Origin of the sequence: Methanoculleus sp., from assembly GCF_035363275.1 — an archaeon.
In the GTDB taxonomy this organism is placed as follows: Archaea; Halobacteriota; Methanomicrobia; order Methanomicrobiales; family Methanoculleaceae; genus Methanoculleus.
In genome coordinates, this window is record NZ_DAOSET010000023.1 from 1 (window position 1) to 43,339 (window position 43,339).

A 43,339-nucleotide genomic window follows, 5' to 3' on the forward strand; every position below is an offset into this window, starting at 1 on the left:
GTCATTGGTGCTCTGACCTGAGACAAAGCCACTTTAAACAGATACCCCATCACAACATATAATCGGACACGTTATTGCACAGAAACGTGATAATGGAGTTATGATGCCACCCGACAGACCCCTGTATCAACCTCCGCCAAGAATTGAATACCTTAAGGTGAAAAATTACCGTGCCCTCTCTGATCTGGAACTAAAAGACATCCAACCATTTACTGTCTTCCTTGGCCCTAACGGGAGTGGAAAATCAACCATTTTTGATGTCTTTGCATTCCTCTCGGAATGTTTTACCACCGGGCTGCGAAGAGCATGGGATAAGCGGGGCAGATTCAAAGAACTCAGAACAAGGGGATCGGAAGGCGACATCATCATCGAGTTGAAATACCGGGAACGGCCGGGCTCTCCCCTGATAACATATCATCTCGCGATCGGGGAGAGTAAAAAGGGTCCCTACGTTGCAGAAGAGTGGCTTCAATGGCGTCGAAAAACAAACGGAAAGCCATTTAAATTCCTTGATTTCAGGAACGGATCGGGCGAAGTGATCACCGGGGAAATGCCTGATGAGCAGGACGAACGTAAAGAAGAAACGCTTGATTCACCGGAGGTTCTCGCCGTCAATACGCTCGGCCAGTTTGCAAAGCATCCCCGTGTCAGCGCCCTTCGTCGATTTATCACAGGATGGTATCTCTCATATCTGAGTGCAGATGCGACGAGAGGGTTGCCTGAGGCCGGGCCGCAGGAGCATCTCTCTTCAACCGGCGACAACCTGCCAAACGTGATCCAGTATCTCAAGGAACAGCACCCTGGCACCCTCAACGCAATACTGACCACTCTTTCTGAGAGGATTCCCCGCCTCGAAAAGGTCGATTCGGTCCTTCTTGCGGACGGCAGACTCCTCCTTCAGATAAAAGATGCCCCGTTTGAGCAACCGGTACTTGCAAAGTTCGCCTCAGATGGAACAATGAAGATGCTCGCATACCTTACCATGCTGAGCGACCCGGAACCCCCCCTCCTCATTGGCATCGAAGAGCCGGAAAATCAGCTCCATCCCCGCCATCTCGCAGTACTCGCCGAGGAATTCAGAGCTGCATCGACCAGAACGCAGTTGATGGTGACCACCCATTCACCGATCTTCGTGAATGCCCTCGCCCCGGAAGAAGTCTGGATCCTCTATCGGAGTGAGCAGGGATATACGCAGGCTCAAAGGGCATCGGAGTTGAGAGGAGTCAAAGAGTTCGTCGAAGAAGGTGCAAAACTAGGCGATCTCTGGATGGAGGAATATTTCCCTTTTGATGAGCCCGAAGGAGCAGGAAGCAGAGTGAAACGTGCCGATCGCACCATTCAGGCTCGATTGACAGGGTGATCCGGTGCATTTCGAAGTTCTCCTTGAGGAAGAGTCGACACGTGCTGCGATGGACAACTTACTCCCGAAAATGATACGGGATGAGGATTCATTCAACATCCACCCATTTAATGGCAAGAAGGATCTTCTGGGCAAGTTGCCTGGCAGGCTACGAGCATACAAGAAATGGATCCCACGAGATTATCGTATTGTTGTTCTGGTAGACAGAGATCGCGATGACTGCATGGTATTGAAGAGACAGATGGAAACAATCGCAATAGAGGCAGGTCTCTCGACAAAAAGTTCATCGCCAAACGATGATACTTTTCAAGTTCTGAACAGGATAGCGATAGAAGAACTTGAAGCCTGGTTTCTTGGAGACGTAGAGGCCCTTGCCGCTGCATATCCCGGAGTACCCCTGACATTGGGGGCTAAAGAGCGGTACCGGGATCCGGATGCAGTTGTTAATGCCTGGGAGGCGCTTGAGCGAGTACTCCAGCAGGCGGGCTACCCAGGGCCCTTACAAAAAATAAAATCTGCATCCGAAATTTCTAAAGGTATGGTTCCGGACAGAAACAGATCGGCAAGTTTCCAATCATTTTATACCGGGGTACTGGCCTGTATCAGGCAATCTTAAAAGATTGGAAGTAACTGTTCAGGGAATTCGTTGCGCTGTCGTAGGGATGAAAGGTGCCCCCTCGAACCTTCACCAGTTCCTGTAATACCGGGCGGTTGTGCTTCTTGACGGTTGAGATGAATCCTCTGACCCCGACAGAAGCTCCTCGCCTCCTCACCTACCCCCGAAGACGCCCGGATCGTGATTGCGGACGGCATCGCGGACGAACGTGCCGAAGGAGAACTCGCCGGACGGGTCACGGCACCGGAGCCGGAACGAGGAAGAGGCGCATTCGTCCTCTGTTACCCGGCATCAGCAGATCCGATCCGCCGGGCACTTCCCGCGCAGCCCCAAGCGCTCACGGTGCGGGTCTCTATCCCGGGCGCCGGTCAAAGCATTCATCATGATCCGGGTACTTCAACTTCTCATAAAAGGCGGTTCGCATGGCAGGAGAACCCGAAACCTCTGATATTTTCAGGACGCTGACCTGGGGAGATCTGGATGAATGGGCGGGCGCAAAGACGCTCTCCCGCGGTAAACGCTACCAGCGTGAAGGGCGGGTGCGGGATCTTGCATGCCTTCCCTGGGGAGACCTGATCGCATGGGTGGCCGGCACCGAGAGGTATGCAACCACCGTCTCCACGGACGGTGAATCCATCGAATCCAGGTGCACCTGCCCCGTGGGGGATTCATGCAAGCATGCCGTCGCCGTCGTGCTGGAATACCTCGAATCGGTGAAGATCGGTCTTCCCATCCCGGCCGCGACCGAAGACGACCCGAGGCTGCGGCTGCTCGATCCGGATTTCACGGAGCATACTGCCCCATCACCGGAATCATCCCTGCGCCCCTCTCTCGAAGAGATGACAAAAGAAGACCTGATCGACCTCCTCGAGACCCTGGCCCGGTACGACCCTCACATAAGAAGAGCAATCGACGATCGGCGTAGCATTGCAGCGACAGGTGCCGGCCTGCTTGTCGATGCGCTGCTCTCCGAGATCGATGCTGCCGCCGATGAATGGTCGCGGGACGAGTACCGGGACGGCGGCATCCCCGACTACTCCCGCGTGCAGGAGAAGATGGAGATCCTCTTCTCGATGGGGTATGCCGACGAGGTCGTCCTGGCCGGAGAAGTTCTCCTGCAAAAAGGGCCTGGAGCGGTCGAGATGGTCGATGACGAAGGCGAGACCATCGATCAGATCGCGTCGTGCATGGATGTGGTCTTCTCCGCCCTCGCCGTCTCGCCGCGGCCCGCCCACGAGAAGATACTCTACGCGATCGAGGCCGAACTTGAGGACGGGTACGGCCTCTGCACGGGAGCAGGGAGAGTGCTCGCAGGAGACTTCCCGGAAGAGGAGTGGAGTATCGCGGCAGACCGGCTTCTGGAGCGGCTGGAAGATATCGCCCCCGTACAGGAAGACAGTGGATTTACCCCACGATACCGGCGAAATCGTCTCGTAACCATGATCGTGACGGCGCTCGATAAGGCGGGCCGGCAGGACGAAGCGACACGCCTTCGGATAGTGGAGACCGGCAGGACGGATACCTATCCGGACCTCGCTGCACGCCTGCTCCGCGAGGGGCAGCGCGATGAGGCGCTGCAATGGATCTACCGGGGCATCCGGGAGACGGAGGAGATGGCTCCCGGCATTGCCGACGAACTCCGGACCATCCTGCGCGAGATATGGGAGAGAGAGGGGAACCGGCCTGCCGTAGCCGCAGTCCGCGCTGAAGCGTTCTTCTATGAACCGACGTACCCGGCTTTCAGGGACCTGATGGAGGCGGCGCGCCGTGCCGGGGTCCGGGACAAGGTCAGGGATGCTGCGATGCGCTATCTGATCGGCGGGGAAAGGCCCCCGGCAGGAAGCGGCGTAATCCCCGGGGTGCTTCCCGACACGGGCGTGGGGGTCCGGGCGCCGCGAAGAGAGAGCACCGCTCCGGTCGCCGACACGCTTATCGAGATCGCGATTGCAGAGGAGAGATCGGACGAGATCCTCCACTGGTACGACCGATGGAAAGAAGACAGGATTGACCACTACCGGAGGCAGGACCGTGTCGCGGATGCGGTCGTCGATGCGTATCCGGAGCGAGCGAACGCCATCTGGAGGGAGAAGGCGGAGAGGCTCATCGCCGAAGCCCGCCCGCGGTCGTACGAAGAGTCCCTGCGGTACCTGAGAAGACTGCGGTCACACATGGAGACCCCGGAGTGGGAGGAGTATCTCGGGGAACTGCGGCATAAGCACGCGAGAAAAAGGCGGTTCCTTGAGGTGCTCGATCACGTGGAGGACCGGCGGATCGTTGAGGAGATCTGATTGACTATACGTTAGAGAGACAGGTGTCGTGGTGTCCTCGTAGCGGCGATGTCGAGGGCTGAAACGGATGAGTATTCGAGTGGGGTATGGGGCGGAGCCCACGCCGATATGACCTCTGCAGAAGTCTTGTATCCCGGTAACCCCTCCGCCATCCGCCCGGGATCAATGGCGGATGCGCCGGAAACGGCAGGTAAGCCATCAGGCAGGGCAGGTAAACCCCCCCGTCACCCCGGCGTGCATCCCATCTCCGGCGGCGCCGATCTGTCCGGGGCATCGTCTTCCGGCCCCCAGACCCTCCCCTCGTCCACCAGGTCCGTATAGTCATCGAACCAGTAGGCCTCCGGGTTGCTCTTATAGACCATGAACCGGCCGAGGTCCTCCGGGTCTGCCGCCTGGTTGTACTTGAAGAACGTGAACCCGTCCGTCCGGCCCACGACCTCGATCTTCCCCGTCGCGTGGGAGATCACGAACCTTGCCCGCTTCGCAAGCCCCGAACACCTCGTCCGGGCCTGCTCGAAGATCCGGTAGGACTCCTCCACCGGCACCGCAAACGTCCGGTTGCCGGTCGCCGGACGGCACTGGAAGACATAGTAGGGGTTCGCTCCGATGAACGAGAGTTTATCGAAAAGCGCCGCAAGCACCTCCGGATCGTCGTTGATTCCCCGGATCAGCGGGGTCTGGTTCATCACGACCGCTCCCGCCTCCTGCAGGAGCGCGACCGCCCGGCACGCCACATCGGTCAGCTCCCGCGGATGGTTGAACTGCGTCATGATGTAGATCCGCTTTTCGTCCGTGCTATAGCGCCGGATCGTATCGAGAAGCGCCGGATCGTCGACGATCCGGTACGGGTCGTAGGCAGGCACCTTCGTCCCGATCCGGATGATCTCGATATGGTCGATCTCCCGGATCCGGCCGATGATATCCTCCAGCCGGCCGGTCTCCAGGAGCAGCGGGTCGCCCCCGGTGAGCAGGGCGTTCGTGATCTCCGGGTGGTCCCGGATGTAGAGGAGCCCCTCGGAGATGTCCTTCTTCACCTCCCGGGCATCCCCGATGAAGAGGCGCTTGCGGAAACAGTAGCGGCAGAGACCCCCGCAGACGTCGCTCACGAGCAACAGAGCCGTTTCACGATATTTATGCTGCAACCCCGGCGCCCGGGTATACCGGTGTTCTGAGGACGGATCGGAGTACCCCCAGGATTCAAGCTCCCCAATAGAAGGAATGATCAGCCGCCGGATGGGGTCCTTCGTGTCCTCCCAGTCGATCAGCGAGAGATAGTAATCGTTCGCGCGGAACGCAAAGAGATCTGTTATCGGCGCGAGGCAGGCACGATCCTCTGCGCTGATGCCGGGAACCTCGTCAAGGGATGATAGATACGTCGTTCTCATAGATATACCTCCGAATCGACACTCGCCGCTGCGTACAGGCAGGCCGGCAGTCGGGGACCGGGTGCATGAGAGCGGAGATCGAGAAACCCGATCCGCGCAACGACTCATGAAAGGTTCATGCTCTCATACAGGAAACCGTCGCCCCGGCATGCGCTATCGAGTGTCGGGTTACGTTTTGTAGCTCAAAAAGGGGGGTGAGAATATTTAAGTTTTAGGTCGAGAGAGGGAGAGAGAATTCGCCGGGTTCCCGTCCGAACGAGGGTCACTTCTTCTTCCTGGCCATGGAGAGGATATCAACCCGGTATCTTCCCTCCTTCTCCAGCCCGACGACCACCTCGTCGGACCGGGCCAGTTTATCGATATTTAGTTCGTACGAACCGGGACCGAGGATGCGGATACTCTCGATCCGCTCAAAGACCTCGATCTCCTCTTTTTGTCGATCCCGCTGGACCTCAAGCACATCCTCTCCGGTCTCCCGGGCGATATCGTCGATGGTCTTCTCCTTCAGCACGTCGTCGTGCCGTTCGGCCTCACGGATGTAGAGAAACTTCTTCCCGCCGCAACTCGGGCATCCCTTCAGTATCTTCGTCGAACCGTCCTCGAACTCCCGGCCGCATTGCGTACACTTGTGAGGCATCTATATCACCCGTACTATCCGTTACCTTGAGGAAGAGACCCACGCACTGATGAGATCCTTCTCCTTCTTGAGCGTCTTGAGCTGGTTTGCAGGCCCGATCACGGTCAGCCGTGTCTCAGAGCGCTTGCCCCCGAAGAGTCTCCCGAAAAGGCCGTTCGGAGCATCCCTGACCGGGTAGGTCTCCATCTCGATCCCGGAAAACCCGTCCGGCGCGATCTCGCGCATCGTGATCTCGATGAGCTTGCTCTGCTCATCCGGCGCGAGACCCTTCTCCAGGACAACGATGTTCCCTTCCATGACATCATCGAGGATCAGGCGGATCTTCTCCATTGCCGTGAGTCGATCGAGGCGCTCCGCCGAAATAAGGTCTATCTGTACACCCTGTATCATCTCCATCACCCGAAATACGACGCCATCTTTTCGTACAACTCATCCATGTTGTTCCCCTCAAGACCGGATATAGAGATCACAGGATGCTGGGGAAACGCACTCTTGATCCGCGCCGGGGAGGCGTCAGGGAGATCATTCTTGTTCGCGACGATCAGGATCGGGAGTTTCCGGCTCTCGATGATCCCGACAAGCATGATGTTCACCTGCTGGAACGGGTCCTGCGTGGCATCAAGCATGTAGATGACGCCGTCGATATCCTCGCGGAGCCAGTGCATCGCTTCGGCAACGCCCTCGGTCGCCTCCCGCGCCCGCTTGATCGCCTCCTCCTTATTGATCCCATACTCGACGAACTCGTTATAGTCGATCTTGGTCGTCACACCCGGCGTGTCGACGATATCGATGGTGATCGAATGGCCGTCCTGGCTTGTGATGGTGATATCCTCCTTGCGCCGTACACGGCGGGTCTCATGGGGCACCTCACTGACCGGCCCGACCGCGTCGCCGACCCAGTCTCGCACGACCCTGTTTGCAAGCGTCGTCTTGCCGGCATTGGGAGGCCCGTAGATCCCGATGCGGGAAGCTCGCTTCTTAAAGAGCGTCTTCAAGAACCGCGAGATCTTCTGTTTTGTACGAACTAAGAACGTCATTAATCTCCCTCAAGTAGGCCGATTTGCCTATACTTAGGTGTGTTATGGAACTCCCAAATAAATATAATTATATGTTCCGTGCAGCGCATTCTCCTCATTCTGAAGGAAAAAAGCAATCAGGGAGCGTGAGAATTCTTTTATACTGTCAAAACCTAGATACAGTTGCACCCGAAGAATCAGCCCATATAGCGACCAGATCAGGAGAATCCCATGATGAATAATAACGATACCATCCGCTTCGAGACACGCATACCGGTCAGGGAGGTCATGCAGAGCCATCCGACGACCATCGATGTGGAGGAGACAGTCGCCCGAGCGGCGCAGACCATGTGCCGGGATGGAGTCGGCAGTTGCATCGTGCTACAGAATAACCTGCCCACCGGGATCGTCACGGAGGAGGACATCAACTGTAAGGTCGTAGCAAAAGACTTAAAACCGGGCAAGATTCATGTCAGCGAGATCATGAGTACCCCGCTGATCACGATCGGTGCAGAGAAACTGGTTGGCGATGCGGCGGCAATGATGGTGAAGCACCGCGTTCGCAGGCTTCCCGTCGTTGAGAATCAGACGGTGGTCGGGATCGTGACGGTCAGGGATATCCTCACCATCGCGACTGAGGTGAACGAACTGCTGGCGGACCTCATCGAGATCAACCGCGAAGAAGAGTACGCTATGGGTGTCTGCGACCGGTGCGGGAATATGTCCGACGACTTATCAAGGGTCGACAACCTTATGCTCTGTCCCGTCTGTCGGGAGGAGGAACAGTTGCTATGAAAGTGGCCTCAAACTTGATGCGGGATATTCCCACCCTGCGCTATGACGACTACGTCACGAAAGCACGAAGCGTCCTGCGGGAAGACATCTTTCGCGAACTCTACGTCGTGGATGAGCGAGATCGGCTGATGGGTTACCTCGACATATCCGACGTCCTATTAGTGATGGACACCAAATCAAACATCACCGTCAAGGGCTTTATCAAGGAGGCCGCCCAGGTCGCCCCGGATACGCCCCTTGCAGAGGTCGCCTTCGCCATCATGACGGCTCATACAAACAGTGCCGCAATCGTCGACGAAAGTGATGCGCTCCAGGGGGGAGTGCTCTTCTCCGAACTCTTCCCGGTCCTGATCTCCCGCAACGAACCACGCGGCAGGGTCGAGGACGTCATGTCGCGCCAACCCGTCACCTGCTCCCCGGAGGACCCCATACACCGCATTTATAACCTGATCGTCACAAGCGGCTTTATCGCGTTTCCGGTGGTGCAGAAGAACGAAGTCATCGGCATCATCTCCCGCCGGGACCTCCTGCGCGCCGGAAACGTCCGCACATCGGTGAAGAACCAGGCCGACACCACCGTGGATCGGGTGATGACGACCCCCGTCATCACGGTCGCGCCCGACGACCCGGTTGCGACGGCGAGCCGACTGATGGTCGACCACGATATCAGTATCCTCCCGGTCATCGATGAGAGAAAGAGGCTCGCCGGCGTCATCGACCGCCACGACGTCCTGACCTGTCTCCCCCGGTGAAGGCATTCCCGATTATCTCAACCCCAAAGGAGTGATACCATGCAATCGAACTCGAATAACTCAGAGAAGAAGCCAGGTGACCGGCTCCTCAAGATGCCGGGCAAACACGACCGCGGACCCGTCGACTTCAAGACACGGATCGCCGATCACGAAGGCGAGATCATGGCGATCGCCACGCGATCCGTCGTCACGGCCCAGCGGACCACCACGATCATCCAGGCAGTCGAGATCATGACCCGGGAGGGGTTCCGGAGGCTGCCGATCGTCGACGCGGGGACGCACCATCTCAGAGGGATCGTGACCGTCAGCGACATCATCGACTTCATGGGCGGCGGCGACAAGTCGAACCTCGTGCAGGTGAAACACGGGGGGAACTTTCTTGCCGCAATCAACGAAGGTCTCCGCGAGATCATGACCCCGCACCTGGTCACCATGCCCATCACCGGGAGCATCGCCGATGCGGTCGATATCATCGTCAACAAAAACGTCGGCGGGATCCCCATTACCGACGCTGACGGAGAACTGAAGGGAATCGTGACCGAGCGTGACGTGATGAAGGTGCTCACCACCGAGCACTCGAGCCGCAGGGTAGAGGATGTCATGAAGGCGTCGGTGCGCGTCACCAGCCCCGACACCCCGATCGGCAGCGTCTGCAGGGAGATGGTGAAGTGCAGGTTCAGACGGCTTCCGGTCGTCGTGGACGACGTTCTCTGCGGTATCGTTACCGCAACCGATATCATGAATTACCTCGGGAAGGGAAAGGCCTTCGAGCGGCTGACAACCGGGGATTCCGCTGAGGTGATGGGAGCACCGGTCCGGTCGCTCCTCTCCGGGGAACTCCACACCACCACGCCGGACCGGAACATCCACAATATCGCCATCGAGATGATCCAGCGTCGTGTCGGGGCGTTCCCCGTCATAGAGGACTCGCACCTCGTCGGACTCGTGACGGAATACGACCTTGTAAAGGCATTTGCAGAGGAGTGAAGAAGAATGCGTGCCGTTGATGTGATGTCTGCCCCGGTGTACGTCGTTGCACCGGCCGACAACGTCGCCTATGCGCGAAACCAGATGCTCAAACACCGTGTGTCGAGGCTCCCCGTCATGGAAGGGGATGAACTCCGCGGTATCCTCACCAAGAAGGATATCGCCTACCGGCTCAGGCAGACGGAACCGATGTGGCGGCGGCGCCCGATCGACCGGATCCCGGTCAGCGTCCTGATGGCACAGAACCCTATCGTGGTCACGCCGGAGACCAGTATTCGCAACATTGCAGCCACAATGCTTGATAAGGACATATCAGGGCTGCCCGTCGTCGACAACGGCAGGGTGACCGGTATCGTCACCAAACTGGATGTTATGCGTTCAACCCATGTGCGCGGGCTCCCTGCCCGGGTCGGCGATCTTATGGAGGATGCGGTCACGGTCAACCGGTATCATTCACTCGACCATGTCATCGACACGATAAAGGGGAAAAACGATAAACTTATTGTCGTTAACGACAATGGAAGCCTTGCAGGAATCATTACGGAGAGTAACCTCGCATTTTATGAGTATCTGGACGACCGGATGAACCTGCCCAGCAAAGACGTCACGCGCCTCCGGAGAGATGAGCCCGGAGGGCAGAAACGCTTCAGATACGTCGTCGAGGTATCAGCAGTCGCAGAAGACATCATGAGCCGTCCGGTCATCATCATCCCCCCCGATGCGTCTATCCAGGATGCCGTCGGGCTGATGCTGGAGAACCAGATCAACAGTCTCGTTGTCACGGAGGACGGTGATCTCCGGGGCGTGCTCAAGAGAGATGATATCATTAAGGAAGTGGCAAAATGAGCGAGAAATATCAGATTCTTGTCAAAGACGTGATGACAAAACCGGTCACCATCGCAAAGTCCGCCTTTGTCAGCGAAGCGCTCGAGAAGATGCTCGATGAGGGCGTCGATCCGCTCATCGTGACCAACAACGGCACGGTCATCGGCACTACGTCTCGGGCGGCAATCGCCGAGACGCTCGGGAGCAAGAAGACTCAGGCGCTGAAAGCCACATCCATTCATGTCGCGAACACAGTCGAGGAGAACTTCACCTCCGCGTACCCGGACCAGAGCCTCGATATTCTGGTGCCGTTGCTCCAGCACTACAAACTCGTCGTCGTGCTCGATGCCGAGCACCGCCTCATCGGACAGGTGACGGCAGGCGACCTCCTGAAGGTGCTCCGGCCGGCTGGGGCCCTCACGGACGTCGTGGAAACGGCAAACACCATCCAGGTCGAGGAGCGGGCCGTCCACCTCCGGCGGCGGATGCTGGACGGCAAGATCAACCGGTTCATCGTCGAAGAGGGCGATCAGGTCATCGGTATCGTCACGGAGACCGATGTCGCAAAAGCGCTCTACGCCTTCAAGGATATGGTGGAAGATACCCGCCAGGAGTATCGGATCCGGAACCTCCTCGTGCGTGACATCATGAGCACACCCTTGATCTCGATGGATGTGAATACGGACATCTCCGACGTCATCGACCTGATGCTCAAGAAGAATATCAGTTCCGTCCCGGTAATGCAGAACGGCAAGATAACAGGCGTCGTTACCAGAAACGCGCTTGTCCAGGCCCTATAAGGGTCCTGGCATCACCTTTTTGGAACAGGGGCCCGTCCCGGACCTGAACGGGTACCGGGACCGCCTCAGGCCAGCGCTTCGTGACGCTGCTGGCAGCGTGCCTGCAATTCATCCCACTCGTCCGGGTGCTCCTCCGCCCACGCCAGGATCACATGGACGAGCCGCTCCCGCGATTCGGGATCTCCCCGGTAGTTCACCAGGACACAATCAACCACCGCTTCAAGCTGTTCTTCTGGGTTCCCATGCTTCGCCGTCATGTTCTATGCCTCCCGTGATATGACCCGGGTGCGCTCACACGGAGTGAAGATCCGACACCATATAATCCTGATCCTCCCCGCCAACAGCTCCCGGCAATCTCGCGGTTGCGCGAAACGAGGCACTATGGCCCCGCTCACGGACCACAGACAGGGCCCCGCAGAGGCTGCCACCGCAGGAGTTATCCGTGCCCCGGACAGAAAGGTACCGGAACAATCCATGAGACTCGGCGTACTCTTCTCCGGCGGGAAAGACTCCCTCTTCGCCTGCTGGAAGGCGATGCAGCAAGAGGAGGTAGCCTGCCTGATCACGGTCGTCTCAAGGAACCCGGAGAGTTACATGTTCCACACCCCGAACATCCGCCTCGCCGCACTGCAGGCTGAGGCGGCGGGGCTCCCGCTCGTGGAGGTGGAGACGGCAGGAGAGAAGGAGACGGAGCTCCTGGACCTGAAGCAGGCCCTCCTCCAGGCCAGCGAAGAGTTCGGGATAGGAGGCGTCGTCACCGGGGCGATCCTCTCGGTCTACCAGGCGACACGAGTCCAGCGGGTCTGCCATGACCTGGGCCTCTGGTGCTTCAACCCGCTCTGGCATGCGGACCAGGAGGCCTACATGGAGAGTCTCATCGACGCCGGCTTTGCGGTCATCATCGCCGGTGTCTTCGCCTGCCCCTTCGACGAGTCCTGGCTCGGAAGGGAGATCGACCGCCGCACCCTCGACGAACTCCGCACGATAGCCCGGAAGTACGGGATCACGCTCACCGGCGAAGGAGGAGAGTTTGAGACGTTCGTCACCGACGCCCCGTTCTTCTCCCGGCGGATCGCGATCGAGAGGGCATCAACGGTCTACCGGAACTACAACGGCGTCCTCCGGATCGAGCGGGCGAGGCTGGTGGCGCGATGATCCTGCTCATCGACCTCTGCTATCGGGACGGCTCACTCTCCCGGGACGAGTTCGTCAGGCCGGTCGAACGGCTCCTCCGCGAGGCCGGAGCGCAGTTCACCACCCGCCACTACGCGGTCCTCAGCGCACCGGAGATCGAGGCCGCGGACGCCGTGGTCCTCTGCGGGACAGCGCTCCAGGACACCGGGTTTGCCGGGCATCCCGAGCGGTTCTCATGGCTTCCTCTCTTCGAGCGCCCGGTGCTCGGCATATCCTCCGGCATGCGGGTTCTCTCGTCGGCCTTCGGCGGCGGCACCGAGCCGTGCTGCGAGATCGGGATGACCGACGTCCACGTGCTCGCGCCCGACCCCCTCTTTGCGGAGAAGGAGACCTTTCCCGCGTATGAGGTGCATGAATATGCTGTCCTGGTCCCGGACCGGTTCATACCCCTCGCCGCCTCGGAGAGGTGCATCCAGGCGATCCGGCACCGTTCGCTCCCCCTCTACGGCCTTCTCTTCCACCCGGAGGTCAGGAACGAGTGGGTCGTCGAGCGATTCCTCCGGCGGGTGGAGACTGCTCGGTGGTGAACAGACCATTTTGCACCCGTTCGCGGACGATCGCTCGGCGTCCGCCACGCCCAAAAAGAATCCGGCGCATCAGCCTGCGTGAACCCTGGCCGGCCCCCTCTTCCATCCGCCGGCGGGCCCGGCGCCAGGAGAGCGGCGCACAATCATACCGGAACATCCATACGCCCCGGACCGGTGCCAATCATTAAGGGTTCGCAGCCAGAAACAGGTATCGGGACTTTTCCATGAGACCAACGCAGCCAGTCAAACCGAACAGGGACGTAACGGCACTCCTTCTGTCCATGAGCAAGACCGGCTTTCAAGGGCGAAAGCTCGGGGAGTCGCTCGGCGTCTGGACCAGGATGATCGACGATCCCGACTGCACGATATTCATGGGACTCTCGGGCGCGATGATCCCGGCGGGCATGCAGAACATCCTGATCGAGCTCGTCAGGAACCGCTACGTCGACGTCATCGTCTCCACGGGTGCAAACATCTTCCACGACACCTGCGAGCACCTCGGCGTACGGCACTACCTCGGCCACCACCACGCCGACGATGCGGCACTCTTCGAGGAGGGGATCGACCGCATCTACGACGTCTTCGCGTACGAGGAGGAGTTCCGGAGCATCGATGCTGAGATCGCACGGTTCGCCGACGAGATCGCGCCGTTCCGGGGTTCGTCGCGGGAGTTCATCCGGCGTCTCGGGGAATGGCTCCGTGAACGGAAGCCCGAAGGCCGGTCGCTCATCGCCACCTGCGCCGAGTACGGTGTTCCCATCTTCATCCCTGCCCTCGGCGACTCATCCATCGGCATCGGCCTCGTCATGGCACGCCGGCGGGGGGTCAAGGTCGATATCGACCAGATCGCCGATACCGACGAGATCACGCGGATGGTCGAAGAGTCGAAGAAGACCGGCGTCATCTACGTCGGCGGCGGTGTGCCGAAGAACTTCATCCAGCAGACCCAGGTCATCGCCTCGATCCACGAGCAGCATCTGGGGGGGCATGCCTACGCCGTCCAGTACACCACCGACGCCCCTCACTGGGGCGGCCTCTCCGGGTGCACGTTTGAGGAGGCGATCAGCTGGGGCAAGGAGGCACCCGAGTCACCGCGCGTCCAGTGCTTCTGCGACGCCACGATTGCACTCCCCATCGTTGCGTCGGGGCTGATCGGGAGCGGGGTCCGGCGGGCCCGCCCCGCCCCCTGAAACCACCGCAAATGTTATTAGGATAGCTCACTAAAATTAGTAAGCACAAGTCATAGAATGCTGTGTCTGGAGCAGCACCCCGTGTGTTGCGAGTGTCGAAAGATGCGAAGTTCTATGTTGAGGTAGCCAAGCCTGGTATGGCGCAGGTTTGCTAAACCTGTGTCCCCCTGGGACTCGAGGGTTCAAATCCCTCCCTCAGCGCTTTCACCGACAACGTCGATGATGAGGCGATCACATGGATGATGAAGAGATAAAGTACTTTGTTCGAGTCAGGAACACTGACCTCGACGGCACCAAGGCAGTGCATATCGCACTGACCGGGATCAAGGGCATTGGTCCGCACACATCGCGCACCATCACCGCCCTCGCCGGCGTAGACCCTCGCGCTATCCTCGGCAAACTCGATGACGAGTCGGTCGCGCGGATCGCAAACGCCGTTGATACGTACACCGAACAGGTGCCCGACTGGATGGTAAACCGGCCAAAGGACATCTACACCGGAGAAGTCCGCCACCTCCTCGGAACCGATCTTACCATGATGAATGACGACGATGTCAACCGCATGCGCAAGATGCGCAGTTACCGCGGCATCAGGCACGAGACCGGGCAGAAGGTTCGCGGTCAGCGCACCAAGTCTACCGGAAGGACCGGCACGACCGTCGGCGTCAAGAGAAAGAAAGATTGAGCGGTGATTGAATGGGATATCCAGGAAAAAACCACAAACAATACGCGACGCCCAAGCGGCGGTTCGAAAAGACACGACTTGAGGACGAGAAGCGGCTCATCATCGATTACGGCCTGAGGAACAAGCGTGAACTCTGGAAAGCCCAGAGCGTGCTGCGGAAGTACCGCGCTGCCGCCCGTGAGCTGGTGGCGCTGCGCTCAGGCGGCATCGGCCAGGATGAGTACCAGAAGAAGACCGAGGAGCTCACCAACCACCTTTACCGCTACGGCCTCGTCGGCGAAGGCGCCGATATCGGCGCCATCCTCGCGCTGAAGGTGGAGCAGCAACTCGATCGCCGTCTCCAGACGCTGGTGCTCCGCAAGGGGCTCGCACGCTCCCCCAAGCAGGCCCGCCAGTTCATCACCCACGGCCACATCGCGATCGCCGGCCGCCGGGTGACCATTCCGGGCTACCGGGTTGCACGGGCAGAAGAGCAGGAGATCACCTACTACGGCCCCTCCCCGTTCACGAACGACGTTCATCCCGAGAGAAGCCGCATCGCCCGTGCAGGAATGAGGTAATATCATGGCAGAAGAGAAATGGGGCATTGCACACATCTTTGCCTCCTTTAACAATACCATCATCACCGTCACCGACCTCTCCGGGGCCGAGACCGTCACCAAGAGCAGCGGCGGCATGGTCGTGAAGCAGGACAGAAACGAGAGCTCGCCGTATGCAGCCATGCAGATGGCAATCCAGGTCGCACAGAACGCCCGCGACAAGGGGATCACCGGCGTCCACGTGAAGGTCCGCGCACCCGGACGCGGCAAGCAGCGGAGCCCGGGCCCCGGCGCTCAGGCAGCGATCCGCGCCCTTGCCCGTGCAGGGATGCGGATCGGCCGCATCGAAGACGTCACCCCGGTGCCCCACGACAGCATCCGCGGCAAGGGCGGCCGGAGAGGAAGGAGAGTGTAATGGAGATAGCGTTTTCTCGACTGGACGAGAGAGTCGCCAAATTCACCATAACCGGCGTTTCCACATCGTTTGCCAATATGTTGCGGCGGGCGATGATCAGCGAAGTGCCGACGCTCGCCATCGAAGATGTCCGTATCTACGATAACACAAGCGTCCTCTTCGATGAGATGCTGGCGCACCGGCTGGGGCTCATCCCCCTGCGGACCGACCTGAAGCGCTACGTGCCGCGTGGCGAATGCGCCTGCGAAGGCGTCGGGTGTCCGGTCTGCACCGCCACCTACACGCTCTCCGTCGAAGGGCCGAAGACAGTCTACTCAAGCGACCTGATACCCCAGGACCCCGACGCCCCACCGGCAGAGGAGAAGATCCCGATCATCGATCTCGCGAAAGAGCAGAAGATCGTTCTTGAGGCGTATGCTATCGTCAGCACCGGAAAGGAGCATGCCAAGTGGCAGGCGACCACCGCCTGCGGGTACAAGAATTACCCCAAGATAGCCATCAGTGAGCAGTGCGACGGGTGCGGCATGTGCATCGACGAATGTCCACGCGGCGTGCTTGAGGCCGGACAGGGTAACGTCCGGGTCATCGAAGGGCGGCAGGAACTCTGCTCCCTCTGCAAACTCTGCGAGCGGGCATGCCTTGCCGGCGGCATCGGCACCGAGCCGGCCATCAGTATCGGTTTCGATGCAGAGATATTCATCTTCGTGGTGGAAAGCGACGGATCGATGCCCGTCCGGGAGATCATCGAGAGAGCGCTCCAATACATACAGAGATCATCAGACGACCTGGTAGACGTGATGAACGAGATAACGGGAGAGGGGACTGAATGAAGAAGACAACCGAGACGAAATCGAACCCCCGGCTGGCCGCCCTGATTGTGACGCTGAAAGATGCGTCGCGCGTGCATGAGGCGAACATCTGGCGTGAGATTGCAAAGAGGCTGGATGCACCCCGGAAGAACTACGCCGAGGTGAACCTCAGCAAGATCGACCGCTACGCAAACGAAGGCGAGACGATCCTGGTGCCGGGCAAGGTGCTCGGCAGCGGTGCACTGAACCTGCCGGTGAAGGTCGCCGCGCTGGACTTCTCCGAGGCTGCGGTGAGCAAGATCACCGGTGCCAACGGGACGTGTATGACTATCGAGGACCTCCTCCGGGATAACCCGAAGGGGAGCATGGTACGGATCCTCAGGTGAGACGAATGGTAACGGTTATCGATGCAGACGGATTACTGCTCGGGAGAATGGCCAGCATCGTCGCACAGCGTGCGCTTGCCGGCGAGGAGATTGCCCTCGTGAACGTCGAGAAGGCAATCGTCTCCGGAAACCGGGCGCATGTGCTCGCGAATTATCACACGAAGCGCGAACGGGGATCCCGTGAAGGCGGCCCGTTCTTCCCGCGCAGGCCCGACCATATCGTCAAGCGCACCATCCGGGGCATGCTCCCGTACAAGCGCGAGCGTGGCGTCGCCGCATTCAAGCGGATCAAGACCTACGTCGGGGTGCCGACGGAGTTCGTCGGGATGGAGACCGAGACGCTTGACATGGCCCATATCGACCGGCTGAGCAGCCCAAGGTATATAACGATCGGGGCGATAAGCACCAACCTCGGAGCAAAATATTAAGTGAGGGTGATGGGATGGCAAAGATCATCAATACAAGCGGTAAGAGAAAAACGGCAATCGCCAGAGCGACCTTAAAGCCCGGCAACGGCCGGATCCGCATCAACTCAGTGCCTCTCGAGATCTACGGGACCGAGTTGACGCGCATGAAGATCGCCGAACCGTTGCTGTTGGTTCCAAACGCACTCGACGGCGTCGATGCGGCGATCGATGTTGCCGGCGGCGGAACGATGGGCCAGGCCGAGGCAGTCCGGACGGCGCTCGCGCGCGGCATTGTAGAGTGGCACAACGATCCCCAGATTAAGGATGTATTTCTCGCGTACGACCGGACGCTGCTCGTGAACGACTCACGGCAGAAGGAAACCAAGAAGCCGCACGGCCCGGGTGCACGGGCAAGGTTCCAGAAGTCCTACCGGTGAGCAAAAGAGATATAAGGGATGCAGGACCATTATTATGATACCCGTACGATGTTTTACATGCGGTAAGGTCATCTCTACAGCCTGGAAGGAGTTTGAGGAGCGGCGGGATGCGGGCGAGGATCCAAAACGGATCCTCGACGATCTCGGTCTGGAACGTTACTGTTGCAGGCGGATGCTGCTGACACACAAGGTATTGGTGGAGGACCTGAACCCGTATCAATGAGAGGGGTCGTGGGGTAGCCTGGCCATCCTATGGCGTTCGGGATGCTGTGACCTGAGTTCAAATCTCAGCGACCCCATTTTATCATTAATGATTTTGAGGCTACACGATGGAATCATATACCCGATACGAACGAGCACGAATTATAGGGGCTCGTGCTCTGCAGATATCGATGGGTGCACCTGTTTTGGTTAACACGACAAAAACAGAGCCGCTCGAGATCGCGCTTGAAGAGTTCGATCGAGACGTGATCCCTATTACGGTGAAGAGAAAGTAGTTGATCTGATGACGACCATCGAACAGATTATCCTGAGAACGATCCTGGATAGCCGCGGAAACGAGACCGTCGAGGCCGAGATCTACACAGATTGCGGCTTTGGACGGGCTGCCGCACCGAGCGGCGCCAGCACCGGAACCTACGAGGCGAAGGTACGGCCGTCGCGCGAGGCTATCGATGATGCACAAAAGAACCTGATTCCATCGCTCATCGGTGAGGACACCCGCGATCAGATCACATTCGACGCACTGTTGAGAGAGAACGACGGGACACCCGACTTCAGTTCGCTTGGCGCGAACGTCGCCGTAGCACTCTCGCTTGCGTGTGCAAAGGCGGCTGCATCGTCCCTGAACCTGGAACTCTTCCGGTACCTGGGCGGCGCATTTGCCGGCGAAACACCCCTACCCCTGGGGAACGTCATCGGCGGAGGTGCCCATGCCCCGAATGCCACGTCCATCCAGGAGTTCCTGGTGGTTCCCACCGGGGCTTCCGGCGCATCGCAGGGCGTCTTCGTGAACGCTGCCGTTCACCGGGCAGTGAAAACGATGCTGCAGAAGCAGGGCAAACTCTCCGGTAAAGGGGACGAAGGCGCCTGGGCGCCTGCCATAACCGACATCGAGGCGTTCGAGATCATCAGTGAAGCAATTGCCACAGTCTCTGATGAGATGAACGTTGAGGTCCGGATGGGGATCGACGTGGCGGCAAGCGAACTCTGGGACGGCAAGCAGTACCGCTACAAGGATGCGACGCGGAGCCGTGAAGACCAGATCGCTTATATGGCCGACCTGGTCGACCGCTACAACCTCATCTACATCGAGGACCCCCTCTTTGAGGAGGACTTCGATGCGTTCGCCGAACTGACCGATCAGGTCAGGGACCGTTGCCTGATCTGCGGAGACGACCTCTTCGTGACCAACGTCGAACGGATAACGAAAGGCGTCGAGACGTGCGCGGCAAACTGCGTGCTGATCAAACCGAACCAGATCGGAACCCTCACCGACACCTTCGAGGCGATACACCTCGCTCAGGAGAGCGGTATGGAGACGGTCATGAGCCACCGGTCCGGAGAGACCACCGACGCGACGATCGCGCATCTTGCCACCGCATTTGAATGCATCTTCCTCAAGACCGGTGTGGTCGGCGGGGAGCGAATAGCCAAACTGAACGAACTGATTCGGATAGAGGAGCTGATCTAACTTGACTGGAAATGAGCTTGAAATCGAACTGAAAGAACCCCTGGTACCCGTCGAGGAATACCTCGCCGCCGGTGTGCACATCGGCACCCAGCAGAAGAGCAAAGACATGATGAAGTTCATCTACCGCGTCCGCGGGGATGGGCTCTACATCCTGGACATCCAGGCGACCGACGAGCGGGTCAAGACCGCCGCGAAGTTCCTTTCGGAATACGAGGCGGCGAAGATCCTGGTCGTCACGTCCCGGCAGTACGGCCAGTACCCGGCGAAGAAGTTCGCCGATGCGATCGGCGGCATGGCAGTTATCGGCCGCTTCATCCCCGGGATGCTCACCAACCAGCGCCTGAACAAGTACATCGAACCCGACGTGATCGTGGTGACCGACCCTATCGGTGACTCCCAGGCGATCACCGAGGCGGTCCAGGCAGGGATCCCGATCGTCGCTCTCTGCGACACCAACAACATGACGAAGTACGTCGACGTGGTCATCCCGACAAACAACAAGGGACGGAAAGCACTCTCGATGATCTACTATCTCCTGACCAAAGAGATGCTCCACCTGCGCGGTGTAGCCACATCGCTCACTCCCGAAGACTTTGAGACAGAGTTATAAGACCTGAAGGCACACGAGCTCATCTGATGGATATGCGCCCATGCAGTGTAGCGGGAATGTTCTATCCTGCCGAGCCCCGGCATCTGGAGCAACTGCTGGAGACGTTCTTCCGGAGCAGATCCCCCGGGATCGATGCCCGGGGCATCGTCTCTCCCCACGCAGGCTACGTCTACTCGGGAGAGACCGGGGCCTGTGCCTTCTCTAGCATACCACCTGATTTTGACGGCACGTTTGTTGTCGTCGGTCCAAGTCACCGGGGGTACACGACCTGCGCCTCCGCCGTGCCGTGGGAGACGCCTCTCGGGATCGTCGATCTCGACAGGGAGTTTGTCGATGTACTGGGTATCGAGATCGATGAGGCGGCCCACCAGAACGAACACTCGCTCGAGGTGCAGATGCCGTTCATCAAGTATCGGTTCCCAAGAGCCAGGATTGCACCCATCCTGATGGGCGACCAGAGTTACCGGGCGGCGGCAAGTCTTGCGGAGCAGGTGCTCCGGGCGATCGAGCGCACAGGAAGGAACGTGCGGATCGTCGCCTCAAGCGACTTCTCCCACTACATCCCGGACAGGGTAGCACGCAGACAGGACCTCTCCGCGATCGATGCGCTCGCGACTCTGGACATACCGGAGTTTTACCGACGGCTCCGGGAGAGTGGCGCTACGGTCTGTGGATACGGTCCGATCGCGAGCATGTGCATCGCCTGCCGATCGCTCGGTGCAGAGCGTGGGGAACTTTTGCGGTACACGACCAGCGGCGATGTGACGGGAGACCTCGATCAGGTAGTGGGGTACGCGGCGATAGCGGTGGTGTAATTGGCAACGTGGAGCGCGCCGGGTAAGGTCTTCCTCTTCGGCGAGCATGCAGTGGTCTACGGGAAGCCAGGGGTCGCGATGGCGATAAAGCCTCGTGTCTATGTCACGGTGAGGCAATCCCGAAACCCGACGCGCCCGAAATCGCCCTACATAGACGAGTGTTTCAAACGGATGGGCGTCCGGGGAAGCGTCTACGTTCATTCGCAACTGCAGAGTTCATCCGGGCTCGGATCGTCAGCTGCGGTGACGGTGGCGACGCTCTCTGCGATCAACGACGAGTTCGGTCTGGGGCATACCCGCGACCATATCGCTGATGTCGCGTACGCTATCGAGAAGAAGGTCCAGAAAGGGCGGGCAAGCCCTACCGACACCTACGTCTGCGCAAATGGCGGGATGGTCCTCATCACGGGGAACTCCAAGCGGCGGCTCCCTCCGCAGGGCTTACAGCTCGTCGTGGGGAATACCCTGGTGCCGCACAGCACCGCAAAGATGGTGGAACAGGTCGGGAACCTCCAGAGGAAGCACCCGGAGATTGCAAACCCGATACTGGATGCCATCGGGGCCGTGACGCTTACCGCCCTCCATAACATCAACAACCCAAAGGACCTGGGGCAGTGCATGGATATGAACAACGCCCTCCTGGAAGCGCTTGGTGTGGGGCACCCCGCAAGCAGCAAACTCGTGCTTGCGGCAAGGGCGAGCGGCGCCTACGGGGCGAAGATCACCGGGGCAGGAGGCGGCGGGTGCATCATCGCCCTCTGCCCGCGGCGGGCAAAGAGCCGGGTTGCCGGGGCCATCGAGGCCTGCGAGGGAAAAGCAATCATCACCACGATAGACACCGACGGCGCGAGAAAAGAGAAGCATGAGTGAGACTGTGATACTGAAACTGGGGGGAAGCGTGATCACCGACAAGTCGGGCGAGTGCGCGATCGATCACGCCCGCCTGCACGAGGTTGCCGACGAGCTCGCCGCCCGGCGAGCCTCCGCACTCGTGCTCGTTCACGGCGCAGGGTCGTGCGGACACCCGGAGGCCCGGCGCTATCGTATCAACGATGGCCTCACCCGGGAGAACGTCCCCGGCGTCTACCAGACGCACGCCGCCGTCTCGAGCCTGAACGCCGCGGTCGTCGGAGCCCTGCGGGATGCGGGCGTCGAAGCAATCGGCATCCACCCGTTCGACCTGGCTCTCGCCGAAGACGGGCGCCTGGTCTCGTTCGAGACCCGCCATATCGCCGAGATGACAGAACACGGCATTGTGCCCGTGCTGCACGGCGACGTGGTGATGGACCTTCTCCGGGGATCATGCATCGTCTCAGGCGACCAGCTGGTGACCCGTCTTGCCGTTGCTCTCGGGAGCCGGCGCGTGGGACTTGCAACGGACGTTCCCGGCGTGCTGGAGAACGGATCGATCGTCCCGTACATCGACCGGAGTAGAGCGGCGTCGCTTGCTATCGGCGGATCGGCGAGCACCGACGTGACCGGAGGCATGCAGGGCAAGATCAGAGAACTCCTCGCGCTGGCCGATGCCGGCACCGATGCGCATATCTTCCATATCTCGAAGATCGGCCGGTTCCTGGACGGCACGGAGCACGGCGGAACGATCGTGACAAAGCGAGGCAGAGCATGACAGGAGATACCGCTACATCCTCAAGGAAACGGGATCACCTGCTCATCTGCTGTGAAAAACCCATCGAGACCGGTGATGCCGGGTTTAAGGACGTGAGACTGGTCCATAACGCTCTTCCCGAATGCGATATGGATGCAATCGAGTTGAAAACACGGTTCCTCGGCTCCCCCCTCGGCTCCCCCCTCTTCATTGCAGCGATGACCGGAGGACATCCGGACACCCTCGAGGTAAACCGGCGGCTTGCACGCGTCGCCGAGCGGTATAACCTCGGTATGGGCGTCGGTTCTCAGCGAGCGGCACTGGAAAAGCCCGAACTGGAGAAGAGTTTCGCCGTCGTGCGGGAGGAAGCGCCACATACCTTCCTCTGTGCGAACCTCGGAATCGTCCAGCTCCGCGACCACGGCATCGAGTGGGCAGAGCGGGCTGTCGAGATGATCGATGCACAGGCGATCGCCATCCATATCAATTCCCTCCAGGAATCGATTCAGCCGGAAGGCGATCATAACGCAGAAGGGTGCCTCGAAGCGCTCCGCAACCTCTGCAAAGAGTTCTCCCGTCCGGTCATCGTGAAGGAGACGGGCTCCGGCATATCAGCCGAGACTGCCAGGTTAATCCGGGGCGCAGGGGCGAGCGCCATCGATATCGGCGGCCACGGAGGCACGTCCTGGGCGAAGATAGAACGCCTGAGGGCAAACGGCTCCGACCTTGCCGATCTCGGGGAGGCGTTTCTCTCCTGGGGCATACCGACGGTGGTAAGCCTCTGTGAGGTGAGGACGGTAGGAGGCCCGATCATTGCGACGGGCGGATTGCGTTCAGGAGTCGATATCGCGAAGGCTGTCGCACTCGGGGCGGATCTCGGGGGCATGGCGCTCCCCCTCCTAAAACCGGCTATGGAGAGCGAAGAAGCGCTCTTTGCAGCCGTTGAGGCGATACACCGCGAACTTCGCGTGGCGATGTTCCTGACGGGATCCCGAAGACCACAGGACCTCCGTCACACACGGGCGTATATAACCGGATTGACCCGGCAAATGATTGAAATCAGTGACTAACCACAAAAAATCTCAACAAGGAGGCTACATGGATATCGAGATCATAGCAGTGGGCGGGTATAACGAAGTCGGCAGAAATATGACTGCCGTCCGCTGCGGAAAAGAGATTGTCATCTTTGATATGGGTCTGCGTCTGGACCAGGTGATGATCCACGAGGATGCTGATATTGAGAACATGCATTCCCTGGACCTGATCCAGATGAAGGCCATTCCTGATGACACCATCATGAATGCGGTAGAAGGGAGTGTCAAGGCGATCGTCTGCTCACACGGGCACCTGGACCACATCGGTGCCATACCGAAACTGGCACACCGATACAATGCGCCCATCATCAGCACGCCCTATACTTCGGAACTGATCCGGCAGCAGATTGCAGGCGAACAGAAGTTCGGGGTGAACAATAAACTCTTCGCCCTGAAGGCCGGACAGCGCTACACCATCTCCCCGCAACTCACGCTCGAGTTCGTGCGGGCCCAGCACTCGATCATCGACACCGTCTTTCCGGTCCTGCATACGCCAAGAGGCGCGGTCGTCTACGCAAACGACTTCAAACTGGACCGGACGCCGGTTCTCGGGGAGCCGCCGGACTTTGCACGGTTGCGGCAGATCGGGAAGGAAGGTGTGATCGCCCTCATCACGGAGAGCGTTAACATCGCCGACAACGGGCGATGCCCGAGCGAGAAGATAGCGCGGGACCTCGTGCGGGATACCATCACGAGTTACGAGGACGATAAGAGCGCCCTCTTTGTCTCCACGTTCTCATCGCACATCTCCCGTGTCAAGACCATCGCCGAGTGCGCCCACGAGATCGGCAGAAAACCGGTCCTGCTCGGGCGGTCGATGGAGCGCTACAGCTCGGCGGCCGAACAGTTGAAACTGGTCGGCTTCCCCGAGTCCCTCTCGATGTTCGGTAACCGCCGGACCGTCGATAGGACGCTGCGGCGGATCATGAAGACCGGGAAGGACAAGTTCCTCCCGATCGTCACCGGTCACCAGGGAGAGTCGGGCGCTATCCTCACGAGGATCGTGATGGGGGATACCCCCTACAAGATGGAGAAGGGCGACAAGATCCTCTTCTCCGCAAAGGTGATCCCGAACCCGATGAACTATGGGCAGCGCTACCTTGTCGAGGCCCGTGCCAAGATGGCAGGTGTGCGGATCTTCGATAACCTTCACGTCTCGGGCCATGCTTACAAAGAGGACCACTACGAGTTCCTGCACCTCTTAAATCCCCAGCACGTCGTCCCGTCGCACGGCGATATCGGTATGACCGGGGGCTATGCGAGGTTCGCGGAGGAGATCGGGTACACCCTCGGAAACGATCTCCACATCATGAGAAACGGGCAGAACGTGCTGATAAAGTAGGAGATAGAGCATGACGATGCTTGAAGACTACCTGGAGAAGAATGCTGACAGAATCGACAAGATGATCCACCGCTACTTCGCAGACGTCCACGGCGACCTCTTCCGGGCGAGCGCCCACCTGCTGCTTGCAGGCGGGAAGCGTCTCCGCCCGGCGGTCGTCATCCTCTCTGCGGATGCGGTGAGGAAAGGGAGCTCGGACGACCTGCTCCCGGCGGCTCTCGCGCTGGAGTTGACCCACAACTTCACCCTCATCCATGACGACATCATGGACGGCGACGTCGCGCGGCGCGGCGTCCCGACGGTGCATATGGTCTGGGATGAGCCGACCGCTATCCTTGCAGGCGATGTCCTCTACGCAAAGGCCTTCGAGTTCATCTGCCTCTCGGATGCCGGGGACTCTGCAAAGATCCGGGCGACGAAGATGCTCGCCCGGACGTGCGCCGAGATCTGTGAGGGACAGAGCATGGATATGGCGTTTGAGAAGCGGGCGGACGTCTCGGAACTTGATTATCTGGAGATGGTCAGCAAGAAGACCGGCGTGCTCTACGGTGCGTCTGCCGCAATCGGGGGAATCCTCGCGGGTGCGACCCCGGTCCAGGCCGACGCCCTCTACCAGTTTGGGTTAAACAGCGGCGTTGCCTTCCAGATACAGGACGACCTCATCGACCTCCTCGCAAGCACCGCGAAGAGCGGCAAGGACCGTGCATCAGACATCAGGGAAGGGAAGCAGACCCTGATAGCGATCAAGGCACGCGAGAAGGGGCTCGACCTCGCCCCGTATCGGAAGGATCTCTCGGGCGAGGAGATCGAAGACCTGATCGCCCGGCTGGAGGCTGCAGGCATCATCGATGAGATCAGGGCCATAGCTGTTGAGAAGGCTGTCGTCGCAAAAAAGGCGCTCACAATCCTCCCGGACTCGGAGGAGAAACGCCTCCTTACGGAGATCGCCGACTACTTCATAGACCGGGGCAACTGACATCATGGAGAGTGATCTCGAGCATCTGCTCTTCATCCACGCGTTAGCGAACGCGGTGAAGCATGATAGCACCCCTAAGAGCGGAACGGTCATCGGTACGGTGCTCGGCAAACACCCGGAGTTCCGAAGCCGGGCCCGGGAGATCGGCCCTCTTGCAGCAAAGGTGATCGCGGAGGTGGCGGCGATGAGCCGGATCGACCGGAAGAACCGTCTATCAGAGATCGCCCCCGAACTCCTGGCCGACCAAACCGAGACGCACGAACGCAGCCGCGAGCTCCCCGCCCTCGAAGGCGCGGAGAACGGCGTGGTGATGCGGTTCGCACCGAACCCGAGCGGACCGCTGCACCTCGGGCACGCCCGGGCCTCCATCCTGAACGATTACTATGTCCGGCGGTATGGGGGCCGGTACGTCCTCCGTATCGAGGATACCGATCCAAAGAGGGTCGACCCTGAAGCATACGGGATGGTGCAGGAGGATATCAAGTGGCTCGGACTCGGGATCACCGATATCGTCTACCAGAGCGACCGGCTTGAGATCTACTACGACCTCTGCAGGAACCTCATCGAACTCGGCGGAGCCTATGTCTGTGTCTGCGACGCGGAACGCTTCCGGGAACTCAAACTCAAGGGGAAGGCGTGCCCCTGCCGGGACCAGACGGTTGAGGAGAACCTGGAACTCTGGCAGCAGATGCTCGATGGGGAGTTCTACGAGGGCGACGTCACCGTCAGGGTGAAGACGGAACTCACTCACCCCGACCCGGCGATGCGGGACTACTCCGCGATGCGGATCGTGAACGCACCTCTCCACCCGCGGGTGGATGCCACGGTCTTCCCGCTGATGAACTTCTCGGTCGCGGTGGACGACCACCTCCTCGGGATCACGCATGTCGTCCGCGGAAAGGACCACATAGCAAACACGAGAAGGCAGCGCTACATCTTCGATTACTTCGGCTGGAAGCCGCCGGTCTACCGCCACTACGGCCGGATGGGGATATCCGGCGTCGTCCTCTCGACGTCGGGGATGCGCGAGGGGATCAAGAGCGGGCTCTACACCGGATGGGACGACATCCACCTGGGGACGATGCGAGCGATCGCACGCCGGGGTATCGAGCCTGAGGCGGTCCGGAACGCCATGGTCGATATCGGGATCGGCGAGACCGATATATCGTTCTCGTGGGAGAACCTCTATGCCAAAAACAAGGAGCTCGTCGACCCGAAGGCGAACCGCTACTTCTTCGTGCCCGACCCGGTCGAGGTGACGGTGGCGGGCGCTCCGCGGCACGAGGCCCACGCGGCCCTCCACCCGAACGATCCCTCCCGCGGGGTCCGGACCCTGGTCGCCGAGGGGAGGGTCCTCCTCCCGAAGGCGGATATCGAGGGGAAGAGCATGGTCCGGCTAAAGGACCTCTATAATATCCGGCTCGAGCAGGTCGGGGATGTGCTGCAGGTCTCCTACGCCGGCGACTCGCTTGAGGATGCCCGGCGCGAAAAGGCGCCGATCATCCAGTGGCTCCCGGCGGGGACAGGAATCCCCTGTACCCTCATCAGGCAGGAAGGTGGTCTCTCCGGGTTCTGCGAGCCGCTGGTCGCCGGCGAGACGAACCGCGTCGTCCAGTTCGAGCGGATCGGGTTTGCCCGGATCGACTCGGTGGACGGCGGCCGGGTGAGCGCCTACTTCGCGCACCGGTGAGACAATTCATCTTTTTCCGGGAGAGAGGTGGGGTTGTGCCGGCCGGGAGCGTTACGGTTGCGCATCACTCCCTGTCACCGCGCGAGAGCCTTGCTCGGTTCCCTTCAGCGAATTTCCCGATTTGAGATCAGAACGCCGATATTCATAAGACACGACGTCGGCAGCTGCGGGTTTCCCGGGAGATAGACCTGTTCGCAGCACGACATGCACCAACCCCGGCAACGGATCACCGGGTCTTTCTTCAGTATTACGGATGCAGTCCAGGCGATCACGGGGTGCTCGCTCGGTCGTCGCACGCTGAAATACCGGCCCTACGGCAAGTTTGCCGCTACGTTCATCAACCTGGCAACACAGGATGCCGTCAGGGTCTCGGCCCTGGAGAAGGAGCGGCCGGAGAAGCCCGGCCCAGAAGATATGAACGAAGCAGGAACGATGCTGCATGATGCACCGGAGGATCTCTTCAGGGTGCAGAGAGTCAGGGTCGTGATTCCGGAAGGCGACCTCCCCGGCTTCCCGAAGCACCGGACCCGCTGCAGCAGGTGCGACGAAACGATCCTGGACGACAAAGAGATTGTGGCCGAAGAGGCGATCATGTGCGGCAATTGCGCCCGGGGATCGTATTACACAGTGATGGACTGAACGTGGTTCGGGGATAGGATCATTCTTCCTTCTCCCACCGGATATGGGCCGTCTTCGAGACCCCGGGAATCCAGAACCCTGCCTGTGTCTGCACGACTCGCTCATGCACGAAGGAAGCAACGATCTCCCGCTGACGGTCGTCGCGGACGTAGAGACGCCGGCAATAGTCGGCAACGGCTTCCTCCTCGGCTGGGTAGCACTGCCCTTTCTCCACGTGTTCAACCAGCACATGCGAATAGATCCCAAGCTGACACAGGCAGTTCCAGAGAAGATCTGCCGTCGGCTCGGCAGTATACTCATTTCCATGAAGTTTCGGCCAGAGTTTGAAGTTCGCCGCAGTCCACGTGGGCGGCGTCAAGAACCAGAACAGATGTACCGATCGTTTCGCTGCCGAATCCATCTTCAACAGGGAAGGACCGATATCGTCCAGCGCAAGGGAAAATGAGGCGACGACGACATCGTGCTTCCCCACCTCCGCAGGGTCCGCATCTTCCCACCGGGAAGGAATCTCGCGGATCTCCGGGGCACCGGTCATTTCCCGGTACTCCCTCATCGCGGCCCGCATCCCGGCGGACGGCTCCACGACCGTGACGTCGCAGCCCGCAAGAGCAAGGGGGACGGCAAGAGTCCCCGGACCCGCCCCGATGTCGAGCACCGTAGACCCGCGAGGGATCTGCATCGCCGCAATCTGGTTTTCGATGCGCGACCGATCGCTCCCTATCAGCCGATCCACAAACCGGCTGATGTTCTGCGGATCTTCCCAGAAACTTTTGCCTTCGTCCCAGATCTGCCTCTGGCGGTTCGCCATCTCGTGCTGCTTGTTCCAGAGGGAGATATAGTCAACCGCCATGCTTTCATCCCTCAACAACCACATTCCGTACCAATAACGGGACAAAAGCCTGTTTCGGCACGGGTATCCAGGCGGGTTTTACATAAACCACCAGGTCGCTGCAGAAGTATCCCTGCCTATCGTCACGGTCTATCATAATAACTCGTACAATAGATTTACAGGCACATAAGGGTAATCCGAGCAGTCTCGACTCATCTCCGCCGCCACCCCCCAAACCCGAATCACACCGGCCCTATATCTGGAAGATCGGCTTCCAGTACATCGAGGCAGTTATGCGCTCTGAGACAGACGAGAACTACGACCTGCTGTAAGTCCCGGCCCCGGCGGGAGGCGCGAGGTAGTTCGGCTACTCCGACGGGCCGACCTGTAATTATTTTGGTTGCCGGGTGCTCGACCGGTGGATGATCGTCTTCTCCGCAGATCTGCCGAAAAAATGGTACCCGGAACCGCCCTCAGCAATCGTATCGAGCAGCGCATCGGGGCTGGTGACACTGTCCCCTCCCAGCATCGTCACGCCGCGCCGGAAGAACGCGTCTGGAAGCATGCTGGCGGTCGGCCCGACAACGATGATCGAAGCCCCGGGCCGGGCGAGGGCAAGCAGGGGTTCGAGCGTGTTGTTGATGAGGGTGGTCCCGGTGATGACGAGCATATCGGCCCTGCGGACCGCCGCATCCGCTTTATCCTGGGGGACGGCATAGGGTAGTTCATCGGGCTTTAACGTGCATAGGTCGATCTCGAGGATCCCGAACGGCTTCCCCCGCGCTTTGAGCCGTCGAATGATCGGCACGAGCGCCCCCACCACCACGACATACCCCTCCTCAGGCAACGGCACGGCATCAAGCGCGTCCAGCCCGCTCTCCCGGACGTAGCCCGCTCCCGGCCGGCGCTTCCAGCAAGATTCGGAAAGTGCGTTGAGGACTGCAATGCCGACTGCTTTTTTGAGCGGAGGCGCACGGGGGAGGTCGCGGAGAAATTCCCCGGCGCTTCGCCCCACAAAGCGGCCCGGGTACGGCATGGCACGGGCCGAGCTGGGGCAGCAGACCGCTTCCGGAATCTCTTTTACCGGGGTGAAGCAGAGGCCACCGGAGCCGTCGTTAAGTTTCACGCCGGTGAAGAAGATCCCGATCACGACCCTCTCCACGGTGAGGGAGTCAAAATCGTTCCCAAGTATCTCCCGGACCTCCCCCGAGGTCTCTTCGAGGATTGAACCGGGGCGTACAGACCGGGCTGGCATGAGATTCCTGTATCCTGTGATAGAATTAAGACAGCAAGCCTATTTTAAGTACTTTATGGGCGGTTGTACTTCAGCCCGACTGTTAAGCAGAAGAGGATCCGGTGTGGATAACATCTATCGGCCTGCCGTTCGCCGACGGACGGGAGCGGTCCGCCGGGGTTACGCATTAATAACAAAATGCCCAAGATTCTGTACAACGACTGCCCATGAAACGAAACACGTTCTATCTCCTGGCCGGTGTTGTTGCGCTTATCGAGGTCGGCATCTTCTGGCTCTCGGTGGAGATTGAGAGACCGATTCTGATCCAGGTTGCGTTCGTCCTCGGCGTCCTCCTGATCTATCTAGCGCGGAGGAAGGTCGAGGAGACGATAGAGGACGAACGAACAGCGGTGATAACCCAGAAGGCGGCACTCCGGACACTGGAGGTCTTCTGGGTGGTCTTCTTCGCGGTCAGCCTGGGGAGTGCGGTCGTTGCGTTCTCAAGGCCGCTCGGACTGCGGCCGCACCCTCCGGGTCCCCACGAGATGATCCCTCCGGACGCGCTCGACCTCCCCGTCTTCGGCGGGTTTGCGATCTTCCAGATGGCGCTGCTCTGCCTGATGATCTTCCTCTACGTCGGATTCAGGATGTACTACGCCCGCAAATACGGAGAATGGGATACCGATGAAGAACAGGATTAAGGTCTACCGGGCGATGCACGACCTGACCCAGGAAGGGCTCGCAAACGAGCTCGGGGTCACCCGGCAGACCATCCTCGCCATCGAAAAGGGGAAGTATGACCCCTCGCTCGAACTCGCCTTCAAGATCGCCCGGTTCTTCGGCGTCACGATCGAGGAGATCTTCATCTACGACAGCGTCCCGGGATTGAAGCCGCCGGAATGACCTGGTATTCGCCCGCTTTTCTTCTGGCACCATACCCGCACCTGCAGGATTTAGTAAACTATTAATAACAAAATGTATAACATACACGACGTAGCAGGCGGGCCCCGCCCCCACTGCAGGGCCGCCACTACAACCCGAACCGATGGGGAGGCATCCCCACGGGTATAAGAGCAGCGGAAGAGGAGAGTTCCGTCACTCTCCGACGGTGGCGGGAGTCACCGGGCGTCATATCGTGTGGCATGCCCGCCGGGACCCGGGCAGGTCTCATGACACACTCGACCGGAGCATATTCACCCGAACCTCATCATCACTCCACCTCTCTCCTCTTCCCGAGCACAATGCGCGCGGCCTCACAGGAGGCGTTCTGTTTTCGCACGGGAGAAGGGAGGCACTCCATGGATGCCGGTTGTGCACTCTACCCTGATACAACGGACCACTCAAAGTAAACAATAAATAACAATATGTAAAACATACATTACATCGTCAGGCACCCTCCCGGATCTTGCGGGAGGGCGCGACAACAGATCAATAGATCCAAGGTACGTGAAAGACCATGAAATCTGCAAGAACGTTATCAGAACAGTTCCGGAGGCAGAACCGATGAGGCCGCACCTCTGCATCCTGGTTCTCATCTTATCGACTATCGCGGGCGCCGCCGCAGCCGCGGAGACGACGACGCCGGCGGAAGCGCAGATCGCGGTAACCAACGTCACCGTCAACCCCAATACGCTCATGCGTGGCGATACGGGCACGGTGACGGTCGAGATCAAGAACACCGGGTCGAGCAGCGTCGCCATCAGCAGGGCGGAACTGTACCCGGATGGGATCGCCGTCGTCAACGACAAAACCTACAACTCGGTAGGTACCATCGGCCCCGGCAACACGATGTCGTTCACCTTCACCGTGAGGGCCGATGGCCAGGACGGCATCTACTACCCGACCTTCTACCTGGACCTCAGGGACAGCGGGAGCATCCGCTACTCTGTTCCGGTGACAGTCGAGAGCACGGAGATCCGGGTCTCCGTCGTCGACGCCCCGGAGACCTACCCGGCAGGCAGCCAGGACACCATCGTCCTCTCCATCGGGAACCCCCGCGAGGGGAGCGTGAACGGCGTCACCGTCACCCCGTCCGGCGAAGGCGTCACGAACACCCGGACGGCCGTCTTCCTCGGCGCCCTCGCGCCGGATGAGATGAAGAACGCCTCGTTCGAGATCACGGCGTCGCAGTCGACCGAGCTCACCTTCGACGTCTCCTACCGGAATGGGATCAATGAGCACCACACCACCCTGACCGTCCCCGTCGAGGTCGGCGGACGGGCGGTGGCGCCCGATATGGTGGTCAACAACATCGAGGTCGTCCGGAGCGGCAGTACGATCACGCTGACCGGAGACGTGACCAACGCCGGCCTCAAAGATGCCTACTCGGTCAAGGTCACCGTCGACGACCCGGCGACAGCAACCGACCCTTACCCGGTCTACGTCGTCGGCGGGCTTGAGCCGGACGACTTCTCGAGTTTCGAGGTCACGTGCACCGCAGGCGGCGCATCCTCCATCCCACTCGTCGTCGAACACCGTGATGCGGACGGCAGGGCCTTCACCGAGACCGTGACCGTATCGCTCAACTCCGCGAGCCAGGCGTCTATGGCGGACTCGAACGGCCAGGTCCCGTCCGGCATGGCCGGCGGCCCCCAGGGCGGCAGAGGGGGCATGGGCGTGTTCGGCTCGTTCGGCAGCGGGTTTGGACAGATCCCGGTCCTCGAGATCCTCCTCGTGATCGTCGGGGGCGTGGCTGTCGTCGTCGGATGGCGGAAAGGTTACTTCGGGAAACTTCGTGCCCGGATGCGGAAGTAATCCGGGGAGGATGAACCATGAGCAGTCCGGTTATCGAACTCGATAACGTCGCGAAGGTCTATCCCCTCCCCTCAGGCGACGTCACGGCCCTCTCCGGGATCTCTCTCACCATCGACGAGGGGGAGTTCGTCGCCATCATGGGGCCGTCGGGGTCGGGGAAGTCAACCCTCCTCAACCAGATCGGGTGCCTCGACCGCCCCACGTCCGGCGACCTCTTTCTCGCCGGGAAGAACACGCGCAAGATGGACGACCGGGAGCTGACCGGCCTCCGTCTCTCATCGATCGGCTACATCTTCCAGAAGTTCAACCTCATCCCGCTGCTCTCCGCCTACGAGAACGTCGAATACCCCTACATCGTGAAACACAGGAGGAACGACGATACCGGCCGGGTGCGGAACCTCCTCGCCCAGGTCGGGATCGATAAGTCCCTCTCGGCCCATAAGCCGAACGAACTCTCCGGCGGCCAGCAACAGCGGATAGCGATCGCGCGGGCGCTCGTCAACGATCCGGCGATCCTCCTCTGCGACGAGCCGACCGGCAACCTGGACTCCCGGACGAGCCTCCAGATCATGGAGATCCTTGCCGACCTGCACGGCCGAGGCCGGACGCTCGTCATGGTGACCCATAACCCGGAGACCGCAGGGTACGCGGACCGGACGATCACGATACGCGACGGGAGGGTGGCATGATCGGGAAGGACATCATCCTCGCGCTCTCGATGCGGAGCGTCCGGCTCCACTTCCTCCGGTCGGTTCTTGCCGCACTCGGTATCGTGATCGGCGTCGTCGCCATCGCCTCGATCGGTATGATGGGGGCGAACATGACGCTCTCGGTCACGGAAGAACTCTCCGATATGGCAAACAAGCTCACCGTCACTCCCTACCGCGGCGGCGGGGGCGGCATGATGATGGGACCGGGTGGCGGGGGCGGTTCATCCTCCGATGACGATGACGATGTGATCGATGAAGACCAGTTCCGGGATATCGAGCGCATCACCGCGAAATATGGGACGGCCTATACCGTCAGGTCCGAGTCTGACCGGGTCGAGATCGGCTCGGATACCGGGAGGGCGACGATCTACGGCCTCGATGCGGAGATCATCCGCGAGATCCTCACGGTCGAGACGGGAGAGTACCCGAAGAGCACGACCTCGGTGGTCGTCGGGCCGACGCTTGCAGAGCGGCTCGGCCTCAAGATCGGGAGCAAGATCGATATCGGCGATCCCGACGAGGGGTCCACCACGACCGTCCGGGTCGTCGGCATCCTCGAGGAGCGCGGCATGACGATGGACCTCTCCACGGATATGGCGATCGTCGGCACCGACAGGCTCTTTGTCGGCATCTACGGCGGGGAAGGAGAGTACGACCAGGTCAACGTCGTCGTGAGCGACATAGAGAACGTCGATGCGGTCAAGACGGCGATCGAAGAGGAACTCAACAGGCAGGAGGATACCGTCACCGTCCAGGACAGCAGCCGCATGATGGAGAGCATCACCGCGACAGTCTCCACGATGACGACGTTCGTAATGGCGATTGCGGGGATCTCGCTCCTCGTTGCCGCAGTCTCGATCTTCAACGTGATGATGATGTCGGTGAACGAACGGATACGGGAGATCGGGATCCTCCGCTCCATCGGGACGCAGCGGACCGAGATCCTGCGGATGTTCATCTACGAAGCCGGGATCCTCGGCCTCGTCGGGGCGGCCATCGGCGCCGTCGCAAGCATCGTCATCGGCTACATCGTCGTCCTCGGCATGGTGGGATCAACCGAGTACTTCTTTGCGCCGGCAAGCATCGGCTACGTCCCGATGGCCATGGCTGTCGGGGCCGCGATCTGCGTCGTCACCGGGGTCTACCCGGCGTGGCGGGCCTCGAACCTCGATCCCATCGAGGCACTGCGGGCAGAGTAGGACATACCAGCACCGTCTACAAAAAAGAGGGAACGGGCTCACCGGCCCTGAACCGCCGCTCTCTCCGCCCGCCCGACCAGTTCCCTGAGCACCGCCCGGGCGAGTTCGACGTTGCCGTAGTCCCGTTCACGGACGACCTCGCGGATGCAGGCCGGCAGGTCGACGATGCGCTCCGCCTCACGGATCTCGGACGCGAGCGCCTCAAGATCCCTCCTCTCCCGCATCCGCTCCCGGTGCCAGGCTGCAGACCCCCGCTCCGGGTCGATTGTGAGGACGGCCTCATAGCATGCCGCCGCATCATCGTACCGGCACATGACCCCGAGCACCCAGCCCTTGCTCTGCAGGGCGAGGATATGGTCCGGATCCTGCCTGAGCGCCTCATCGCAGCAGGCGACGGCGTCTTCGTTCTTCCCCATGCAGGCAAGAGTGTAACCCATTCTCTGCCAGGCCGTCGCATCTTGCGGGTCGAGAGCGAGCGCTCGATCGAAACAGGCAACCGCCTCGGCGTAGCGGCCGGCTTTAATGAGAGCAAAACCCTTTCGCCGCCAGAGAACCGGGTCCTTCGGGGAGGATCCAAGAGCCCTGTCGTAGCAGACGACCGCTTTATCGTAGTCCCGGGTGCTGCAGAGAGCCTGGCCCCTGTGGTACCATACTCCGGTACCCTCTTCTCTCGTCGCCATCGAACCCTGAAGGGTGATCAACCCATAAGAACCTAACCCGTATCGTCCCGCAACGAATAAGACCAGCTGGATGAGAGATAATGGCATTATGGCAGACAGGATCCTTGTTGCCTATGCCACCCGTTACGGCTCGACCGTAGAGGTGGCGGAGACGATCGGCGATGAACTCAGGAAAGCAAGCGTTGCGGTCGATGTGCGACCGGTGAACGAAATCACGGATCTCTCCTCCTACCGGGCGGCCATCATCGGGAGCCCGATCTACATGGGGAAATGGCTCCCGGAACCGCAGGTCTTCATCGAGCGAAACCAGCAGTACCTGCGCACCATTCCGGTCGCCTTCTTTGCCGTGGGGCTGACGATCGAAGAGGGGAACCCCGAGTCCCTGAAGAAGGCGGAGATGTCGATGGACCAGGTCCGAATGCTCGTAAAACCCGTCGATATCGGTCTCTTCCCCGGAAGGCTGGAGAGCGGGCACCTCTCGTTCACGGACCGTGCGATCATCAAGATGATCCGGGCAAAGACGGGAGACTTCCGCAACCTGGAGGCCGTACGCGCCTGGGCGCAGGCGGTGCGCGAAAAGATTGCCCCGGCGTGACCGGCCGGCGCCGCCCTCCGGCACAAACGAGGCAGCAATACGAAAACAGGCATACCACCCCATTTTTCTCGTCCAATCTTGTAGATCCGCAAGAGAAAGTGCTTATAGGACGACCGCTCACCTATAAAAATCATAAGGTGAACCGGGTGAATAAATACTCCTTTGTCGCCAGAATGCCCGACGAACCGGGCGCGCTGCACCGCGCGGCCGAGATTGTCAAGTCCTACTCGGGCAACATCATCCGCGTACAGTACGACCGCAGGATCGATCCCGCCACGGTCTTCTTTGAGGTGACCGCCACCCAGGAGACCTACTGCCGGATGAAGGAAGACCTTCACGCGATCGGCTACCTCCAGGAATCGCTGCCCACGCTCGGGTTTCTTAAGTTCTCCGTATACCTCCCCCACCAACCCGGGTCGCTCTTTGAACTTCTCACCTACATCACCGGGGCCGGGGCGAACATCGCGTACATCGACTTTGACGACCAACGGTGCTCCTGCTCCGGCCGGGTCACCATCAGCCTGAACATCGAAGAGACTGCTGCGGTGGAGGACCTGCTCGACCGGCTCAAGTCACGCTACCGGCTCGAGATCCTCGAGTACGACACGACCGGCGAGAAACTCGACGACACCGTCTTCTACGTCAGGTTCGCACAGGCGGTGCGGGGGCTGATCGGGACGACCAAGGATGAGTTTCTGCTCTCCCTCCTGCAGGACGTCAACCACATCGTCCAGGAACTCAACAGCCGCGGCCAGGACCCCAGGGAAGTCTTTGAGTGGATCCTGCTCACCGGGAGGACGCTCCGGGACACCACGGGAGAGCGGTTTTATGCGGATGTCCAGCGCATCCCGATCAGCGATAGCGTCGAGATCTTCTGTTTCCAGATGCCGGGCGGCGGGAACATCTTCCTGCTCCGCGCCCCGGACGAGACCGTCATGATCGATACGGGATATGGGATCTATCACGAGGACGCCGTGCGGATGTTCCAGCACTACGGCCTCGGGGATCTCACCAGGATCAACCGGATCTATATCACCCATGCCGACGCGGACCACTGCGGGGCGGCCGGATTCTTCGATGCGACGGCGTATACGCACACCGGGTCCCGGGAGATCATCCGCCGGGCGAACCGTGCCTACGGCTCACGCAGCGAGTCCTCGATCCTCGAAGAGGTCTACACGACCATCATCAACCTCTTCTCACACTTCACACCGCCGGAGAACCCGGAACTCTTCCCGGCAGAAGCGCTCGGCACACGGTCGATCTTCCCCATCCTCGGCCGCTTTGCGGTCGAGGACGTTGAGTTCGAAGTTCTTGAATCCCTGGGGGGGCACATGCACGGCCAGGTCTACCTCTTCTCCCCGAAGCACGGGATCGTCTTCACCGCCGATACGCTGATCAACTTCGGGAGCCTCGATGAGGGCCGGAAACGCTACAACTCACTGGCCGACCTCCTGGTGACGTCGGTCAACGTCGACAGCGACTGTGCACGCCAGGAGCGCAAGGCGTTGCTTGAGTTAATCCGAAAGCACGACGAGGATCGCGCCCCGGCCGACCGCCGGTGCCTGGTGGCATGCGGCCATGGCGCCGTCTCCGTCCTCGCGGACGGCAAACTGAAAGCGGTCGGACCGGTCGAGCGCTACCGGGCCAGCGAGAAGAGAGGAAGTTAGGCGGCCGGCCGGATGCCGGCGCCGGGCCCGGTTCCGTTCACGCCGCCTCACGAAACTGTTGCTCCCCCAGAAGCGCAATTGCTGCGCCGAGAACGACCAGGAACCCGCCGACCAGCAGCACCAGGGAGTCCAGCTGGATGAGGAGGAAGAGGCTTGAGACGATGCCGACGACCGGGATGACAGGGAGGGTTCCGATACTCCCCGGTATCCGGAAGGGCCGGGGCACGTCCGGCGCACGGTACCGGAGCAGGATCACGGATGCGTTGATGACGACGAATGTCACAAAGAGCGTGAAATTGGTGATGTTCGCGACGAAATCGATCTCTCCGGCAAAGAGGAAGACCATGGAGGCAAGTGCGACGGCGGCGATGGCCGTCCAGGGCGTCCGTGTCCGGGGATGAACCCGGGCGAGGACCGAGGGAAGCGAGAAAGAGGACGCCATACCGTAGATGATCCGGGACGACGCCATCATCATCAGGAGAGCGGTGTTTGCGGTGGCGAAGAGGGCGATGACGGAGATGAGAGTGAACGCTGCAGGACCGAGGGCGACGGACGCGACCTCGGCGAAGGGTGCCCGGGAGGCGGCCAGTTGCTCCCATCCGACAACCGAGACGGCGGCGAGGGAGACGAGAACATAGAGAAAGATGGAGACGGCAAGCGCGATGATCAGGGCAAGGGGGATAGTCCGCTCCGGGTTTCTGGTCTCCTCCGAGAGTTTTACCATCTCCTCAAATCCCATGTAGGCAAAGAAGACGAGCGCGGACGCCTGCAGGAGGCCGGGGAGACCATGGGGCAGTTCGAGATAGTTCACCTCTCCGAGGTGCGGGAGGCCGATCAGGATGACCATGACGATGCCGGCGACCTCGATGAGCGTCATGGTGATGGCGATCCGGGCGGTCTCCTTGATGCCGGAGAAGAGGATCCCCGCAAGGATGAGGATGATGAGGATCGCCGAGGGGAGGACCGGGAAGCCGACAAGGTCCGAGAAGTAGCCGGCAAACCCGAGTGAGACGGTTGCGGCGCCGAGGATGCCGGAGAAGATGATCAGCCAGCCGACGACGAACGCAAGCCGCCGCCCGAAGGCGTTAGAGACATACTCGAACTCGGCGCTCGCACGGGGATACATCGACGAGAGTTCGGCATAACTCAAGGCGCTGAACCCGGCGATGGTGGCTGCGATGGCAAACGTCAGCCAGACGGCGTTCCCGGCCATGCCGGCTGCTTCCCCGAGCAGGGCGTAGATCCCGGCACCGAGGATGATCCCCACGCCCGACAGGGCGACTGCAGGCAAACCGAGCTCGCGCCGGAGTTTCACCCCGGGGTTCGAAGCGTCCGGCTCCTCTTTCAGCATATGGTTACCTTATGTACCCGCCCCATTTATGAGTTATCCGGCGGACGCTGCCCTACTCCGGTAATGAAGAGGATCCCGGATCCGGACATAACTCATATATATCGTGACTGCCCATGCAGGCCTCCCTGTCAGGGGGAAGTGATCAGATGGCACAGAATGTTGTTGATATCCTGAAGCAGGAGCATGAAATGGTGCTCTCGCAACTTTCGGAACTCTCAAGCAAGGGCACAAGCAACCGTGAGCAGAAGTACAGCTCCTTAAAGGAGAACCTCATTCCGCACATGATCGGCGAGGAGCAGGCCGTATACCCGAAACTCATGGATTCGGGCATGCAGGAGATGGCGCTTGAGTCGATCGAAGAGCACAACGCGGTCAAGACGCTGCTCTCCCAGCTCGACAGCGCGTCGACCTCGAAGGAGGATGTCTGGGTGGCGAAGATAACGGTGATTCAGGAGAACGTAAAGCACCATATCAGCGAGGAGGAGGAGCATATCTTCCCCGAAATGCAGCAGAAGATGAGCAACGACGACCTCTCAAGCCTCGGAAGCAGTTACGAAGACGCAAAGAAGGCCGCCCTCCCGGTTGCGGCGCGTTGAGCGAGCGAGCGGACCGATGCGGACAGGTGCGCGGCACCGGCGCTCCCATTTTTTTCCGGCCGGAAACTGATAACGGGTTTGAGCCCTGCGAAATTGTTATCTGCCATACCTTCTATTGCTCTCCGGACGGAGGCCATGTATGCCACATATTCTTGAGTTGATCCGGGACGACCACGACCTGATCAGGAGCCTCTTCGATGAACTCGAGAGCAACCCTGAAACCCGGGATGTCCGGTGCATCACGCTCCGCCGTGAACTGCCGGGACATATGTATGCGGAGGAGGCCACGCTGTATGCATACCTGCGCGATCGGGTGCCGGAGGAGATCCGGCGTTCGCTTGAGGAGCACTCGCAGGTCCGTGAGGCGCTTGCCCGGTTTGAGCAGATCCCGCTCAGGGACGATGCCTGGATGCCGGCGCTCGTCAGCCTGAGAGGGGATATCGAGGCGCACTTTGCCACGGAGGAAGGAGATATCTTTGTCCTGGCGGAGCGGCACCTCGATACGGGCGTCCTCTTCGAACTCAGCGAGATCTTCCAGGAGGAGAAGCAGAAAGCGGCAAAACTCGTGGTCGTGTAGCCCCCCGTTACGTACGGCTATGGCGAGAGGGAACCACGGATGAAAGTCGTCATCGATCCGGTTGTCTCGCTCAGCACCGATGAGGGGGTGTTATCGCGGATACTGCACCGCATACAGGAAGAACGGCAGTTCCATGGTGCAAACGTCCCGGAAGCACAATCTCCGGAGGCACCGCCGATATCGTAGCGCGTCAGGTCTCCGGGGCAAGTAAATAGTATTACCATGACAAATGGGGAAAGTTAAATAATATATAAGAACCACAGATAGCATGGTGCCACCGCAGTGGCGGCACATCTTGAGATCCAGACATGGTTTGAAACCCTCTCTTCGACGTAAGATCCTGGAACACCCGTGACTCCGAAGGACGGGGAAGAGTCGCACCGGGCATCGTGCCGGATGTCCCGGAGGGTGCTGTAAGAGAGTTTCAGCGGGGATGGAAAGGCCGTTCCTTTCCCCTCCCCCAATCCGGTTCGCTTTTTGAGAGCAGTCTCCAGGATATCTGCCGGGAAGGGAAGACCCGGCCGTGCCGGCGTATGACGACGGAACCGGACGGTGAAAAGATACTGTTGTAGAAAGGTGCGTTACGCAAAAGGGACGATCAGGAACAGATAACTGGCGCTCGCACAGTCATATACAAGAAGAACTACAAGAAGAACTACAAGAAGAACTACAAGAAGAACTACAAGAAGAACAGGTTTCAGTGTAAAGGAGGTAATAGCAGCGAGTCGGGCTTCCCGAGGGCTCTCGCACCTCAGTACCACACAACACGTGAGAGGGCTTAACTGCTGGGTTCGGAATGGGTCCAGGTGTTTCCCCTCTGCTGTGGCCGCTATTACCAGTTGCGACCGAGTGTGACGCGTTTGATCGGAGTCGAAAATCCTTACGGATTTTCTCCCCGCCCAGCCGCTTCGCGCCCGGTCGGAAGCCAAGGCCCGGACTTGAACCGGGGTGTAGTTGATCTGCAGTCAACCGCGTGGCCGCTCCGCCACCTTGGCAAGCCGTGTTACCTCCTATAGGTTAGTCTCCCGGGCATATAAAGGTAATCACCTTGCACCCGGATGAAACCATCAGGATTAAGTGCGCGATTCTGGATTTCGTCTGAGTTCAGCGGAAGGCATCGGACGTTAGTATCCGCGGACTGAACACGTCGTTGCCTTCGTGCTTACATCCCGGACCTATCAAACGGGTCTTTTACCCGTGTCCTCAACGGAGTCTCTTTTTAGGTCAGGTTTCAAGCTTAGATGCTTTCAGCTTTTATCCCTTATCGCGTAGCTGCTCGGCATTGCCCTGTCGGACAACCGATCGACCAGAGGCGACGACGGAAAGTTCCTCTCGTACTATTTCCATCTTACCTTCAGACTCCAAACACTCCAGATAGATAGTAACCGACCTGTCTCACGACGGTCTAAACCCAGCTCACGATCCCCTTTAATAGGCGAACAACCTCACCCTTGGCCGCTGCTGCACGGCCAGGATGGAAAGAACCGACATCGAGGTAGCAAGCCGCCGGGTCGATATGTGCTCTTGCCGGCGACGACTCTGTTATCCCCGGGGTAGCTTTTCTGTCGTTAATGGCCCTCATCAACAAGGCTCATTAGTTCGTTAGACCCGAGTTTCCTCTCGCGATTTCTTGCTATGCGAAATCGCGTCAGGCCAACTTATGCTCTTGACACTCTCCTGTGAGTTTCTGACTCACATGAGTTGACCATAGGGCACCCTTGATATTTTTTCGAGGGTGTGGCGCCCCACCCAAACTGCCTACCTACCGTTGTCCTCTCGTAAGAGAGTTAGTGTTACAGTAAACCAAGGATGGTGTCTCATTGTTGGCTCCCCACCCCCCGGAAGGGGTGGATCGACGCCTCCCATCTACGCTGCGCAAGGAATACCGTAACACAGCGACAGGCTGCAGTAAAGCTCCACGGGGTCTTCACTTCCCATCTGGAGTCCCTAGTCTCTGCACTAGGATAAAATGTTCAACGGCTTCGTGTTAGGGACAGTAGGGCTCTCGTTAATCCATTCATGCAAGTCGCCAATTAAGCGACAAGGTACTACGCTACCTTAAGAGGGTCATAGTTACCCCCGCCGTTTACGAGTCCTTCGTCCGGTTGAACCCGGTGTTCAGATACTCGCACTGGGCAGGAATCAGTGACTATACTAATCGTTTCCGAGTTGCAGTCACCTATGTTGTTATTAGACAGTCAGAGCCCCCTGGTCACTGCGACCTGCCTGATCGCCAGGCAGGCACCCCTTCTCCCGAAGTTACGGGGCCAATTTGCCGAGTTCCCTTAACACGATTACACCGACACGCCTTAGCCTCTTCAGCTAGGGGCACCTGTGTCAGATCTCGGTACGGACATTCATCCCCCTTTTCACGGGCTCCAGGAATTTGCCGGGTTACCCCATCACGTCTTCACTCGCTTCTCACCATGGCGGTACTCCACGAGTTTGAACGCTTGGACAGGGCGACGACCCTGTCCGGCATATCCCGAAGCGTCAGGGCGGTAAACCGCTACGGATGAATGGTACAGGAATATTAACCTGTTTCCCTTTTGACGTGTTCGAATTACGACACATCTTAGGACCGACTAACCCTCGGCTGACGAACATTGCCGAGGAAACCTAGCCCCTC

General features: G+C 59.8%; 48 protein-coding genes, 3 tRNA genes and 2 rRNA genes. 41 read left to right on the forward strand and 12 right to left on the reverse strand.

Features of this window, described 5'->3' with window-relative positions:
• Positions 1-100: 100 nt before the first annotated feature.
• From PLN84_RS06520 to PLN84_RS06530, 3 genes are all read left to right on the forward strand, one after another.
• On the forward strand, positions 101-1,360 hold the full coding sequence (locus tag PLN84_RS06520; RefSeq protein ID WP_348531976.1) for an AAA family ATPase: 1,260 nt from the start codon (positions 101-103) through the stop codon (positions 1,358-1,360).
• A 4-nt stretch (positions 1,361-1,364) separates the two neighbouring features.
• Positions 1,365-1,976 (forward strand): DUF4276 family protein, encoded by a 612-nt coding sequence (locus PLN84_RS06525; RefSeq protein ID WP_062262117.1) that lies wholly within the window; start codon positions 1,365-1,367, stop codon positions 1,974-1,976.
• Positions 1,977-2,398: 422 nt separating this feature from the next.
• Positions 2,399-4,264, forward strand: a complete 1,866-nt coding sequence (locus PLN84_RS06530) for an SWIM zinc finger family protein (RefSeq protein WP_292558763.1) — start codon at positions 2,399-2,401, stop codon at positions 4,262-4,264.
• Between the two features lie 224 nt (positions 4,265-4,488).
• Here the strand turns inward: PLN84_RS06530 and PLN84_RS06535 are convergent, their stop codons facing one another.
• From PLN84_RS06535 to PLN84_RS06550, 4 genes are all read right to left on the reverse strand, one after another.
• Positions 4,489-5,649 carry a KamA family radical SAM protein gene (locus tag PLN84_RS06535; protein ID WP_292558764.1) on the reverse strand — a complete coding sequence of 387 codons (1,161 nt, stop codon included), beginning with the start codon at positions 5,647-5,649 and terminating at the stop codon, positions 4,489-4,491.
• Between the two features lie 262 nt (positions 5,650-5,911).
• A complete protein-coding gene (locus PLN84_RS06540) occupies positions 5,912-6,286 on the reverse strand; it encodes a Zn-ribbon domain-containing protein (RefSeq protein ID WP_292558765.1) in 375 nt (124 codons plus the stop codon).
• A gap of 21 nt (positions 6,287-6,307) precedes the next feature.
• Complete coding sequence (locus tag PLN84_RS06545; RefSeq protein WP_292558766.1) at positions 6,308-6,676, reverse strand: DUF2073 domain-containing protein; 369 nt, start codon at positions 6,674-6,676, stop codon at positions 6,308-6,310.
• Positions 6,677-6,681: 5 nt separating this feature from the next.
• Positions 6,682-7,323: an Era-like GTP-binding protein gene (locus PLN84_RS06550; protein ID WP_292558767.1), complete on the reverse strand. Its 642-nt coding sequence runs from the start codon at positions 7,321-7,323 to the stop codon at positions 6,682-6,684.
• Between the two features lie 210 nt (positions 7,324-7,533).
• Between PLN84_RS06550 and PLN84_RS06555 the strand changes: the two genes are divergently transcribed.
• The 5 genes from PLN84_RS06555 to PLN84_RS06575 are packed head-to-tail and all read left to right on the forward strand — an operon-like array spanning position 7,534 to position 11,461.
• On the forward strand, positions 7,534-8,097 hold the full coding sequence (locus tag PLN84_RS06555) for a CBS domain-containing protein (RefSeq protein WP_292558768.1): 564 nt from the start codon (positions 7,534-7,536) through the stop codon (positions 8,095-8,097).
• A complete protein-coding gene (locus PLN84_RS06560; RefSeq protein WP_292558769.1) occupies positions 8,094-8,849 on the forward strand; it encodes a CBS domain-containing protein in 756 nt (251 codons plus the stop codon). The genes PLN84_RS06555 and PLN84_RS06560 overlap by 4 nt, the downstream gene beginning before the upstream one ends.
• A 39-nt stretch (positions 8,850-8,888) precedes the next feature.
• Positions 8,889-9,836 (forward strand): CBS domain-containing protein, encoded by a 948-nt coding sequence (locus tag PLN84_RS06565; protein ID WP_292558770.1) that lies wholly within the window; start codon positions 8,889-8,891, stop codon positions 9,834-9,836.
• Between the two features lie 6 nt (positions 9,837-9,842).
• A complete protein-coding gene (locus tag PLN84_RS06570; RefSeq protein WP_292558771.1) occupies positions 9,843-10,682 on the forward strand; it encodes a CBS domain-containing protein in 840 nt (279 codons plus the stop codon).
• A complete protein-coding gene (locus PLN84_RS06575; protein WP_292558772.1) occupies positions 10,679-11,461 on the forward strand; it encodes a CBS domain-containing protein in 783 nt (260 codons plus the stop codon). Before PLN84_RS06570 ends, PLN84_RS06575 begins: the two co-directional genes overlap by 4 nt.
• A 65-nt stretch (positions 11,462-11,526) precedes the next feature.
• On the opposite strand, the gene PLN84_RS06580 is transcribed toward PLN84_RS06575, so the two are convergent.
• Complete coding sequence (locus PLN84_RS06580) at positions 11,527-11,718, reverse strand: hypothetical protein (RefSeq protein WP_292558773.1); 192 nt, start codon at positions 11,716-11,718, stop codon at positions 11,527-11,529.
• Between the two features lie 217 nt (positions 11,719-11,935).
• Between PLN84_RS06580 and PLN84_RS06585 the strand changes: the two genes are divergently transcribed.
• The 24 genes from PLN84_RS06585 (at position 11,936) to PLN84_RS06700 (ending at position 28,515) form a co-directional block, all read left to right on the forward strand.
• A complete protein-coding gene (locus PLN84_RS06585) occupies positions 11,936-12,616 on the forward strand; it encodes a diphthine--ammonia ligase (protein WP_292558774.1) in 681 nt (226 codons plus the stop codon).
• A complete protein-coding gene (locus tag PLN84_RS06590; protein ID WP_292558775.1) occupies positions 12,613-13,182 on the forward strand; it encodes a hypothetical protein in 570 nt (189 codons plus the stop codon). The genes PLN84_RS06585 and PLN84_RS06590 overlap by 4 nt, the downstream gene beginning before the upstream one ends.
• A gap of 224 nt (positions 13,183-13,406) precedes the next feature.
• On the forward strand, positions 13,407-14,372 hold the full coding sequence (locus tag PLN84_RS06595; RefSeq protein ID WP_292558776.1) for a deoxyhypusine synthase: 966 nt from the start codon (positions 13,407-13,409) through the stop codon (positions 14,370-14,372).
• A gap of 116 nt (positions 14,373-14,488) precedes the next feature.
• Positions 14,489-14,573: transfer RNA gene (locus PLN84_RS06600), tRNA-Ser, on the forward strand.
• Positions 14,574-14,607: 34 nt separating this feature from the next.
• Positions 14,608-15,057, forward strand: coding sequence for a 30S ribosomal protein S13 (locus PLN84_RS06605; protein ID WP_292558777.1), 450 nt, complete (start codon positions 14,608-14,610; stop codon positions 15,055-15,057).
• An 11-nt stretch (positions 15,058-15,068) separates the two neighbouring features.
• A complete protein-coding gene (locus PLN84_RS06610) occupies positions 15,069-15,617 on the forward strand; it encodes a 30S ribosomal protein S4 (protein ID WP_292558778.1) in 549 nt (182 codons plus the stop codon).
• A gap of 4 nt (positions 15,618-15,621) precedes the next feature.
• Complete coding sequence (locus PLN84_RS06615; protein WP_011844637.1) at positions 15,622-16,011, forward strand: 30S ribosomal protein S11; 390 nt, start codon at positions 15,622-15,624, stop codon at positions 16,009-16,011.
• Entirely contained in the window at positions 16,011-16,841 is an 831-nt protein-coding gene (locus PLN84_RS06620; RefSeq protein ID WP_292558779.1) for a DNA-directed RNA polymerase subunit D, read from the forward strand. Before PLN84_RS06615 ends, PLN84_RS06620 begins: the two co-directional genes overlap by 1 nt.
• A complete protein-coding gene (locus PLN84_RS06625) occupies positions 16,838-17,206 on the forward strand; it encodes a 50S ribosomal protein L18e (RefSeq protein WP_292558780.1) in 369 nt (122 codons plus the stop codon). The genes PLN84_RS06620 and PLN84_RS06625 overlap by 4 nt, the downstream gene beginning before the upstream one ends.
• Positions 17,207-17,211: 5 nt before the next feature.
• The gene (locus tag PLN84_RS06630; protein ID WP_292558781.1) at positions 17,212-17,634 is read left to right on the forward strand and encodes a 50S ribosomal protein L13; all 423 of its coding nucleotides are present in this window, start codon (positions 17,212-17,214) and stop codon (positions 17,632-17,634) included.
• A 14-nt stretch (positions 17,635-17,648) separates the two neighbouring features.
• Positions 17,649-18,050, forward strand: a complete 402-nt coding sequence (locus tag PLN84_RS06635) for a 30S ribosomal protein S9 (RefSeq protein WP_292558782.1) — start codon at positions 17,649-17,651, stop codon at positions 18,048-18,050.
• A gap of 34 nt (positions 18,051-18,084) precedes the next feature.
• Entirely contained in the window at positions 18,085-18,273 is a 189-nt protein-coding gene (locus PLN84_RS06640; RefSeq protein WP_292558783.1) for a DNA-directed RNA polymerase subunit N, read from the forward strand.
• 2 nt (positions 18,274-18,275) lie between these two features.
• Positions 18,276-18,349 (forward strand) — tRNA-Pro (locus PLN84_RS06645).
• A 30-nt stretch (positions 18,350-18,379) separates the two neighbouring features.
• Positions 18,380-18,547, forward strand: a complete 168-nt coding sequence (locus tag PLN84_RS06650) for a DNA-directed RNA polymerase subunit K (protein ID WP_292558784.1) — start codon at positions 18,380-18,382, stop codon at positions 18,545-18,547.
• A gap of 8 nt (positions 18,548-18,555) precedes the next feature.
• Positions 18,556-19,743 carry a phosphopyruvate hydratase gene (gene eno / locus PLN84_RS06655; RefSeq protein ID WP_292558785.1) on the forward strand — a complete coding sequence of 396 codons (1,188 nt, stop codon included), beginning with the start codon at positions 18,556-18,558 and terminating at the stop codon, positions 19,741-19,743.
• 1 nt (position 19,744) lies between these two features.
• Positions 19,745-20,353, forward strand: a complete 609-nt coding sequence (gene rpsB, locus PLN84_RS06660) for a 30S ribosomal protein S2 (protein WP_292558786.1) — start codon at positions 19,745-19,747, stop codon at positions 20,351-20,353.
• A gap of 26 nt (positions 20,354-20,379) precedes the next feature.
• On the forward strand, positions 20,380-21,168 hold the full coding sequence (amrB, locus tag PLN84_RS06665) for an AmmeMemoRadiSam system protein B (protein ID WP_292558787.1): 789 nt from the start codon (positions 20,380-20,382) through the stop codon (positions 21,166-21,168).
• The gene (mvk, locus tag PLN84_RS06670) at positions 21,169-22,038 is read left to right on the forward strand and encodes a mevalonate kinase (RefSeq protein ID WP_292558788.1); all 870 of its coding nucleotides are present in this window, start codon (positions 21,169-21,171) and stop codon (positions 22,036-22,038) included. It begins immediately after the preceding gene.
• Positions 22,031-22,795, forward strand: a complete 765-nt coding sequence (locus PLN84_RS06675) for an isopentenyl phosphate kinase (protein ID WP_292558789.1) — start codon at positions 22,031-22,033, stop codon at positions 22,793-22,795. The genes mvk and PLN84_RS06675 overlap by 8 nt, the downstream gene beginning before the upstream one ends.
• Positions 22,792-23,844: a type 2 isopentenyl-diphosphate Delta-isomerase gene (gene fni, locus PLN84_RS06680; protein ID WP_292558790.1), complete on the forward strand. Its 1,053-nt coding sequence runs from the start codon at positions 22,792-22,794 to the stop codon at positions 23,842-23,844. The genes PLN84_RS06675 and fni overlap by 4 nt, the downstream gene beginning before the upstream one ends.
• A gap of 28 nt (positions 23,845-23,872) precedes the next feature.
• The gene (locus PLN84_RS06685) at positions 23,873-25,210 is read left to right on the forward strand and encodes an RNase J family beta-CASP ribonuclease (protein ID WP_292558791.1); all 1,338 of its coding nucleotides are present in this window, start codon (positions 23,873-23,875) and stop codon (positions 25,208-25,210) included.
• A gap of 10 nt (positions 25,211-25,220) precedes the next feature.
• Positions 25,221-26,186, forward strand: a complete 966-nt coding sequence (locus PLN84_RS06690) for a polyprenyl synthetase family protein (RefSeq protein ID WP_292558792.1) — start codon at positions 25,221-25,223, stop codon at positions 26,184-26,186.
• 4 nt (positions 26,187-26,190) lie between these two features.
• Positions 26,191-27,876 carry a glutamate--tRNA ligase gene (locus tag PLN84_RS06695; protein ID WP_292558793.1) on the forward strand — a complete coding sequence of 562 codons (1,686 nt, stop codon included), beginning with the start codon at positions 26,191-26,193 and terminating at the stop codon, positions 27,874-27,876.
• 204 nt (positions 27,877-28,080) lie between these two features.
• Entirely contained in the window at positions 28,081-28,515 is a 435-nt protein-coding gene (locus PLN84_RS06700; protein WP_292558794.1) for an FmdE family protein, read from the forward strand.
• A 19-nt stretch (positions 28,516-28,534) separates the two neighbouring features.
• On the opposite strand, the gene PLN84_RS06705 is transcribed toward PLN84_RS06700, so the two are convergent.
• Together PLN84_RS06705 and PLN84_RS06710 are read right to left on the reverse strand one after the other, a co-directional pair.
• Positions 28,535-29,365, reverse strand: a complete 831-nt coding sequence (locus PLN84_RS06705; protein WP_292558795.1) for a class I SAM-dependent methyltransferase — start codon at positions 29,363-29,365, stop codon at positions 28,535-28,537.
• A 370-nt stretch (positions 29,366-29,735) separates the two neighbouring features.
• Positions 29,736-30,599, reverse strand: coding sequence for a DUF364 domain-containing protein (locus PLN84_RS06710; protein WP_292558796.1), 864 nt, complete (start codon positions 30,597-30,599; stop codon positions 29,736-29,738).
• A gap of 206 nt (positions 30,600-30,805) precedes the next feature.
• On the opposite strand from PLN84_RS06710, the gene PLN84_RS06715 reads away from it, so the two are divergent.
• The 5 genes from PLN84_RS06715 to PLN84_RS06735 all read left to right on the forward strand — a co-directional run bounded on the left by PLN84_RS06715 (position 30,806) and on the right by PLN84_RS06735 (position 35,241).
• On the forward strand, positions 30,806-31,279 hold the full coding sequence (locus PLN84_RS06715) for a DUF2178 domain-containing protein (RefSeq protein ID WP_292558797.1): 474 nt from the start codon (positions 30,806-30,808) through the stop codon (positions 31,277-31,279).
• Positions 31,263-31,481 (forward strand): helix-turn-helix transcriptional regulator, encoded by a 219-nt coding sequence (locus PLN84_RS06720; RefSeq protein WP_292558798.1) that lies wholly within the window; start codon positions 31,263-31,265, stop codon positions 31,479-31,481. Before PLN84_RS06715 ends, PLN84_RS06720 begins: the two co-directional genes overlap by 17 nt.
• Before the next feature lie 600 nt (positions 31,482-32,081).
• Entirely contained in the window at positions 32,082-33,332 is a 1,251-nt protein-coding gene (locus PLN84_RS06725) for a CARDB domain-containing protein (protein WP_299953381.1), read from the forward strand.
• 17 nt (positions 33,333-33,349) lie between these two features.
• The gene (locus PLN84_RS06730) at positions 33,350-34,021 is read left to right on the forward strand and encodes an ABC transporter ATP-binding protein (RefSeq protein ID WP_292558800.1); all 672 of its coding nucleotides are present in this window, start codon (positions 33,350-33,352) and stop codon (positions 34,019-34,021) included.
• Positions 34,018-35,241 carry an ABC transporter permease gene (locus PLN84_RS06735; RefSeq protein WP_292558801.1) on the forward strand — a complete coding sequence of 408 codons (1,224 nt, stop codon included), beginning with the start codon at positions 34,018-34,020 and terminating at the stop codon, positions 35,239-35,241. The genes PLN84_RS06730 and PLN84_RS06735 overlap by 4 nt, the downstream gene beginning before the upstream one ends.
• Positions 35,242-35,279: 38 nt before the next feature.
• Here the strand turns inward: PLN84_RS06735 and PLN84_RS06740 are convergent, their stop codons facing one another.
• Positions 35,280-35,921, reverse strand: coding sequence for a tetratricopeptide repeat protein (locus tag PLN84_RS06740; RefSeq protein ID WP_292558802.1), 642 nt, complete (start codon positions 35,919-35,921; stop codon positions 35,280-35,282).
• An 88-nt stretch (positions 35,922-36,009) separates the two neighbouring features.
• Here PLN84_RS06740 and PLN84_RS06745 point away from each other — a divergent pair, with 88 nt between their 5' ends.
• Positions 36,010-36,516 (forward strand): flavodoxin domain-containing protein, encoded by a 507-nt coding sequence (locus tag PLN84_RS06745; RefSeq protein WP_292558803.1) that lies wholly within the window; start codon positions 36,010-36,012, stop codon positions 36,514-36,516.
• 146 nt (positions 36,517-36,662) lie between these two features.
• Positions 36,663-38,186, forward strand: a complete 1,524-nt coding sequence (locus tag PLN84_RS06750; protein ID WP_292558808.1) for an MBL fold metallo-hydrolase — start codon at positions 36,663-36,665, stop codon at positions 38,184-38,186.
• 37 nt (positions 38,187-38,223) lie between these two features.
• Here PLN84_RS06750 and PLN84_RS06755 read toward each other — a convergent pair whose 3' ends face one another.
• A complete protein-coding gene (locus PLN84_RS06755; protein ID WP_292558804.1) occupies positions 38,224-39,537 on the reverse strand; it encodes an APC family permease in 1,314 nt (437 codons plus the stop codon).
• A 146-nt stretch (positions 39,538-39,683) separates the two neighbouring features.
• Between PLN84_RS06755 and PLN84_RS06760 the strand changes: the two genes are divergently transcribed.
• Entirely contained in the window at positions 39,684-40,133 is a 450-nt protein-coding gene (locus PLN84_RS06760) for a hemerythrin domain-containing protein (protein ID WP_292558805.1), read from the forward strand.
• 139 nt (positions 40,134-40,272) lie between these two features.
• Complete coding sequence (locus PLN84_RS06765; RefSeq protein ID WP_292558806.1) at positions 40,273-40,710, forward strand: hemerythrin domain-containing protein; 438 nt, start codon at positions 40,273-40,275, stop codon at positions 40,708-40,710.
• A 712-nt stretch (positions 40,711-41,422) separates the two neighbouring features.
• On the opposite strand, the gene rrf is transcribed toward PLN84_RS06765, so the two are convergent.
• The 3 genes from rrf to PLN84_RS06780 all read right to left on the reverse strand — a co-directional run.
• A 5S ribosomal RNA gene (gene rrf, locus PLN84_RS06770) occupies positions 41,423-41,544 on the reverse strand.
• An 89-nt stretch (positions 41,545-41,633) separates the two neighbouring features.
• A tRNA-Cys gene (locus PLN84_RS06775) sits at positions 41,634-41,705 on the reverse strand.
• Between the two features lie 110 nt (positions 41,706-41,815).
• A 23S ribosomal RNA gene (locus tag PLN84_RS06780) occupies positions 41,816-43,339 on the reverse strand; the annotation flags it as partial.

Bases quoted from the DNA above. Each gene is read 5' to 3' on its own strand.
- PLN84_RS06520 (WP_348531976.1), top strand. From the start codon at position 101: ATGATGCCACCCGACAGACCCCTGTATCAACCTCCGCCAAGAATTGAA.
- PLN84_RS06530 (WP_292558763.1), top strand. From the start codon at position 2,399: ATGGCAGGAGAACCCGAAACCTCTGATATTTTCAGGACGCTGACCTGG.
- PLN84_RS06535 (WP_292558764.1), bottom strand. From the start codon at position 5,649: ATGAGAACGACGTATCTATCATCCCTTGACGAGGTTCCCGGCATCAGC.
- PLN84_RS06540 (WP_292558765.1), bottom strand. From the start codon at position 6,286: ATGCCTCACAAGTGTACGCAATGCGGCCGGGAGTTCGAGGACGGTTCG.
- PLN84_RS06545 (WP_292558766.1), bottom strand. From the start codon at position 6,676: ATGATACAGGGTGTACAGATAGACCTTATTTCGGCGGAGCGCCTCGAT.
- PLN84_RS06550 (WP_292558767.1), bottom strand. From the start codon at position 7,323: ATGACGTTCTTAGTTCGTACAAAACAGAAGATCTCGCGGTTCTTGAAG.
- PLN84_RS06555 (WP_292558768.1), top strand. From the start codon at position 7,534: ATGATGAATAATAACGATACCATCCGCTTCGAGACACGCATACCGGTC.
- PLN84_RS06560 (WP_292558769.1), top strand. From the start codon at position 8,094: ATGAAAGTGGCCTCAAACTTGATGCGGGATATTCCCACCCTGCGCTAT.
- PLN84_RS06565 (WP_292558770.1), top strand. From the start codon at position 8,889: ATGCAATCGAACTCGAATAACTCAGAGAAGAAGCCAGGTGACCGGCTC.
- PLN84_RS06570 (WP_292558771.1), top strand. From the start codon at position 9,843: ATGCGTGCCGTTGATGTGATGTCTGCCCCGGTGTACGTCGTTGCACCG.
- PLN84_RS06575 (WP_292558772.1), top strand. From the start codon at position 10,679: ATGAGCGAGAAATATCAGATTCTTGTCAAAGACGTGATGACAAAACCG.
- PLN84_RS06580 (WP_292558773.1), bottom strand. From the start codon at position 11,718: ATGACGGCGAAGCATGGGAACCCAGAAGAACAGCTTGAAGCGGTGGTT.
- PLN84_RS06585 (WP_292558774.1), top strand. From the start codon at position 11,936: ATGAGACTCGGCGTACTCTTCTCCGGCGGGAAAGACTCCCTCTTCGCC.
- PLN84_RS06590 (WP_292558775.1), top strand. From the start codon at position 12,613: ATGATCCTGCTCATCGACCTCTGCTATCGGGACGGCTCACTCTCCCGG.
- PLN84_RS06595 (WP_292558776.1), top strand. From the start codon at position 13,407: ATGAGACCAACGCAGCCAGTCAAACCGAACAGGGACGTAACGGCACTC.
- PLN84_RS06605 (WP_292558777.1), top strand. From the start codon at position 14,608: ATGGATGATGAAGAGATAAAGTACTTTGTTCGAGTCAGGAACACTGAC.
- PLN84_RS06610 (WP_292558778.1), top strand. From the start codon at position 15,069: ATGGGATATCCAGGAAAAAACCACAAACAATACGCGACGCCCAAGCGG.
- PLN84_RS06615 (WP_011844637.1), top strand. From the start codon at position 15,622: ATGGCAGAAGAGAAATGGGGCATTGCACACATCTTTGCCTCCTTTAAC.
- PLN84_RS06620 (WP_292558779.1), top strand. From the start codon at position 16,011: ATGGAGATAGCGTTTTCTCGACTGGACGAGAGAGTCGCCAAATTCACC.
- PLN84_RS06625 (WP_292558780.1), top strand. From the start codon at position 16,838: ATGAAGAAGACAACCGAGACGAAATCGAACCCCCGGCTGGCCGCCCTG.
- PLN84_RS06630 (WP_292558781.1), top strand. From the start codon at position 17,212: ATGGTAACGGTTATCGATGCAGACGGATTACTGCTCGGGAGAATGGCC.
- PLN84_RS06635 (WP_292558782.1), top strand. From the start codon at position 17,649: ATGGCAAAGATCATCAATACAAGCGGTAAGAGAAAAACGGCAATCGCC.
- PLN84_RS06640 (WP_292558783.1), top strand. From the start codon at position 18,085: ATGATACCCGTACGATGTTTTACATGCGGTAAGGTCATCTCTACAGCC.
- PLN84_RS06650 (WP_292558784.1), top strand. From the start codon at position 18,380: ATGGAATCATATACCCGATACGAACGAGCACGAATTATAGGGGCTCGT.
- eno (WP_292558785.1), top strand. From the start codon at position 18,556: ATGACGACCATCGAACAGATTATCCTGAGAACGATCCTGGATAGCCGC.
- amrB (WP_292558787.1), top strand. From the start codon at position 20,380: ATGGATATGCGCCCATGCAGTGTAGCGGGAATGTTCTATCCTGCCGAG.
- PLN84_RS06675 (WP_292558789.1), top strand. From the start codon at position 22,031: ATGAGTGAGACTGTGATACTGAAACTGGGGGGAAGCGTGATCACCGAC.
- fni (WP_292558790.1), top strand. From the start codon at position 22,792: ATGACAGGAGATACCGCTACATCCTCAAGGAAACGGGATCACCTGCTC.
- PLN84_RS06685 (WP_292558791.1), top strand. From the start codon at position 23,873: ATGGATATCGAGATCATAGCAGTGGGCGGGTATAACGAAGTCGGCAGA.
- PLN84_RS06690 (WP_292558792.1), top strand. From the start codon at position 25,221: ATGACGATGCTTGAAGACTACCTGGAGAAGAATGCTGACAGAATCGAC.
- PLN84_RS06695 (WP_292558793.1), top strand. From the start codon at position 26,191: ATGGAGAGTGATCTCGAGCATCTGCTCTTCATCCACGCGTTAGCGAAC.
- PLN84_RS06700 (WP_292558794.1), top strand. From the start codon at position 28,081: ATGCACCAACCCCGGCAACGGATCACCGGGTCTTTCTTCAGTATTACG.
- PLN84_RS06705 (WP_292558795.1), bottom strand. From the start codon at position 29,365: ATGGCGGTTGACTATATCTCCCTCTGGAACAAGCAGCACGAGATGGCG.
- PLN84_RS06710 (WP_292558796.1), bottom strand. From the start codon at position 30,599: ATGCCAGCCCGGTCTGTACGCCCCGGTTCAATCCTCGAAGAGACCTCG.
- PLN84_RS06715 (WP_292558797.1), top strand. From the start codon at position 30,806: ATGAAACGAAACACGTTCTATCTCCTGGCCGGTGTTGTTGCGCTTATC.
- PLN84_RS06720 (WP_292558798.1), top strand. From the start codon at position 31,263: ATGAAGAACAGGATTAAGGTCTACCGGGCGATGCACGACCTGACCCAG.
- PLN84_RS06725 (WP_299953381.1), top strand. From the start codon at position 32,082: ATGAGGCCGCACCTCTGCATCCTGGTTCTCATCTTATCGACTATCGCG.
- PLN84_RS06730 (WP_292558800.1), top strand. From the start codon at position 33,350: ATGAGCAGTCCGGTTATCGAACTCGATAACGTCGCGAAGGTCTATCCC.
- PLN84_RS06735 (WP_292558801.1), top strand. From the start codon at position 34,018: ATGATCGGGAAGGACATCATCCTCGCGCTCTCGATGCGGAGCGTCCGG.
- PLN84_RS06740 (WP_292558802.1), bottom strand. From the start codon at position 35,921: ATGGCGACGAGAGAAGAGGGTACCGGAGTATGGTACCACAGGGGCCAG.
- PLN84_RS06745 (WP_292558803.1), top strand. From the start codon at position 36,010: ATGGCAGACAGGATCCTTGTTGCCTATGCCACCCGTTACGGCTCGACC.
- PLN84_RS06755 (WP_292558804.1), bottom strand. From the start codon at position 39,537: ATGCTGAAAGAGGAGCCGGACGCTTCGAACCCCGGGGTGAAACTCCGG.
- PLN84_RS06760 (WP_292558805.1), top strand. From the start codon at position 39,684: ATGGCACAGAATGTTGTTGATATCCTGAAGCAGGAGCATGAAATGGTG.
- PLN84_RS06765 (WP_292558806.1), top strand. From the start codon at position 40,273: ATGCCACATATTCTTGAGTTGATCCGGGACGACCACGACCTGATCAGG.